Source organism: Chitinophaga sp., assembly GCF_039596455.1.
Taxonomy (GTDB): Bacteria; Bacteroidota; Bacteroidia; order Chitinophagales; family Chitinophagaceae; genus Chitinophaga.
In genome coordinates this window covers 1-57,671 of the sequence record NZ_JBCNJR010000007.1, presented here as the reverse complement: position 1 = coordinate 57,671, position 57,671 = coordinate 1, and the positions used below count along the sequence as shown (strand labels likewise).

45 protein-coding genes and 1 tRNA gene (1 of these 46 running past the window's edge) are annotated in these 57,671 nt (G+C 52.2%); 21 read left to right on the top strand and 25 right to left on the bottom strand.

The window, feature by feature from the left end; genetic code table 11:
* Together ABDW36_RS19610 and rpe are read left to right on the top strand one after the other, a co-directional pair.
* Positions 1 to 531, top strand: partial view of a tetratricopeptide repeat protein gene (locus ABDW36_RS19610; RefSeq protein ID WP_343703616.1) — the 3' portion only. 282 nt of this gene lie to the left of the window's left edge; only the last 531 of its 813 coding nucleotides appear in the window; its start codon lies beyond the left edge, outside the window; its stop codon occupies positions 529 to 531.
* Positions 532 to 559: 28 nt separating this feature from the next.
* The gene (rpe, locus tag ABDW36_RS19605) at positions 560 to 1,240 is read left to right on the top strand and encodes a ribulose-phosphate 3-epimerase (RefSeq protein ID WP_343703615.1); all 681 of its coding nucleotides are present in this window, start codon (positions 560 to 562) and stop codon (positions 1,238 to 1,240) included.
* Here rpe and ABDW36_RS19600 read toward each other — a convergent pair.
* Both ABDW36_RS19600 and ABDW36_RS19595 read right to left on the bottom strand, forming a co-directional pair.
* Positions 1,218 to 1,610: a response regulator gene (locus ABDW36_RS19600; protein ID WP_343703614.1), complete on the bottom strand. Its 393-nt coding sequence runs from the start codon at positions 1,608 to 1,610 to the stop codon at positions 1,218 to 1,220. The two genes, rpe and ABDW36_RS19600, sit on opposite strands and share 23 nt — an antisense overlap.
* Before the next feature lie 6 nt (positions 1,611 to 1,616).
* Positions 1,617 to 4,268 carry a PAS domain-containing protein gene (locus ABDW36_RS19595; RefSeq protein ID WP_343703613.1) on the bottom strand — a complete coding sequence of 884 codons (2,652 nt, stop codon included), beginning with the start codon at positions 4,266 to 4,268 and terminating at the stop codon, positions 1,617 to 1,619.
* Between the two features lie 172 nt (positions 4,269 to 4,440).
* Between ABDW36_RS19595 and purE the strand changes: the two genes are divergently transcribed.
* From purE to ABDW36_RS19575, 4 genes are all read left to right on the top strand, one after another.
* Entirely contained in the window at positions 4,441 to 4,896 is a 456-nt protein-coding gene (gene purE / locus ABDW36_RS19590; protein ID WP_119079726.1) for a 5-(carboxyamino)imidazole ribonucleotide mutase, read from the top strand.
* A gap of 81 nt (positions 4,897 to 4,977) precedes the next feature.
* Entirely contained in the window at positions 4,978 to 5,940 is a 963-nt protein-coding gene (locus ABDW36_RS19585) for a PhoH family protein (RefSeq protein WP_343703612.1), read from the top strand.
* Between the two features lie 91 nt (positions 5,941 to 6,031).
* A complete protein-coding gene (locus tag ABDW36_RS19580; protein ID WP_343703611.1) occupies positions 6,032 to 6,490 on the top strand; it encodes a DUF4878 domain-containing protein in 459 nt (152 codons plus the stop codon).
* A gap of 181 nt (positions 6,491 to 6,671) precedes the next feature.
* Positions 6,672 to 7,217 carry an inorganic diphosphatase gene (locus ABDW36_RS19575; protein ID WP_343703610.1) on the top strand — a complete coding sequence of 182 codons (546 nt, stop codon included), beginning with the start codon at positions 6,672 to 6,674 and terminating at the stop codon, positions 7,215 to 7,217.
* A 167-nt stretch (positions 7,218 to 7,384) separates the two neighbouring features.
* Here ABDW36_RS19575 and ABDW36_RS19570 read toward each other — a convergent pair whose 3' ends face one another.
* Positions 7,385 to 8,149 (bottom strand): C40 family peptidase, encoded by a 765-nt coding sequence (locus ABDW36_RS19570; RefSeq protein WP_343703609.1) that lies wholly within the window; start codon positions 8,147 to 8,149, stop codon positions 7,385 to 7,387.
* A gap of 74 nt (positions 8,150 to 8,223) precedes the next feature.
* Between ABDW36_RS19570 and ABDW36_RS19565 the strand changes: the two genes are divergently transcribed.
* The 4 genes from ABDW36_RS19565 to ABDW36_RS19550 all read left to right on the top strand — a co-directional run bounded on the left by ABDW36_RS19565 (position 8,224) and on the right by ABDW36_RS19550 (position 10,864).
* Positions 8,224 to 8,784, top strand: coding sequence for a sigma factor-like helix-turn-helix DNA-binding protein (locus tag ABDW36_RS19565; protein ID WP_343703608.1), 561 nt, complete (start codon positions 8,224 to 8,226; stop codon positions 8,782 to 8,784).
* The gene (locus ABDW36_RS19560; protein ID WP_343703607.1) at positions 8,781 to 9,845 is read left to right on the top strand and encodes a hypothetical protein; all 1,065 of its coding nucleotides are present in this window, start codon (positions 8,781 to 8,783) and stop codon (positions 9,843 to 9,845) included. Before ABDW36_RS19565 ends, ABDW36_RS19560 begins: the two co-directional genes overlap by 4 nt.
* An 81-nt stretch (positions 9,846 to 9,926) precedes the next feature.
* Positions 9,927 to 10,493, top strand: a complete 567-nt coding sequence (locus tag ABDW36_RS19555) for a sigma-70 family RNA polymerase sigma factor (protein WP_343703606.1) — start codon at positions 9,927 to 9,929, stop codon at positions 10,491 to 10,493.
* A 23-nt stretch (positions 10,494 to 10,516) separates the two neighbouring features.
* Positions 10,517 to 10,864: a zf-HC2 domain-containing protein gene (locus ABDW36_RS19550; protein ID WP_343703605.1), complete on the top strand. Its 348-nt coding sequence runs from the start codon at positions 10,517 to 10,519 to the stop codon at positions 10,862 to 10,864.
* A 39-nt stretch (positions 10,865 to 10,903) separates the two neighbouring features.
* On the opposite strand, the gene ABDW36_RS19545 is transcribed toward ABDW36_RS19550, so the two are convergent.
* From ABDW36_RS19545 to clpB, 3 genes are all read right to left on the bottom strand, one after another.
* The gene (locus ABDW36_RS19545) at positions 10,904 to 11,167 is read right to left on the bottom strand and encodes a hypothetical protein (protein WP_343703604.1); all 264 of its coding nucleotides are present in this window, start codon (positions 11,165 to 11,167) and stop codon (positions 10,904 to 10,906) included.
* A 93-nt stretch (positions 11,168 to 11,260) separates the two neighbouring features.
* The gene (locus tag ABDW36_RS19540; protein ID WP_343703603.1) at positions 11,261 to 11,743 is read right to left on the bottom strand and encodes a deaminase; all 483 of its coding nucleotides are present in this window, start codon (positions 11,741 to 11,743) and stop codon (positions 11,261 to 11,263) included.
* Between the two features lie 572 nt (positions 11,744 to 12,315).
* Entirely contained in the window at positions 12,316 to 14,916 is a 2,601-nt protein-coding gene (gene clpB, locus ABDW36_RS19535; protein ID WP_343703602.1) for an ATP-dependent chaperone ClpB, read from the bottom strand.
* 285 nt (positions 14,917 to 15,201) lie between these two features.
* Here clpB and ABDW36_RS19530 point away from each other — a divergent pair, with 285 nt between their 5' ends.
* Entirely contained in the window at positions 15,202 to 16,473 is a 1,272-nt protein-coding gene (locus ABDW36_RS19530) for an OmpA family protein (RefSeq protein ID WP_343703601.1), read from the top strand.
* Positions 16,474 to 16,606: 133 nt separating this feature from the next.
* Here the strand turns inward: ABDW36_RS19530 and ABDW36_RS19525 are convergent, their stop codons facing one another.
* Positions 16,607 to 18,511, bottom strand: coding sequence for a DUF3857 and transglutaminase domain-containing protein (locus ABDW36_RS19525; RefSeq protein ID WP_343703600.1), 1,905 nt, complete (start codon positions 18,509 to 18,511; stop codon positions 16,607 to 16,609).
* A complete protein-coding gene (locus ABDW36_RS19520) occupies positions 18,511 to 20,541 on the bottom strand; it encodes a transglutaminase domain-containing protein (protein WP_343703599.1) in 2,031 nt (676 codons plus the stop codon). Before ABDW36_RS19520 ends, ABDW36_RS19525 begins: the two co-directional genes overlap by 1 nt.
* Before the next feature lie 76 nt (positions 20,542 to 20,617).
* Here ABDW36_RS19520 and queG point away from each other — a divergent pair, with 76 nt between their 5' ends.
* The 7 genes from queG to ABDW36_RS19485 all read left to right on the top strand — a co-directional run bounded on the left by queG (position 20,618) and on the right by ABDW36_RS19485 (position 25,146).
* Positions 20,618 to 21,538, top strand: coding sequence for a tRNA epoxyqueuosine(34) reductase QueG (gene queG / locus ABDW36_RS19515; protein ID WP_343703598.1), 921 nt, complete (start codon positions 20,618 to 20,620; stop codon positions 21,536 to 21,538).
* Positions 21,539 to 21,783: 245 nt separating this feature from the next.
* On the top strand, positions 21,784 to 22,482 hold the full coding sequence (locus ABDW36_RS19510; protein WP_343703597.1) for a collagen-like protein: 699 nt from the start codon (positions 21,784 to 21,786) through the stop codon (positions 22,480 to 22,482).
* 75 nt (positions 22,483 to 22,557) lie between these two features.
* Positions 22,558 to 22,631, top strand: a tRNA-Pro gene (locus tag ABDW36_RS19505).
* 75 nt (positions 22,632 to 22,706) lie between these two features.
* A complete protein-coding gene (locus tag ABDW36_RS19500; RefSeq protein ID WP_343703596.1) occupies positions 22,707 to 22,979 on the top strand; it encodes a DUF3596 domain-containing protein in 273 nt (90 codons plus the stop codon).
* A gap of 512 nt (positions 22,980 to 23,491) precedes the next feature.
* Positions 23,492 to 23,794 (top strand): hypothetical protein, encoded by a 303-nt coding sequence (locus tag ABDW36_RS19495; RefSeq protein WP_343703595.1) that lies wholly within the window; start codon positions 23,492 to 23,494, stop codon positions 23,792 to 23,794.
* 215 nt (positions 23,795 to 24,009) lie between these two features.
* On the top strand, positions 24,010 to 24,504 hold the full coding sequence (locus ABDW36_RS19490) for a hypothetical protein (RefSeq protein ID WP_343703594.1): 495 nt from the start codon (positions 24,010 to 24,012) through the stop codon (positions 24,502 to 24,504).
* Between the two features lie 192 nt (positions 24,505 to 24,696).
* Positions 24,697 to 25,146, top strand: coding sequence for a hypothetical protein (locus tag ABDW36_RS19485; protein WP_343703593.1), 450 nt, complete (start codon positions 24,697 to 24,699; stop codon positions 25,144 to 25,146).
* A 131-nt stretch (positions 25,147 to 25,277) separates the two neighbouring features.
* Here ABDW36_RS19485 and ABDW36_RS19480 read toward each other — a convergent pair whose 3' ends face one another.
* The 14 genes from ABDW36_RS19480 to ABDW36_RS19415 form a co-directional block, all read right to left on the bottom strand.
* On the bottom strand, positions 25,278 to 26,033 hold the full coding sequence (locus ABDW36_RS19480; RefSeq protein WP_343703592.1) for a hypothetical protein: 756 nt from the start codon (positions 26,031 to 26,033) through the stop codon (positions 25,278 to 25,280).
* Positions 26,033 to 26,953 (bottom strand): hypothetical protein, encoded by a 921-nt coding sequence (locus ABDW36_RS19475; RefSeq protein ID WP_343703591.1) that lies wholly within the window; start codon positions 26,951 to 26,953, stop codon positions 26,033 to 26,035. Before ABDW36_RS19475 ends, ABDW36_RS19480 begins: the two co-directional genes overlap by 1 nt.
* Positions 26,950 to 27,384, bottom strand: coding sequence for a hypothetical protein (locus tag ABDW36_RS19470; protein WP_343703590.1), 435 nt, complete (start codon positions 27,382 to 27,384; stop codon positions 26,950 to 26,952). The genes ABDW36_RS19475 and ABDW36_RS19470 overlap by 4 nt, the downstream gene beginning before the upstream one ends.
* A gap of 70 nt (positions 27,385 to 27,454) precedes the next feature.
* On the bottom strand, positions 27,455 to 28,198 hold the full coding sequence (locus ABDW36_RS19465; protein ID WP_343703589.1) for a hypothetical protein: 744 nt from the start codon (positions 28,196 to 28,198) through the stop codon (positions 27,455 to 27,457).
* 592 nt (positions 28,199 to 28,790) lie between these two features.
* A complete protein-coding gene (locus ABDW36_RS19460) occupies positions 28,791 to 30,512 on the bottom strand; it encodes a hypothetical protein (protein WP_343703588.1) in 1,722 nt (573 codons plus the stop codon).
* 191 nt (positions 30,513 to 30,703) lie between these two features.
* Entirely contained in the window at positions 30,704 to 31,963 is a 1,260-nt protein-coding gene (locus tag ABDW36_RS19455) for a DUF819 family protein (protein ID WP_343703587.1), read from the bottom strand.
* A gap of 17 nt (positions 31,964 to 31,980) precedes the next feature.
* A complete protein-coding gene (locus ABDW36_RS19450) occupies positions 31,981 to 33,000 on the bottom strand; it encodes a dipeptide epimerase (RefSeq protein ID WP_343703586.1) in 1,020 nt (339 codons plus the stop codon).
* A 35-nt stretch (positions 33,001 to 33,035) separates the two neighbouring features.
* Entirely contained in the window at positions 33,036 to 34,736 is a 1,701-nt protein-coding gene (locus tag ABDW36_RS19445; RefSeq protein ID WP_343703585.1) for a serine hydrolase domain-containing protein, read from the bottom strand.
* Between the two features lie 2 nt (positions 34,737 to 34,738).
* Positions 34,739 to 36,358 (bottom strand): serine hydrolase, encoded by a 1,620-nt coding sequence (locus tag ABDW36_RS19440; protein ID WP_343703584.1) that lies wholly within the window; start codon positions 36,356 to 36,358, stop codon positions 34,739 to 34,741.
* A 12-nt stretch (positions 36,359 to 36,370) separates the two neighbouring features.
* Complete coding sequence (locus ABDW36_RS19435) at positions 36,371 to 37,579, bottom strand: serine hydrolase domain-containing protein (protein WP_343703583.1); 1,209 nt, start codon at positions 37,577 to 37,579, stop codon at positions 36,371 to 36,373.
* 35 nt (positions 37,580 to 37,614) lie between these two features.
* Positions 37,615 to 39,072, bottom strand: a complete 1,458-nt coding sequence (locus tag ABDW36_RS19430; RefSeq protein ID WP_343703582.1) for a RagB/SusD family nutrient uptake outer membrane protein — start codon at positions 39,070 to 39,072, stop codon at positions 37,615 to 37,617.
* A gap of 18 nt (positions 39,073 to 39,090) precedes the next feature.
* On the bottom strand, positions 39,091 to 42,429 hold the full coding sequence (locus ABDW36_RS19425) for a TonB-dependent receptor (protein ID WP_343703581.1): 3,339 nt from the start codon (positions 42,427 to 42,429) through the stop codon (positions 39,091 to 39,093).
* A 348-nt stretch (positions 42,430 to 42,777) separates the two neighbouring features.
* Positions 42,778 to 43,959 (bottom strand): FecR domain-containing protein, encoded by a 1,182-nt coding sequence (locus ABDW36_RS19420; RefSeq protein WP_343703580.1) that lies wholly within the window; start codon positions 43,957 to 43,959, stop codon positions 42,778 to 42,780.
* 65 nt (positions 43,960 to 44,024) lie between these two features.
* Positions 44,025 to 44,588 (bottom strand): sigma-70 family RNA polymerase sigma factor, encoded by a 564-nt coding sequence (locus tag ABDW36_RS19415; RefSeq protein WP_343703579.1) that lies wholly within the window; start codon positions 44,586 to 44,588, stop codon positions 44,025 to 44,027.
* 92 nt (positions 44,589 to 44,680) lie between these two features.
* Here ABDW36_RS19415 and ABDW36_RS19410 point away from each other — a divergent pair, with 92 nt between their 5' ends.
* From ABDW36_RS19410 to ABDW36_RS19400, 3 genes are all read left to right on the top strand, one after another.
* Positions 44,681 to 45,253 carry a DUF4256 domain-containing protein gene (locus tag ABDW36_RS19410; RefSeq protein ID WP_343703578.1) on the top strand — a complete coding sequence of 191 codons (573 nt, stop codon included), beginning with the start codon at positions 44,681 to 44,683 and terminating at the stop codon, positions 45,251 to 45,253.
* Between the two features lie 190 nt (positions 45,254 to 45,443).
* The gene (locus ABDW36_RS19405; RefSeq protein WP_343703577.1) at positions 45,444 to 46,793 is read left to right on the top strand and encodes a serine hydrolase domain-containing protein; all 1,350 of its coding nucleotides are present in this window, start codon (positions 45,444 to 45,446) and stop codon (positions 46,791 to 46,793) included.
* A gap of 184 nt (positions 46,794 to 46,977) precedes the next feature.
* Positions 46,978 to 49,542 carry a TonB-dependent receptor gene (locus ABDW36_RS19400; RefSeq protein WP_343703576.1) on the top strand — a complete coding sequence of 855 codons (2,565 nt, stop codon included), beginning with the start codon at positions 46,978 to 46,980 and terminating at the stop codon, positions 49,540 to 49,542.
* Between the two features lie 70 nt (positions 49,543 to 49,612).
* Here ABDW36_RS19400 and ABDW36_RS19395 read toward each other — a convergent pair whose 3' ends face one another.
* From ABDW36_RS19395 to ABDW36_RS19385, 3 genes are all read right to left on the bottom strand, one after another.
* On the bottom strand, positions 49,613 to 51,406 hold the full coding sequence (locus tag ABDW36_RS19395; protein ID WP_343703575.1) for a RagB/SusD family nutrient uptake outer membrane protein: 1,794 nt from the start codon (positions 51,404 to 51,406) through the stop codon (positions 49,613 to 49,615).
* Between the two features lie 26 nt (positions 51,407 to 51,432).
* Entirely contained in the window at positions 51,433 to 54,669 is a 3,237-nt protein-coding gene (locus ABDW36_RS19390) for a SusC/RagA family TonB-linked outer membrane protein (protein WP_343703574.1), read from the bottom strand.
* Positions 54,670 to 54,964: 295 nt separating this feature from the next.
* The gene (locus ABDW36_RS19385) at positions 54,965 to 57,052 is read right to left on the bottom strand and encodes a polysaccharide lyase family 8 super-sandwich domain-containing protein (RefSeq protein ID WP_343703573.1); all 2,088 of its coding nucleotides are present in this window, start codon (positions 57,050 to 57,052) and stop codon (positions 54,965 to 54,967) included.
* Positions 57,053 to 57,671 lie beyond the last annotated feature (619 nt).

Below are 57,671 nucleotides of genomic sequence, written 5' to 3'. Positions count from 1 at the left end.
CTCCGGAAAGACACCACCTCCACCATTCAGCACCTTTCCGCCGCCATTGCGCAACAAGGCACGGCCAGTGAGTACGAAGCGGTGATGATGGCGGCAGACCTGCTGCTGGAGCGGGGAGCCGCCAAAGATGCGCTGCCTTACTATCAGCTGGCGTACACCATAGACTCCACTTCCGCAGAAGCCCTGTACGGCGCAGGCCGCAGCCAGCAGCTGCTGGGGCAGCGGCAAAAAGCCCTGGCGCAGTACCAGCAGGCCATACAGGTAAACCCGGCTTTTAGTCCCGCCTATATTGCTTTGGGACAGTTTGAAGAAAACAGCGGTGATACAAAGGCCGCGCTCAACTTCTTCAACCTGGCCGCCAAGGCAGACCCTACTGACGCAGACGCCTTTTACCACCGTGGCAAAACCCTGCTGAAACTGGGCAACCGCGCCGCCGGCATGGACGATCTGACCAAAGCCCTTTCGTTCCGTAAACAATTCCCTGCTGCAAAAGCCCTGCTCGACTCCGCAGTGGCCAACAATTTTCAGTAGGTTTGCATACAGCATAAATCATCAGCCCTTGGAAAAGAGAACACCAATCATTGCCCCCTCATTGCTGGCCGCCAATTTTCTGCAGCTGGAGCAGGAGGTGAACATGATCAACCAGAGCGAGGCCGCCTGGCTCCACCTGGATGTGATGGACGGCCGTTTTGTGCCCAATATCAGCTTTGGCCTGCCCGTGATAGCGCAGGTAGCTAAAGTATGCAAAAAGGTGTGTGACGTGCATTTGATGATAGAAGAGCCGGAGAAGTACACGGAAGCTTTTGCAAAGGCCGGTGCGCAGGTGCTGTCCGTTCATATTGAAGCCTGCCGCCACCTCCACCGCAACATCCAGCAGATCAGGGCGCTGGGCATGAAGGCAGGCGTGGCCGTTAACCCGCACACGCCGGTACAGTTGCTGGAAGATATCATCAGGGATATAGACGTGGTGCTGCTCATGAGCGTAAACCCCGGCTTTGGCGGGCAACACTATATTGAGCATACCTATACCAAGATCAGGCAGGTGAAAGAATTGATCACGGCCGCCGGCTCCGGTGCGCTGATTGAAATAGACGGGGGCGTAACCCTGCAGAATGCCGCCGCCATTGTAGAGGCCGGTGCGGACGTACTGGTGGCGGGCAGCACGGTGTTTGGCTCCAAAGATCCGATGGCTACCATCAGCGCGCTCAAAAATGCGCTTACTGCGCCAGCTGCAAAATAATTTCCTTGCTCAGGGGTTTGGTAAGATAACCCTCTACAAATGTGAACCGGGCTACCCGCTCGCGGTCTTTTTCGTCAATGGAGGAAGTGAGCACGTACACTTTTATTTTACTGGGGAGGGTGCTGCGCACGGCGTCAAACGCTTCCAGGAACTCCCAGCCGTCCATCACCGGCATGTTGAGGTCAAGCAGAATGACGTCTGGCATGGCCTCCGCGTTATGCATATTGGCGCGGATGTGGTCAAGCGCGTCCTGCGCGTCTGAAAAACGGCTGACAGCTTCAGAGATGCTCAATCTGTGCAGCATGATCTCCGTGATCTGCTGGTGAATGGGGTCATCATCTACTATAAAGATCGACTTTAACGGCTTCATAGATTACTATTCGGGTCTGAAGGTAATGATAAATTTGGTTCCTTTACCCAGGCTGCTCTCTGCCACAATACTGCCTCCCATTGCTTCTATCTGGCTTTTGGTGATAAACAGCCCTATTCCTTTTGCGTCTTTGTTCTTGTGAAACGTTTTCCGGAACCCGAACAGCTTGCCTCCGTAACGCTCCAGGTCTATGCCCAGGCCATTGTCTTCCGCGGTAAGCTCCACCACGCCGTCTCCCACCCGGCTCCGGAAATGCACGGTGGGCTTGCGCTCCGGCGAGCGGTACTTGATGGCGTTGGTGAGCAGGTTCTGTAAAATACTGTCCAGGTAAATACGCGGGTATTCGATGTGCGGCGCTTCGGTAAAGTCTGTGGTGATGCGGATGCCGCTGGTCTCGATGTCTACCAGCAGGATGTCTTTCACCTTCTGCAGCCGGTCTGCAAAGGCCAGCCGTTCCTTTTCCACGTTCAGGTCTTTCCGGATCTGCACCACCTCTATCAGGTCGTTCAGGGTTTCATCTATGTTGCGGATCACTTCCTGGAACATGTTGTAGTACAGCTCTTTTTCCTCCTCCCCGTCTGTTTCGCTCATGATCTGCATCAGCGCTTTCATGTTGGCAATGGGCGCGCGCAGGTTGTGGGAGGTGATGTGCGCAAAGTCTTCCAGCTGCTTGTTCTGGTTCACCAGGTATTTGTTGAGGGAAGATAGTTGCTCGTTGGCCTTGCGCAGCTCCCGCTGCATCTTTTTACTGTCTGTAATATTGCGGGTGAAGATGGAGATATTGCCATCCTGCATGGGCGCCAGCAGAAACTCGTACCACTTGTCTGGCACGGGCAGGTAGTTGGAGAAAGACACCGGCGCCTGCAGCTCCATGCACTGCTGCACCCGCGCGTGGAAGGTGGAGCCCACCAGCATGGGGAATACTTCAAAGATGTTTTTGCCGATCACCGTGCCGTGGTCTACAATTTCCTGCGCCTTGCGGTTGATGAAATTCACCTTGCCCTCCTTGTCCATCACGGCGTAGCCCATGTCTATGGTGTCAAAGAAAAGCCGCATCAGCTCCGTGTTGCGGGTGAGCTGGTGTTTTATTTTGTATTGTTCGGTAATGTCCTGGATCACCCCGTAAATACGGATAATACGCCCGTTGCGGTACTCCGGCTTGCCAATAATGCGGGCCTGCAGCAGGTTGGCGCGGGCGGTGTGAACGGTTACCTGCAGGTCAAAGGCCTTGCCTCTTTCCATGCAGGCCGTGAACGCCTGCTCTATTTTTACGCGAGACTCTGCCGAGAAGAAAGACAGGGCCTTTTCCGTGGTCATGGCGGCGTAAGGCGGCAGCTCGTGTATCTTGTAGGTTTGTGCGCTCCAGCGCATGGTGCGGGTCTGCATGTCCAGCTCCCAGCCCCCTATTTTACCTATTTCCCCCGTCTGGGTCAGAAACTCGTGCGTCTTGTTGTTTTCCAGCTCCTGCCGTTTCTTTTCGGTGATGTCATTCACCAGGGCTACAACAATACGGTCTTTGTCTACCGGGTCTTCCACGGGGAACATGGTCAGGTCAAGGAACACCTCCCCTTCCGCACCGCCGGGCTGGCCGGGCAGATAGTCCAGCTTTTTCTCCAGCCGTACCATTTTGCCGTTCTGCAATACCTGGGCAAAGAGGCGGTCCAGCTCAAACAGCTTCGAAAACGGGTCTTGATGCAGCGCTGTGCTGGCCGGGCCTTCCGGCTCCTGCCAGGTGAAAAAGCGGCGCTGCGTCTGGTTCACGCGGCGTATGAAGCCGAAGTTATCGAACTGGATGTAGCCCACCGGCAGGTGCTCTACAATGGTCTGCAGCAGGCGTTCGCTTTTCTCAAGGCTCAGCTGGGCCAGCTTTTTCTCCGTGATCTCGTTGAGGATGAGGAAGAGGCAGGAAATGTTGCCCTGGGCGTCCAGCACCGGGAACCCGGTGGTTTCGTAGTACATGGGGCGGATGCGGGTCACATTATCATGTACCTCTTCCACATAGTGCAGGTACATCTCCTTTTTTACGGGCGCTTTCAGCCTTTGCACTTCCGCCAGCAGGCCGTTCAGGCCGTTCCGGGCGTTGATGGGGTCTTCAAATATATTGTAGGGTTCGTTTTTCACGGCCGGGTGGTCTTCTCCCAGCATGCGGCGCAGGGCGCCGTTCATATTGCGGTGCCTGCCGTCCGGCGTAAGCTCGTGCAGGCCCACGGGCAGGTTCTCCAGCACGCTGCGGAAGAACAGCGCGTTTTCCCTGGCTTCCACCTCGGGCTGTACATTGCGCACCACCATCATCACCATTTCCACATGGCCGTTTTCGCAGCAGAGGGGGCTGTAGCTGGTTTTATAGTGCCGGGAGGGGCTGCCAAAGGTCAATACGGTATTGAAACGCTCTCCCTGCAGGGCGCGCTGCCAGTAATTCAGCAATAGTTCGGCCAGGTGGGGACAGGCATCGCAAATTTTATGGAGGCTGTCTCCCCCTGTCAGTTCAAAGCCCAGGAGTTGACGGTTCTCTTCTGTAAAGGCCCGGTTGACGGCTACCAGCTGTAACTGCCGGTCAAAAACGGCCGCTGGGTCAGGCAAGGCCTCCACTACCTGGTGCAGCAGGGCATTGTTCATGGAGCTCTTCAATTTGGCATAGGCACTTGGAATGAGTGCCAAATGTAACAATTATATTATACAAATTCATGCTATCAGGGAGGGAATGCACTGATTTCAAAAAATTCATATGGCTATTCTTGGGGAGCGTGCCTACTTTAAATATCTTTGAAGCGCAAAACAAACAGACAACTTTTTACGTTAAATTATAGCAGATTAAAAATCAAGTAACAGGATGAAAGTATTAATAATCATGGGCTCAGAGAGCGACAAGCCGGTAATGCAGGAATCTCAGAATTTTTTACAGTTTTTTGGTATTGAAAGTGAACTGGTGGTAGCGTCCGCTCACCGTAACCCTGACAAAGTGCGGGAACTGGTGATCAACGCGCAGCCCCAGGGGTATGGTGTGATTATTGCGGCAGCAGGTATGGCGGCAGCCTTGCCGGGTGTTGTGTCCGCATACACTTCCCTTCCCGTACTGGGCGTTCCCCTGGATGGAGGATTGCCCGGCGGCATAGACGCCCTTTATTCAATTGTACAAATGCCCGCCGGCCTGCCTGTTGGCACCCTGGCAGTAGGAAAGGCCGGCGCCAGGAATGCAGCAGTACTGGCCGCACGTATATTAGCCCTTGGCGACAAGAAGATCGCTGAACGCGTGGAAGCGTTCAAACAGAACGGATACCGGATCTAGCAGCATCTTTTTCACCGGGCCTCCGGGCCCGGTTTTAACAATGTTCAGGTCCGAAATGAAGAAACTTAAATTGAACCGCACTTGACAGAATCTATCATTAACCTTGATAATGTGAACCCCATAGAGTTTTTTGGGGTCAATAACGGAAAACTGGACTTGTTGAAAAAGAAGTTCCCATTGTTAAAGATCCTCAGCCGGGGTACGCAGATAAAGCTCTCTGGCGCCCCGGAAGAAGTGGCCACGGCCAGGGAAAAAATAGGGCAGATTGTCAGTTACCTGGAACGGAACGGGCACCTCAGCGAAAACTATTTTGAGCAAATACTGGGAGACGAAGAAGGGACTGGCGTTGATCATTTCAAAGACCGGAACCCCAACGAAGTATTGGTATTCGGCCCCAACGGCCGCACGGTGCGCGCCAAAACGGCCAACCAGAAAAAAATGGTGGCCCTGGCAGACAAGAACGACATTGTGTTTGCCATAGGCCCTGCCGGTACCGGTAAAACCTATACCGCCGTTGCGCTGGCCGTAAGGGCGCTCAAGAACAAGGCCGTGAGGAAGATCATCCTGACCCGCCCCGCCGTAGAAGCAGGTGAAAGCCTGGGTTTTCTGCCGGGTGACCTGAAAGAGAAGATCGACCCTTACCTGCGCCCCCTGTATGACGCGCTGGACGATATGATCCCCGCAGACAAGCTCAGCTATTTCATGACCAACAGGATCATCGAGATAGCCCCCCTAGCTTACATGCGCGGCCGTACGCTTGACAATGCCTTTATTCTGCTGGACGAAGCGCAGAACTCCACAGACCTGCAGATGAAGATGTTCCTCACACGTATAGGCGCCAATGCAAAGGCCATTATTACCGGAGACCTTACGCAGATAGACTTGCCCAAAAACCAGAAAAGCGGGCTGGGAAGAGCTACCCGTATCCTGAAGAATATTGAAGGCATCGGCTACCTGGAACTGGATGAGGAAGATGTGGTGCGCCACCGGCTGGTAAAGGCCATCATCAAGGCTTACGACGCAAACAAGGAAGATCACAATTAACAGTATATTAACAGCCGTTGTTGTAAGTTGTGCAATTGAGCGATTCCTGCTAATTTTGACAATGACATTATAACTTTAACCTATCAACCACATGAGCTATTACAGGCGAATTGTATATATGGTGTGCGTGTCAGGGGCTATTATTTTCAGCAGCTGCAAAAAGCGGCCTGAACCGCAGGAGGTAGCCCTTGAATTCATGCACGCCATCCAGGAATCGAATTTTGAACGTGCAAAAGAATACGCTACCAAGGAATCACAACAGGTAATACTGCTCTACTCTATTTTTGATGGTAAACGTAACGAGAACGAAAGAGAGAAGATCAAAAATGCCCAGCTTGAAGTAGTAGACCACAAGGAAGAAGGAGACAAAGCTACGGTAACCATCCTCAATTCTTCCGCCAGCCAGCAGGAAACGCTGCAGCTGGTAAAAGAAAGCGGTCAATGGAAAATATCCCTGACACTTGAAAGCATCCTTCCTACCTATGTAGCGCCCGGTACCATGGACATGAACAACATGACCCCGGCAACGGATTCTTCTGCCACCAAATGATATTCCTTTCCCGCGTAAAACAGTAAACCACAAGGCCTTTTACATTTTTTCAAGCAATTCCGGGGTTTGTTCCTTAATTTTGCCGCCGTCAGCAAACCGGCTGCCGCATTCCTGATCAAAATTACCGCGGCCCACGGTTATACGCTGCACGAGATTGTATACTTTTTAAATGAAGCATTGAATGATGACAACGAATCCCTGGCACAATGTGAGCCCTGGCGATAACGCACCCCATGTAGTGACCGGTATTATTGAAATACCCAAAGGCTCCCGCGCCAAATATGAGCTGGACAAGGAAAGTGGATTACTGAAGCTTGACCGAGTATTGTATTCCTCCGTATATTACCCGGCCAACTACGGGTTCATTCCGAAAACTTACTGTGATGACAATGACCCGCTTGACATTCTCATCCTTTCCCAGATAGACTGCGTGCCCCTTTGCATCATGGATGCCAAAGTGATCGGCGTTATGCAGATGATAGACGGCGGGGAAGCGGACGACAAGATCATTGCCGTAGCCGCGCATGACATGAGCATCAATCACATCAACGACATCTCCGAACTGCCGCCGCATTTTATTGAAGAAATGCGCCACTTCTTTGAAGAATACAAAAAGCTGGAAAACAAAACCGTAAAGGTGGAAGAGTTTCAGAACAAGGAGAAGGCTGAACAGATCATCCTGGATGCGTTCAAACTGTATAATACCACTTTTGGTGACAAGAAATAACAAATTTTTGAAATAAGAGAAGGGGCCTGCCATCAAGCGGGCCCCTTTTCTTTCAGGTACTATTTTAACATCGTTTTACCCCCTCTTTCCTTCGCTTCTCCTTCGCTTCACCTTCGCTTCTCGTTCGCTTGAGGGTCGATCAAAGCCCTATGGTAAAATAGTATCAGTTATGCAAACAATCTTTTGATCAGCCGCAGCCGGTGGGTTCTCAACCCGGTATCCGAATTCACGATGCCCTGGTGGTCAATCGGGTCTATCCGCACCTTCCCTGCCGCATGAATGATCTCGTGATCATTGAGCAGCAGGCCTACATGGGTGATCTTCCCCGCCTCGTTGTCAAAAAATGCCAGGTCTCCCGGCTGCGCTTCCTGCAGCAGCCCCACGTCTGCCCCCTGGGTGGCCTGCTGGTAAGCATCCCGCAGCAAGGGAATATTGAGCATTTTATACACGGATTGGGTAAACCCGGAACAATCTACCCCGAAAACGCTTTTTCCGCCCCATAAATAGGCCGTATTCAGGAAGTTGTGGGCAATACCGCTCCAAACCTCCCGAGGCGAAGCAGGGGCCTGCCAGGGTGCAATACCGGCTATGGGCTCCACCCGGTAGTTGCCCCATTGGGGATTGCCCAGCTTCAGCAGGCATCCGTAAGGGATGTGCATGGGCGGGCCGTTGAGATGGATGATGCCTGTCCACTCCGTGGCAATATGGGTGGGCGGGGCCTCAAATTCCTCTAACGTAATGGTTTCCAGGTGGGAATGGGTTACCCATCCTTCGTACCCGTCTGCCTGCAGGCGCACCTTTACCCATCCGTCCGCATTAACTGTTTCTGTTTCAACACATTCCCCGAAAAGCGCCTGGGAAATGATCTCGCTTTTATGGGAGGCTTCCGCCCGCATGGGCATCACGGGCACTATGGTAATTGCAAATGGCATGTTAATTGTTTAAGTAATATGAAGTGCTGGTGAACTTTTGACAAGAAAATGCGTAAATATAAGGTAATAAGCTTATGCACCTTCTGCTAAATAACCTGAATGATAAAGAGCTGTTGTTGCGGATCAGGAAGTTGCAAGACCGCGAAGCGGCCGGCGTACTGCTGGACCGTTACAGCCACCTGCTGGTAGCTACCAGCTTGCCCCGGCTTGGCCCGGAAAACGCGGCGGAGGAAGCTTTCCCGGCGTTGGTCCGCCAGTTGTTTACCCGCCTTCAGTCTTCCTACGGAAAAGTAAGCGATACTATTTATGAAATGGTGCAGTATTACTTCCACAAAGGCAACAAAAATCCGCTGCCATACCCGCCCTCTTCCCCCACAGCCATTCAGCGGCTGGAAAACCGGGTAGACCTTGCAGGCAATAACCCGATAGAAAAAGATACCATTGCCAGCCGCCTGGAAGAAGGGCTGAATACCCTGCAGCCGGAAGAACGCCAGCTGGTAACCCGCTTTTATCTTGAACACCAGTCCCTCCAGGAACTGGCCAGAGCCCAACATACAACAACAGACAAAATCAGGAATCATCTCAGGCAGATACGGAAAAAACTAGCTACTCATTTGATGGATCAGCGCTTATGAACAATCAAACACCCAGGCAGGAACGCATCCTGAAGATATTCACCCCTGTGCGCTGCATGAACAGGGACCAGCTGCTGCGGTACCAGCGCGGACAGATGACCGCTGTGGAAAAGCACCTGATAGAGCAGCATATGGTAGACTGTGACCTCTGCCATCATGCCCTGCTGGCGCTTGAAAACCCGAAGAACCATGAACCTTATGACCGGCTCAGCCAGCAGCTCAGCCTGTTCATACAACGGGAATATGCACCGGCGCCGAAGCAGCAGAAGCAGCAGGTGCGGCCGGCGCGCCAGGTGATGAGCCGGGAAAGCCTGCTTTCCTATTTCTGGGTGATCATGTTCATTGTTATTGGCGGCGGCAGCGTGTTCCTGCTGCAGCAGCACCTGAAAAACCGCCCCGCCTTTCCATTGCTACCCGCCAGGGCGGCAGAAGCGCTGGTAATACCGCCCGCCCCCCAACCTGCCGCAGCCGTTTCAGCCGCGCCGCCGGAAGAAAAAAAGACCACGCCCGTTATACAGACCCACTATGGCAACCGGGACACCGTTCAGCGCCGGGTGGCCGCGCTCAGCGCCAAAGATTCCGCGCAGCTGAAGAAAAAACCCGCCAAAGATACCGTACGCAAGTCAACACCAGACTCCAATGCCCGCGTGGCCCTGAAGGCGCCACAGCCTCCCGTGGCCAAAGACACGCCCAAGCCCAAAACAGAGAAGCTGGCCGTGAACACAACGCCTATCCAGCAGGAGCAGCCACCGGCTAAAGAAACGGAGGAAGAAAAAAAGGCAGAAGAAGCACCCCGCCCCGCCCCGCCTGTTAGCGGAGAAGAGGCCATGTACCGCGCCGCCATGCAGCTGAAGCAGCAGGGAGACGTAAACGGCGCTATTAACCAGCTCAAAAAACTTTCTGGCAACAACCGTTACGAAGAGCGCGTAAAATACCAGCTGGCCATCCTGTACCGCAACAAAGGCCAGAACGGCAAGGCCCGCCGGCTGCTGAAAGACGTGGTAAAAATGGACGGCAACCTCAAAGCGCAGGCCCAGGCCGAGCTGAGCAATATGAACTAACGGTGCCGGCCATACGGCCCTAAAAACTTTTATGGAATTTGCCCCGGCGCGCATCTTTACAGAGAACGCTATCTTTACACTGTGAACTATCCCAGCGAACAACAACTGACAGACCAGGAACTGCTGCAGCGGTACAAAACTGACGGCAACAGCAACTGGATAGGCATATTATTCGACCGTTACGCCATTCTGCTACTGGGTTTGTGCATGAAATACCTGAAAAACGAAGAAGACGCAAGAGACAGTGTGCAGCAGATCTTCCTGAAGGTACTGTCTGACATTCACAAGCACGATGTGGTGTATTTCAAGGCCTGGATCTACCAGGTGGCGCGCAACCATTGCCTGATGCAATTGCGCCACCATAAGGATGTGGAGCTGAAAGAAAGCCATATGCCCGGCGCGGCGGAAATAGAAGACCACTCCGGGCATGTGCAGAAAGACCTGCTGCTGGAAAACATGCAGGCCGCCATGGCGCTGCTGAACGATGAGCAACGCACCTGCGTTCGCCTCTTCTACCTGGAAAAGAAAAGCTACCAGGAAATTGCCGACGAAACGGGGTATAGCCTGCTGCAGGTAAAAAGCTACATCCAGAACGGCAAACGCAACCTGAAATTATTATTGGAAAAGTATAGTAAAAATAAGCGCTAACTTGCATTAGCGAAAGCATAATTATGAACGATCATTTCGCCGATATCTTCACCGAAACCGCATGTCCTACGCAGGAGCAGCTACTGGCCTACGTAGAAGGCAAGCTCAGTGCCGCTGAGCGCCACCGTGTGGAAATGCACCTGCAGGATTGCGATCTTTGCAGCGAAGCGGTGGAAGGTTTACAGGCCATTACGCAGAAAGACCAGATACCCGGCTGGCTGCGGGAAGCCAAATGGAACGTGCTGAAGAAGCTGCGCAGGAAAAACCACACCCGCCGCAAGCAGGATTTTTACCTGTTTATCGGAATTGTGGCGCTGGTGGTGATATTGCTGGCTATTGCGCTGTATTGGGGGTATCATTTTTCGAGGTAGGGCAAAAAAAAATCCTTCTTAAAGAAGGATTTCAGATTATTATCTGGTAAGCAATTCTTTGGGCAAGCCCCATTTGTTCAGGACCTCTGCGGCGGCTTCTGCCTTTTTTACAAAGTATTCTTCTTTGCTATAGTCTTTCATGGACTCGCAAACCGTTACTCCGCTCTTTTTAAGCTCTTTTTCTTTTTTCTTTTTGAAGAAGCTGAAAAGCATAAAAATTCTGTTTAGATGTTTTAAAATTAGCACTATTTTTTGATAACCAGAAAAGCCTGGTAATTTACGCCGCGCTGGAAGCGGTGCCATCCGTCATCCAGGAGGCCGAACAGGTAAAAAATCAAGAGGTAATCAATACGGAGAAATTACCCGATATGCGGATATTGTCAACACATCACTTCATTAATACAAATGTTTATCCCCTTTCTTCGCCCACATGGCAAACACTTCCCTGGCCGCTTCCGTGGGCATGGGAATGAAAGGTATCTTCTTCTGCCCGTGGGGCACTTCTATTTCATGATAAATGAAGGAATCATCAAAAGCAATGGCCGCCGCCTCTTCTTTGGTGTTGGCAAAATATACGCGTAGCGGGCGGGCCCAGTAGATGGCGCCCAGGCACATGGGGCAGGGCTCGCAGGAGGTGAATATTTCGCAGTCTGTGAGCTGGAAGGTATCCAGGCGGGCGCAGGCATCACGGATGGCCACCACTTCCGCGTGCGCGGTGGGATCATTATGGGCCAGCACCTGGTTCCACCCTTCACCGACAATTTCTTCGCCCTTCACCACAATAGCACCGAAGGGGCCGCCGTCTCCTCCCTCCATCCCTTTTTTGGACAGCTCCACGGCCATGGCCATGAACTTTCTTTCCCTTTCTCCTATCTGCATATGCTTTTCATTTTTATGGTATAACGCTGTACACAAAAGTATTGTTTTATGCGCATACCGGCGGCTTCTCCGGGCAGCAGGCCTCACCGTACAGGTAAAGGCGCAGAGCGGGTTGCCCCACGCCCTTCCTGCAGGCCTTTTAACCCCCATTTCCTACAACACAGCGTTTAACATGGCAGGCAAAACACCTCCGGATAATTGTATGCAGACAAAGGAGCGAAAAGTATGGTGATAAGGAAAATGCAGGTGATGGTCAGCCGGTACTACGGGAACGCTTGTACGATCAGTAAAAGTACGGCTGCTGCGAGGGCACGCGCACAGGCGGCTACGGAGCGCCCCGGTGTTGATCGTTTTCATAGGTTTCAGGTTCTGGTTATGCGGGCAGCTGATCCACACGGTTAACGGCCGGCCCGGCTGCAATATAAGGGGATAAATCAGATTAAACAATATTTTAATTTATATATCCCTGCAAGGGCTTGAGACTGATCGTCTTGGGGAAAAAAAAATCCCGGGTGAAGAATCACCCGGGCATTACCTGTAACTGTATATCGTCGTATTTAAGAATAGAAATGTTAATTGTTCCTGATCACCACCACCCCGTCAAACACGTCTATGAGCACGGGTTTGGTTTTGTCTATATCCCCCGCAAGGATCTTTTTGCTGAGGAGGTTCACTATCTCTTTCTGGATCAGGCGCTTCAACGGTCTTGCACCGAATTGCGGGTCGTAACCCTGTTCTGCCAGGTAGTCCAGCGCATAATCGGAAAAATCCAATATCATGCCATTCTTTGCTACCAGGTCTTTCAATTGTTGTAATTGTATGTTAATTATTCCCCTCACTTCCGAGCGCAGCAGCGGCTGGAACATGATCACTTCATCTACCCTGTTCAGGAACTCGGGGCGGATGGTCTGTTTCAGCAGGTTCATCACCTGTTCTTTGGTAGCGTCTACCACTTCCTCCCGGTTGCCTTCGTTGATCTTCTCGAAGTTTTCCTGTATGATATGGCTGCCCATGTTGCTGGTCATGATAATGATGGTGTTCTTGAAGTTCACCACGCGGCCTTTGTTGTCTGTAAGACGGCCATCGTCCAGCACCTGCAGCAGTATGTTGAATACGTCAGGATGGGCTTTTTCGATCTCGTCCAGCAGCACCACGCTGTAAGGTTTACGGCGAACGGCCTCAGTGAGTTGCCCGCCCTCATCGTAGCCTACATATCCCGGAGGCGCGCCTACGAGGCGGCTTACGGCGTGTTTCTCCTGGTACTCGCTCATGTCTATGCGCGTCATCATGCTTTCATCATCAAAGAGAAAGTCTGCCAGGGCTTTTGCCAGCTCCGTTTTACCTACCCCGGTGGTACCCAGGAAGATGAAGGAACCGATGGGGCGTTTGGGGTCATGCAGGCCGGCGCGGCTTCTGCGGATGGCGTCTGCCACGGCCACAATGGCCTCATCCTGCCCTACCACCCGCTTGTGTAGCTCGTCTTCCAGGTGCAGGAGCTTGTCCCGCTCGCTTTGCAGCATTTTAGTAACCGGTATGCCGGTAGCTTTTGCCACATTTTCAGCAATGTCTTCCGCATCCACCTCTTCCTTTAACAATCTTTTATGACTGGCGGAATGCGTGATCAGTTCCGTGGAAAGATCTGCCACAATTTTTTCCTGCTCCTTTATTTTGCCATAGCGTATTTCCGCCACGCGCCCGAAGTCGCCGTTACGTTCAGCCTGCTCGGCTTCCAGCTTCAGTTCTTCTATGGCGGCTTTGGCGTTCTGCACTTTATCTACCAGCTCTTTCTCCTGCTGCCATTTGGATTTGAAGGTGTTGCGCTCTTCGCTCAGGCGCGCTATTTCCGCACCCAGCTCACGCAGCTTGTCTTCATCATTCTCACGTTTAATCGCTTCGCGCTCAATTTCCAGCTGGCGGATGCGGCGTTCCAGCTCGTCCAGCTCCTCCGGCATGGAATTCATTTCCAGCCGCAGCTTGGCCGCGCTTTCGTCTATCAGGTCAATAGCCTTGTCCGGCAGGAAACGGTCTGTGATATACCGGTGAGACAGTTCCACGGCGGCAATGATAGCCTCGTCGCGGATCAGCACGTGGTGGTGGTTCTCATATCTTTCCTTGAGCCCACGGAGAATGCTGATGGCATCTTCCGTGCTGGGCTCATCTATCAGTACTTTCTGGAAACGGCGTTCCAGGGCTTTATCTTTCTCGAAATATTTCTGGTATTCGTTGAGGGTGGTGGCGCCTATGGCCCGCAGCTCCCCTCTTGCCAGCGCGGGCTTGAGTATGTTGGCCGCGTCCATAGCCCCTTCCATGGCGCCTGCGCCAATGAGGGTATGTATCTCGTCTATAAAAAGGATAATATCTCCGTTGCTGTCTCCCACTTCCTTCACCACGGCTTTCAGTCTTTCTTCAAACTCGCCGCGGTATTTGGCGCCGGCCATCAGCGCGCCCATATCCAGGGCGTAGATGGTTTTATTATGCAGGTTGTCCGGCACGTCACCATTGATAATACGGTGCGCCAGGCCTTCTGCAATGGCGGTTTTACCCACGCCCGGCTCACCCACCAGTATGGGGTTGTTCTTGGAGCGGCGGGAAAGGATGTGCAGCGTTCTGCGTATTTCCTCATCACGGCCTATCACGGGGTCCAGCTTGCCCGCCCGCGCCAGTTCATTGAGGTTCTTAGCGTATTTCTCCAGGCTGTTGTATTGGGCGTCAGCAGTTTGGGAGTTGACGGTGCCGCCTTTGCGCAGCTCCGTGATGGCGGCTTTCAGTCCTTTTTCCGTAAGACCGGCGGCCTTCAGCTGTTTGGCCGTATCATCACTGCCGCCCAGGAGGCCCAGCAAAATATGCTCTACGCTCACAAACTCATCTTTAAACTCCTTGATGCTGGCGCCGGCGCGCAGCAGGGCATTGTTGGCCTCACGGCTCAGCACCTGGCCGCCCTCCCCGCTGCCAATGGCGGGGTATTGCTGCAGCTGCTCGTTGAGCTTGCCCTCCAGGAAGCCGGTGTTCACATCGTTCTTCTTCAGCAGGTATTCTATGCTGTTATCATTGTCTTGCAGCAGGGCTTTCAATATATGGCCGGTCTCAATAGCCTGGTTGCGGTGATTGAAGGCCAGCTGCTGCGCCTGCTGCAGCGTTTCCTGTGATTTTATGGTAAAGTTGTTCAGGTTCATGTCTGTTTTCTTTTGTCTCCTTTTAGGTTAACGATTGGATTTTTGATTTGTTTACCCCTGATCAAATGTTACACCACGGTATGTTAACAGCTATAATGGCAGAAACCGGCCGTTGCAACTGCATTATTTTCAGCCTATATATTAAAAAACTGCTATTTTGTCTATTTGAGCCTCCGATAGTTGAACCAACCCCGGTATTCCCTGTTATATAATCTGTTCGGGACCTGTCATTTTATTCTATCCATGCATAACTATTCTATTCCATAACCACCAAAACCTACATTTATGGCATTTGATCTGCTCGACACCCTGAAAAACGTCTTCAACAACGAGTTTTCACGGAATGCGGCCACATCTTTGGGAGAAAGCGAGGGCAATGTGCAGAAGGCGCTGGGCGGCATTATCCCCACCGTGTTAACAGGCCTGCTGAACAAGGCCTCTTCTCCGGGAGAAGCGGGGAACCTGCTGGGCCTGGTAAAAGATGCCGCCTCCGGCGATTTTTCCCGGCTGGGCAACCTGGCCGGCGCGCTGCCGGCCGGCATGCTGGCCAAGGGTGCAGACCTGCTGCGCTCCCTGTTCGGCAACAAAGCGGGAGATATTGCGGGGGCCATTGCCTCCTATGCCGGTATCAAACCGGCAAGCGCCGAAACCCTGCTGCAAACGGCCGCCCCTGCCTCTTTGGGTGTTGTTGGGCAGCAGGTAGACAGCGGGCCCGGATTGCTGGCTTTCCTCAACAGCCAGAAAGATAAAATACTGGCGGCAGTACCATCCGGCCTGGGCCTGGCCGGCCTGCTGGGTGTGGGCAACCTGGGAGACATCGGCAACAAGCTGACCGGCCTTATTTCCGGTGTTGGCAGCGGGATGAAACATACCGCCAACACTGTGGGCCATGCCGTGGAAAGGACCGGCGGCAACCGCTGGCTGTGGATGCTGATAGCCATACTGGCCATCATTTTACTGCTCTGGTACCTGCTGCGCGGCTGCGGCCAACAGCATACCACCGTTACTACAGACTCCGCCAGCGTTTCCCATATGCATGACTCCGCGGTGGCGCATGTAACGGAAGCCGCCACTACAACGGCCGCACCCGCCCGCGAGTCTATCAAGGTAACCCTGCCGGACGGCACCGTGCTGGACGCCTTCAAAGGCGGCATAGAAGACCGGCTGGTGGCATTTTTGCAAGACCCGAACACCAAGGGCGGCAAAGATCAGTGGTTCGATTTCGACAACCTCAACTTCAAGACCGGCAGCGCCGAACTGACCCCGGAAAGCCAGGCGCAGGTGAACAACATCGTAGCCATCCTGAACGCCTTCCCGAAGGCCAAGATCAAGATAGGCGGCTATACCGATGCAGTGGGAGATCCTAAAAAGAACAAGCAGCTGTCTCAGGAAAGAGCTGAATCTGTAGTGAACGCCCTGCAGGCCGCGCATGTAAAACCCGTGCAGATCATGGGCGCGGAAGGGTACGGCTCAGAGTTTGCGAAAGCCCCGGCAGACGCGCCGGACGAGGAAAGGAAAGCAGACAGGAGAATATCCGTGAGCGTACGCGAGAAATAGATTTAAATGCAATAATAGCGAAGGTGTACCGGGAAGCCTGGTACACCTTCGTTCTGTTTTATGGCCTTGGGGTTAGGGCCCCATGTCCGGCGCTTCATGCCATGTGCTCCGGTTGCACAACGGACAAACGATCTTATTCAGCCTTCACAAACACCAGCATGGCACGGTCTGCCTTGTCTATGGCGTTGTAGTATTCCGCAATCTTTTCGTATTCCGAAGCCGGGAACACCCCATCGTTCTGATCCCTTTCCCTGATGTAGGTGATCACGTTCCCCTCCACCGTAGCCTTCACGGAAAACCGGCCGTATTTATTCTCCATGGTTTTGGCCGGAAAAGCGTTTTCCAGCCGGTAGCCTGCCGGTATGGTGAGCTTCACCGTGTCTATGTCTTTCCAGGGATAGGTGATGCGGATGGGCGATGTACGTTGCTTGTCCGCATCCAGCCGCACGCTGCTGCGGTTGAGAATGTTGGGCGTTACGAAGAGGCGCTTGCCGCTCACGGAGGCGTAATTGTTCACCGTAATGTCAAGCAGCTCTCCCATTTCAGGCACCGGCTGCGCAACAGGGTTGGCGGTGTAGCTGTATCTGGCAATATCGTAACTGGGGAGATTGAACCTTCTCTTCAGGCTTTCCAGCTGCTTTTCCGGCTTGAGGTAGTTCACCAGGCCGTGGCACCAGTCTTGCTGCAGGCCGGTGTACAAGGTTTTCACCTGCCCGCTCAGATCGCCCGTTGGGCTGATGCTGGCGGTTATGCTGCGCAGCTGTTTGTTTTGCCCCATGGGATATTTGGGCGTGCGCACCAGCTTTCCACCGTTATCCTCCACCAGCAGCACGGCCCGGTTGCAGGTAAAATCACTCAGGTAACCCGGCGGCAGGGTTTGGCTGGTACACTCCAGCCAGGTAGTATCTTTCCCCAGCGGCACGCAGAGAATTACGTGGTTGAACTGGTTCATGCTGAAATCTTCCAGAATATCAGGCGGGTAAGTGCCTCCAAATACAATGGTATAATGCGAAGGAATGCCCGCTTCTTTCAGCAGCGAGCGCATGTAGTTGCTGAGGGCCTTGCAGTCCCCATACCCTTTGCTGGCCACGTAGGCCGCATCAAAGGTTTGCCAGCCTCCAATGCCCAGCTGTATGCTGATGTAGCGCGTGTTTTTCTGCATGTAGCGGTAAAGCGTGCTGATCTTTTCCTGCGGGGTTTTCAGCCCGTCCGTGAGCGCGTGCACTTCGGCTTTTATTTTTTCCGGCAACTGGTCTCGCCCGGCGTTGAGCGTGGAAAAGAACTTCCCGAAATCGTTCCAGGTGTTCATGTTACCGGTGTAGCTGCCGAAAGAGAAGTCACTGGGGGCCAGGTACACCCAGGTAGTGCGGTTCTGGTAAGAGCCGGCCATCCATTCATCTTCCAGGGCCGTTATGCCCTTTGTTTCCCAGGTGAAGGTTTTAGTTCCCTTGGCCGTGGTTTGCACCGGCTCCCCCTTGTACATATGCTGGCGGTAACGCAGGTTGTAATTCTCCGGCACGGTAACGGACATACGGCTTTGCTCCACGGCAAAGTTCAGCCCGCTCTGTGGCACCCAGGGCGGCAAAACGGCGGTAAAAGACGAGCGGGTTTCCACTTCGTATTCCACGGTATAGGGGTACACCCTGTGATGGAAGCTGTGTGTTTTGATGCGGCTGTCTGTCATCAGGCTTTCGCCTACCGCGCTGAGGTCTGCCACTTCACTTTTTTTGAGCTTGCGCACTGCGTTGCCCTGCGCATCGTACAACACGCCGCTGATGCTGCGGATGTCTGTATCCTTATCGTAATAAGCCTCAAAATCCGCATGGTCTGCACCATTTTCATTGAGAATGGTGTATACATACTTTTCCACTACCCGCATGTCTTTCAGGTCACTCATCTTCACATCTACCTCCTGCAGCCGGCATACCACATGGGCATTTTTCAGCAGCGCTTCCGGGATGGCGCTGACCGGGTACTTCGGGTCACCGGCGTAAGCGGCGCCGCTCAAGAGCAATAAGCATAATATTTTCCTGGTCATCAGCTTTTTTTCTTTAAAACGATCTGTTCAGCATGTTTTTTCACGATCACGTCGAAGAACTGGCGGAGACTGTCGTATTCGTCCGGATCGTAATTGGCGCGGCCCAGCTTGACGCGGGAGCGCAGTTGTATCATGTTGCCGGTTTGCTGTACCAGGAACTGGAAGAGCCCTTCCCCATCGTTATACTTCACAATGGTGGATTTGGGAATTTCTTCTACGGTATAGCTCTCCGGCAGTTGAATGCTCAGGGTGTAGTTATCGTCCATCACCGACGGCATTTCTACGGGGTAGCGGCGTATGGCCGATTTGAACGGGTTCTTGCGCATGGATTCGGAGAACATGGGGTGCAGGTATACCATGCCCGTACTATTGTCCATATTCAGCGTAAAATCACATTCCACGATGGCGGATTCCTTGTAATCTTTCAGGTTGTCTATTTTCCCGTTCTTCACGCTTACGTCTGTATTGAAATTCTTGGCCAGGTCTTTAAAGTAGCTCTCCTCCCCTTTTTCTTTTACTTTCGCCCGCAGGTCATAAGACTCAAAATAAGAGGGCTGCTGCTGGTAGTGGCCTGCCAGTTCCCCCTTTTCATTCGGCGCAATAAAAATGCCCGTTACGCGGTGCTCTTTCAGGGAATCTGGCTCAAAAGAAAGCGCCGTGGCTTCAGGCGTTACCATCCGCGCATGGCCGTTGTAGCAGGAAGCATGCAGCTTGCCGAAGCCCAGGTACGGGCGGGTAGCGTCAAGATTATAAGTAGCGCCGTCTGCCTGCACGGAGGCAATGGAATAGTTGAAGCGGCTGGCAATGGGGTACAGCGGGTACACCTTGCCATGGCTGCGGGTGCTGAGCAGCACCGGCGCCGCCTGCAGCCCCGCCTGGCGCAGCATGGCCACCAGCAAAAGGTTAATGTCTGTTACGGAGCCGTTCTTTTTGCTGAACGTGGTTTTGAGGGATTGTTCCGTATAACGGTTGGAATAGTCTGTACAGGTGAAATTGTCCCGCACATAATTATAGATGTTCTCCGCCTTGGCTACTTCCGTAGTAGCGCTGGCAGTGAGCGCTTTCACCTCATCCGCCATAAAATTATTGTTCTTGTCAAGCGAGCCGCCGTAATAATCCGCTTTCAGGATGTCTTCCATGTACTTGGGCCAGGTGCTCATGATGTTCTGCACCGGGGCGTTAGGATAACGCACCGCGGCCAGCTGGAACTCGATGTAACTGATGTGGTTGCCCAGGGTGGTCACAAAATTCTCCTCCTTCAAGGGCTCAATATCCTTCATTACCCAGCGGTGGCGGGTAATGCCCGGCGTAACAGACACTGATTCAGAACGCCCGGAAGCCGTACCATACCCCCCGGTTACCGGTACCCGGAAAGAGAAGTTCTTGCGGCTGTTCTCACTGTCTTTGATATGGAAAGGGTGATAGCCCTGGCTGAGGAAGATGTACTCGAAATACTCCGGCAGGGTGATCTCATATTCGCTCCAGAGCACCGGGTGCTCGGCATCCTGGAAGGCCCAGGGCCGCAGCCTGTAAGGGAACTCGGAATTGATGGAATAAGAGAACTCTATGATGGAGCCTTCTTTTACGGCCGGCAGCGTGAACTTTTTGAGGATGGTATTTTTATCCCGCTTTTCGGTGAACACGCTTTTGCTCTCCATTTTGGTTTCCACCACCTTGCCGTTTTCCAGGTTATAGGTAACGGCTTTGAGGTTGTTGACACGCTCTTCGTCCTGCCCGTCCACGTACAGGTAGATGGTCAGGTTGGCTTCGTCATAGCCGTTCTTGTTGAGGATGTGCACCCGTTTGTACTGTTTGAACACCTGGATGAACCCCTCGTTGCCGGATTCAAAGGCGGAAGACCCGATGTCTGCCACAATAACGGCACTGGTACCGGTGTCTATTTTGTACTGATCGGTTTTAAAATCTTCCGGGGAGATTTTCCCGAAACGGGCGGAACTTTTATCCTGGGCGATAGCATACAGGGATAAAAACAAGGCTCCAAACAGCAGGGTAAAGGCTTTGTTATGCATTAATAGGTATTGTGGGATTCAAAACTAGGCTTAAATGTATAAATTTTTATGACACATAGGTGTAACTTGCACACAAATGCAGCTTTTGGAGAAAAATACCCGGTTGGTGAAGGAAAAAGCCCGTGCTTTGGGTTTTGACCATTGCGGCATTGCCCGTGCGGAGGAATTGACGGAAGACGCCTACCGCCTGGAGCAATGGCTGAACAAAGGCATGCACGGCAATATGGGCTACATGGCCAATTACTTCGACAAGCGTATAGACCCCCGCAAGCTGGTAGAAGGCGCCCAAAGCGTGATCACCCTGCTGCTGAACTACTACCCTCCCGCCCTGCAGCAGCCTGATGCCCCTAAAATAGCCAAATATGCCTATGGTGCTGACTATCATGAGGTGATACGCGCCAGGCTGAACGAATTCCTGCAGGAAATGCGGGGCTTCCTGGGCAACATCCAGGGCCGCGGCTTTGTAGACTCCGCGCCGGTGCTGGAAAGGAGCTGGGCGCAGCGGAGCGGCCTGGGCTGGGTAGGCAAAAACGGCAACCTGATCCACAAACAGGCCGGTTCCTTCTTTTTTATTGCCACCCTCATTGTAGACGTAGAACTGCTCTACGATGCCCCCACCGGCGACTACTGCGGCTCCTGCACCCGCTGCCTGGACGCCTGCCCCACCGGCGCGCTGGTATCTCCCACGGTGGTAGACGGCAGCCGCTGCATTTCCTATTACACCATAGAGCTGAAAGACGCCCTCATCCCCTCTTCCATGGACGGCCGGTTTGACAACTGGATGTTTGGCTGCGATATTTGCCAGGACGTATGCCCCTGGAACCGGTTCTCTACGGCCAACAGCACCTTTACTCCCCTGCCGGAAGTGCTGAACTTCACCACTGCGGAATGGGAGGAGCTGACGGAGGAAGAGTTTAAGCGGATATTCCGGCATTCTCCGCTGAAGCGCAGCAAGTATGCGGGGATACGGCGGAATTTGAAGTTTTTGAAAGGATAACCGCCATTCTTTTACCGAATGTCATCTCCCGGCCGCCTTTTGCACAAAAAACACCTCCGTTTTCCTGCCATTGCCCGCCAGTTGCTTATTTAGGGTTGCCAGTCAACATGTTTCCGTTTTCCGCCCCCTTGATCGTCCCTAATTTTGCCAACGCAAAGAGCGCCCTGACAATAACCCCCGTAAAGCGTTAACCGGCAGTGCCCGCGCCTCTTTCCTTTTAAACATCAATAAATCATCACAAAACCATGACGCGTTTTAGACTTCTGTTTCAATTGCTTGCCCTTGCAGGCGCCGTAACCCTCTATTCCTGCACCAAAGAAGGGCCCACAGGGCCGCAAGGCCCGAAAGGCGACACCGGTACCAATGGCCAACCCGGGTCACAAGGCCAGGATGGGCCTGCAGGGCCCGCCGGACCAACCGGCCCTCAAGGCCCCACCGGCCCCCAGGGACCACAAGGCCCTCAAGGCCCCGCCGGCAACGCCAATGTAACGGTAGACATCTTTACCTTATCTAATCAGGATTACCCCCGCACCCTTTACAATTTCAACTACGCTGCTTCACCGGAAAGCACCGTGGGCATCCCTTCCAGGATATGCGAGCGCTTCAATGACCACATCACGCAGGATGTGCTGGACAATGGCATGGTGCTGGTATACTTCACGCATAACGCCAACTCAAACCCCAACGGCTGGATGCCGCTGCCCGTTACCTTCCCCGGCGACGGCTATTCAACCAACTATTTCTTTGAGACCTTTCCGGGGAAAGTGCGGCTATATTACTTCCTCCACAAAATAACGGTTGACCCGCCATCAGCGTCTACCACCATCATCCCCACCCTGAAGTTCAAGGTAGTGACCGTAACCGGCCAGGCGGCCGCACAGTTGCGCCAGGCCCGGATGAGACTGGACGACTATGAGACTGTGGCCCGCCTTCTTGGACTGTAGCAGCCATGCCGCATTCCGGAATGTTCAAATATTTTTTTTGATTTTTCGCTGCAAAGGTTAACTTTGCAGCCCATTCGGGATGTAGCGCAGCCCGGTAGCGCGCTTCGTTCGGGACGAAGAGGCCGCTGGTTCGAATCCAGTCATCCCGACAACCGATTGATTGTAAATAGTTACGGATTATTAATTTTCCAGAATCCGACCCGAAATAAATATTGGGACGGGAAATGGGACGCAAAATTAGTCAAACCGTAACTATTTCTTTTTTAGATGACCGGGGAAAAATTAGACTTCGCTTTCGCTATAACGGTCAACGCTACACGCTTTTTACTTCAATTGATTACGACAAGCCAAACCTAAAGACAGCAAAGAGAATCGGCAAAGCAATTAAAGCTGATATTGATAACGAAACCTTTGATACCAGTTTAGAAAGGTATCGTGATTCAATTCTTTGCCCCCTATTCAGCCAGAAAAGAAAAAGACAACTGTTCCCCCTGTAAAGATACCTAAGCCCTTAAACCAGGCTCTAATTACGGATTCTGAGTATTGGACGAAATACTACAAAAATAAGGATTGTGATAAGAGCAGCCACTATAATAGAGTTAGAGCATTACTAAAACGTTGGGAAATGTTTAAGCCTGAAATAGCCCTAATCCTATTCAATAAGGAACAGGTAAGCGAAAAGACCTATAACAACACCCTTCCCATGTTACAGGCTTTTTATACATGGGGATTAAGCACAAAACCTATCCCCTGAACCCATTTGAAGATGTTGCCACCAGAAAGCCTAAAGGCGGTAAGAAAGCCAATCCTAAAAGGGAACTATTGTCTGAAGAAGAAGCTAACAAGATACTAGAGGCTATTAAGAATGATACCCACGTTCCTAAGAGTTCCCGGCATGAACATTCTCACTACTACCCCTTTGTCTATTTTATCTTCAAAACTGGCTGTAGGAATGCCGAAGCTGTAGGTATAAGGCTTAAGCATAAACCGTGAAAAGAACCTAATAACCATGGAAGAAGCAATGGCAAGGAACCTGAATAGAACCAATGGAAATGCCAGAATACGTAAGGAAACAAAGAACGATAAAGTAAGGCAAATGCCTTTAAACCCTGAATTAAGGGAAGTAACTAAACCTTTGACTGACAAAAAGCCTGATGATTTATTGTTTGTTTTCTCCACTGACTTACCCATTGATGACAGGGCTTTTCAAAGAAGGGTTTTAAAGCCAGTAATGAAGGCGTTAAAGATTGAGGAAAGGGATTTGTATTGCTTTAAACATGGTTTAATTCAAAGTGTATCGCTGCTGGTATAGCCCGGTTATGACGGCGCAATTATTGGGAAAACAACCCTAAACAGCGCCCATCGTTTCTATACACATCAGTTAGAATTACTTGCTTTCATCCCTTAAATCCGATGCAGTGAAAGATTTGAGGGTATGCTTTACCAAAAATGAAAATTGTAGTGAAAATTTGATATTAAAAATTCAAATTTGTAGTTGTACCATTGTATAAACCAAACATAAACATAATGATACCTGCACTAATTAAATTTCGTAAACAAATTGAAATCACCCCAAAAAACAACTCTGAAACACTGAAAGAGTATTACAAAGCTTTCCATCATACTTATACACAAATGAGGATAGGCTATTGGGGAATGAAACATGGAGAAACAAAAGTCAACTTTACCAAAGAACTAAATAAACTATCTCAAACACACTTTCAAGAAATCCTAAATTATACGGAAGGCATAATGGACATTTCGGGAAGATTTGAAATAAAATATCAAGATGCAGAAGTACAGATTATAGATTTTGATTCAGTAAATGAAGAAACAAATCTCCTAGTACTTTCAATGACGACCGATTTCTATCTAGTAGTTGATAGCCTAAATGATAAAATGCTAATTACCAATAAGAAAAACGAAGATAGTTTTAAGAAGGGAGACTATTTTACTGAAAGCTATTTCTTTGAAGTACCCAAGGATATAAATATAGGCTCTTATAGGGTAGTTAAACTATAGTTGCATACATTATGCTAGACAACTTGAATGGCCATACTGGAATGCCCCCAAAAAAATGTCCAACTCTTTTGGCGCACTTCAAATAGACACCTTTTTATTTTGTCAATACCATTTCTTTTACTTAAATTGTAACATCAATACCTGTTCTCCGAATATCTCCTTCAGCAATATTCACCCCTAAATCCCAAATTCATGGAAGACAAGACAAGAAAAGAAGACCTTATGGGTATCTTCAACAAGGATGAGGTATTTCAACCTTACACAACACCGGATGGATGGACGGTAATATTACCCGGAGAAGAAGATGGCAGGAGAGAAAAGTATGGAAGAAAAATTGTCGCGGTAACAGAAGTGGAAATCAAACTTACAGATGAAAACAGCCTAAACATCTGCATTAGAGAACTCGAAGAATCTGATAGGCGAATTAGAGAACGTAGTGGTGGAGGCGGATGGGATTGGAGAAAGGTTTTAGTAAAAGACTTTGATGTAAGATTTGGAGTTGCGTGGTATGACAGAGGTTTCTTTGAAAGCAGAAAAGAGGCTTGGGCCAATCCGGAACACGCCAAAATCTATGAAAAATTCGGCGCTGGCATTGAAAATTTCAAGGTTAATCATCAATTAGTTGAAGAAAGTTACAAATGACGTTGGTTAGCATAAATTTGAACCACGGGCATATCACTCTCGGTATGCCCTTTCTTAAAGTTATCGATTCTAGGACAAGTTTTTTGTAGATGCCTATTTACCACATTCGCCCTTAATAAAATTCTAAAAAATCATTGGTCTGCGTTAATGGTGTCACTTGGTATTTGCTTCGATGAATTTTCAAGATATTTTACACCTTCGATGATCGCGCTTTTAATTTCCTGCATATTAGAATCCAGATTATCTATTTTAACTGGCGCTGCGATTCGAATGATACCCTTTTCCTCTTTCCCCTTAAATAGCATTAATATACAAATAATAAAACCCATAATTGCGATGCAAAAAATCGCAGCTCTAAATGCGCGAAAAGCGTGAAGTAAGTTACTGCCTTTATCATTATTATTCGCAGCATTATGTCTAATTGCTAAAATCAGATCATTTATTTCCTCATTATGAAAATCATCTTCTGTATTATCTTTACACACTGTGGAAGGACTACCAGATATGTATTTGAAGTTCTTTATATTATAATTCTTAATAGCATTGTTTATTGTTAAAATAAAAAAGAAAAACGCCGAAAAGAACGGAAATAAGATCATTAATTTTATTACAATTGAGTACTCAACAAACTTATCAAAGAAGACGGGAACAAATAAACCCAAAAGGGAAAAAATCAATCCACACTGACCGATAAGCTGAGAGGTTTTTCCCTCAATAGCATTTTGTCTTTCGTTTTCCGAGAATACTAATTCCTTTAAGTATCTCTTATGTTCAGCTTTAAAAGTACAATTTTTAGGATACAGCAATCGTTCGCTTGAATTTATATTCTTTTTCTTAATTACCCCATAATAGTAAAGGTAATTAACACCAAAAAATCTTATTTTCATCAAGCAGAATATAAGTAGTTAATAATTGCATCAGAAATTTTCAAGCCAGTATCATTTTCAATCCATGCCCATTGACCATTGGGATTAATTTCTAGAAAATAGTATTTGCCGTCTGTTGACTTAACCAAATCAATAGCTCCGAATGAAAGTCCTAAAGTGTTGACAAGTTCTATACATTTCCTCTTAATATCATCTGGCAATTTATATGAATTAAATCTAAGTCTTTTTTTCCGCCAGTCAATTATCGTATCTCTATCCGACTGAGAATTCACAGATGCAGGGAAAACATTATTTCCAACTACAGTTACACGCAATTCATATTCCTTTTTTATTTCACTTTGCACAATACTAGGAGAAATAAGATATTGATCAATTTCGTCAATATACTGTTGCTTAATCCTGCTGGTATAAATGAGCCCCAATCTTCCCTCAACCATAAGCTTATTATTGTACAAGGGCTTTATAATCACCTCTTTACCGTGACGATAGTAAAACTCCTTTATTAACTCTCTGCTATTAGTAACAATAGTGTCAGGAATTGTAAATCCAATTTTAGTGGCTTCTTGCAGTTGCAATATTTTATTCTCTGCTCTGTAAACATTCATAGGAGGACTGAGCCATCTGGCAGGTATGATACTAAAAAGATTATCAAAGAAACAGCGTACTTCCCCTTGTAAAAAAGCTCTTGTTTCCAAGGGTTGGCCTTTAAACTCTGGCAACTTAGTCCTTCTAAACCAGACAGCGCTAAAAGTATTATTCCCATTAAGAGAATACTTAATCCTGTCAACGATTTCTATCGAATAATATCTATCAAGAACATCTTCACAATTGAAACGGTAATAAGGAATGTTCAGTAGATTCAACTTATTAATTACGTAGTCAGCAGTAAAATCAGCCTTATGTGTAATAATCAGAATCATTGATATTCGTTATCAGTATCGGTTATCTCCAAATCGGGGTTTTGCGTGTTTGTTGCGGTTGCAGTATCTAGCAATTGAAATAGACTACAATGGCTTCTATCCTCATCAGGAACTTCATTATTTTCCCTTGTGCCTGTTGCTGTATCCAGGGCATCTAACAGCCTTGTATTGTCGGTATCTGACACCTCATTCATTACCTTGGTCCCCGTACTTGTATCGAGTTGAATATTTAATGGCCGAGTGGGATCAGCGTCGCTACTTTCTGTCTGATCAAATGTTCCGGTTAACGTATCCATAGACACAAGTATGATTGCAGGAGATTGAGTCTTCTTCAACACATTTAAGTTAAGTGTATCTGAATACTCAATCATTGTGAAATCAGGAGCTGGCTCAGAAGAAGTTTCAGCGAATTCCAAAATTAACGGCTTCATTGATGTATATTTGATCAGTAATTTAGTAATCATTTACGCAAAAAACAATGTCATTGACTTACTGACTTGCTTATTCCAAATGTGACCTCAAAAATTCCAATGTATTATTAGTAAGCGTTTGAACTCTTTCATTGTCGGTGGGCTTGTTATCTCTTGAAAAAGAATCTACTACATTATTTGACATATTTTTTATTGAAGCCTCACTTTGATTGTCTTCTAAAAGCCTAAGTGCATACTCATTACGAATATAAGGTTCAACTTTGTATGGTATAGGGTAAATTTTAGCATAAGGCCTTAAGGATTCGTCAACATCTCCAAATTCGCCTATTTTATTAATTACGCTATCATCTACAACGGTACCTGCCCAGTTTAAACTTTCCGCTTTTACATGAGCATATACCAATCCCTTACCATAAATCATGTTGGCACTATACACAGAACCTTGTGGATTTTTTGTTTGACTACTTATCATCTCATATTGATCATATACAATAACACCTCGAACCGGCATATTAAAAAATATACTTTGAAAATTGAATTTTTTTGCCACTTTCAGAATCTCTCTTAAACTTTCAATGCTATCATCTTGTGTAGAAAATATTACCGTATCAGAAATTGCCAAACAATTTATTCTCGATGTGGATATATCAGCGATTAAATGCCCCCTTGGGGATAGACTATACTGTCCATCTCCCATAGCCACTTCTATATCCCTTAATAAGTGACCAATTCTTTCTCTCAATCTCGCTGGCTCACAATTTTCGATAAACTTCTGATATCCTAAATAATCGAAATATGCAATATATTTTCCCATAACATCTATTTTATATTTTGCTCTAAAGTAGAAAAGTAGAAAGATGACTAGAAGTGGGTAGGCATGTATATATCAGTTACAAAAATATTATCGTTGTCAATTTCACCGATGAAATTTTCGGCTTTCTAAAATCTGCAACATGAGCCAAAGTGGGTATTAAACTATTATGGGAGGATATCGCTTTTCTGGATCATCCTACCATTCGCTGAAATCCCCATCTTATGCCCATAACTGTACCTCTGTCAGGAAATGTTGATCTTGCTATTGAGAACTCATTCTTATTTTGAGTCCTATCAGATATAAATGTGTTGACTTAGTTGTGCTTTTAGGGTAAATAATGGTAGAGGGTGAGTGCATTTTTTATTGTTTTATTTAACAATGGAACACTAACGCATCGTAATATACAAATCTCCAAGCATATTTATGCAAACCTAACACAAATGTGTTATCCACAACTTAACATCTAGCCCTTAGAATCTTAATATTTGGAAGATTTAATTTTAATAGTGATATAACAAACAGAGACGATGCTCATTAACAACAAATTGCAGAAATATCTTTTACTATACCTGATAAATCTCCATTTATCGTATCAATGAGTAGCAACATACCTATACCGAAACCTCCCATTCGGCGCCGCATCCCCCTTATCCAGCCAATGCATCGCATCCCCGTCTCCCGGCACATTATCACACCACTTAAAATCAAGCGTAAAACTATCCCCTGAAATATCCAACATCTTTTTCGGAATCCTCAACTCCAGCTTATTCCCTTTCACCCGGTAAGGAACACCCCCCATCTCCTCCCAGTTCCAACCGCCCTTACACCGCGCAACAGAGAATTGCCCGGTCACCGAACTAACGCCCAATAAGAACTGAAACCCCTCCCACTCCGGCCCGTTACCAACACCAATAAACAACCGCATCCAGCTGGAATCAGGCGCAGTAAGCGGCGCCGCAGTCCGCACGTAGAATGAAACAAACTCCGCATCACTCGCCACCTTCGCGCCCACAATATCATTCCGCCCGGTGTTGTTTATGTACTCTTTGATACGCCCCCACCCAGGATGCTTACGGTGGAAGGTATCACCTACATCGTCCTTAAACTCCGGCGTCACCGCCTGCCAGTCTGCAAAACTGCCATCAACAGCAATCTTGAAATGCTTCCTTGATACCGGCAAACGCCGCGCGCCCTTATACCGCCGGATGTAATCCACCAGCTGATAATAGTAATTATCCCGCAATGCCCCCTTCACCGGCTCCCCATCACGACTATATTCTTCATCATATTGATCAACAAAAAAGGTATCGCCCTTCTTCCGCGGTTTCCCTACAAACTCCTTCGGCCCTTCACCATTGAACCGCATAGCCACCCATTCATTCCACCCGGTCACGAACACAAATTCAGGGTCTACCTCCAGGGCGCGTTTCCACTGCTCCGTAAAATAAAGCCCATCCGCAGACCGCACCTCTTCCGGCTGCCGGCCATTGTGGAAGCTGCGGCCAATATTGGAAACAGGATGTTCCGCCATGGCCACACTGATCTGCTCCGGCTGCTCTTTAGACGTATGCCAGCCATAGTTCTGCGGCGTATGGTCCAGCCAGGGCCATTTGTCTTTGCCGTCCCCGAACCACTCCTGCCCGGTGCTCCAGGCCCAGGAACGGCGGATGGTAAAGAAGGCGCGGGTTTCTGCCGTAGTGGCCTCCTGTGGACAAAGCAGCAGCGGTTTTCCCTTCCAGTAAAACCATAGATCGCGGAATTTGCCGGGTTTATAGATGCTGTCATACAAGCGCTGCACTGTTTTCTCCGGCGCAGTGTTAACAATGAAACTCAAGGCCGGGGTGCTCTTGCCTTCCTTCCGCATGGCGCGGTAAGTCTCAGCCAGTTTGGTCACCTGCGGCAGATAAATAAACGAATTGGTCACATCCAGTATCAGCACGTCAACACCGGCGTCTGAAAGCATCTGGGCATGCTTGCGGATGATCCATTCATCAGTAGGAAGATAATAGCCAAAGTAAGGTTCACTCCAGTAATGCCAGGCCAAATGAGGGCCCCATTGAGGATTATCGGGGTTGGCAGAGAGGATCTTTGTATTGTCATAGGGGCTAAGGGTATCAGAAGGCAATTTTTCCATCACGCCCTCAGAAGGAGCGGTAGCGTTTGTATGGCGGTCATAACCATGCGCGCCGTGCCAGATAAAATAAAAAATGCCCACATACCGGTTCTTACGGATGGAGCCTTTGTGCGTTTCAGTAACCAGGTCCCTGTTCAGCCCGTCCACGGCCACCCAGGTATCGGCACTGGAAGATGACACCAGCTGCGGCGTGGTGACAGGGCCTGGGATTTGTTGTGCCCAGGCCCCTCCCACTGTAAATATCAGGACAAATAGGGTAACATATTGTAGAATATTTCTTTTCATAGCTGGATGCATTGGCGGTAATCATAACAATTTACCACCAAGCCAGGAAAAATGCATCCTGCACCTCCCTGCCGGAAATCAGAACATCATGAAGCTGCCCATTGCATCAGTAACCCGCACAGATATCCACCATAGTTGCCGAACACATAGCCCAGCACCGCCAGCAGCACGCCCACGGGCGCCAGCGCCGGGTGAAAGGCGGAGGCAATCAGGGAAGCCTGTACCGCACCGCCCAGGTTGGCCTCACCGGCCACCGCAAAGAAAAAGTACGGCGCGCGGATCAGGCGGCCTATGATCACCATGGCCAAAATGTGAAATAGCAGCCAGATGAGGCCCACCAGCAGCAACCCGTAATTCTCCACCACGCTCACAATATTCATCTGCATGCCTACCGCGGTGATGAACAGGTACAGGAACACATTGCCGGAACGGGACGCGCCGGCGCCTTCCAGCCTGCGCAGCGGGGTGAAAGACAAGATGACGCCCAGCGTGGTACAAATGATCACCACCCAGAAGAAGGAGGATGTGAGGCTGAACCTTTCCAGCAACGGAAAGTTCTGCTGTATGTAGGAAACCAGCGGGTCTGCCAGCAAATAGGCCACGCCGCAGCCGCCAAAGGCTACTGCCAGTATCAGCAGCACGTCCGTTAGCACCGGTATTTTGGCGGTAGACAGTTGATAGGCTTCTATTTTCTCGCGCACCTCATCCACATCCCGGTCGTCAGCCCGGAAAAAGCGGTTCAGCTGCCGGTTCTTGCCCACGCCGTACAGCAGTATGGCCAGCCAGAGATTGGCAATAATGGTATCAAGTATCACCATGGAAGAGAACAGCTGCGGGCTGGGTTTAAACACCTCACTCAATGCCGCCAGGTTGGCGCTGCCGCCTATCCAGCTGCCGGAAACACAGGCCAGGCCGCGCCATACGGCATCGGGGCCTTCACCGCCCACCAGGGACGGCGCAAACTGTTTCACGATGAGGATGGTGAGCGGCCCTCCTATGATCACGCCTACCGCACCGGCCAGGAACATGGTACCGGCTTTTTTGCGCAGCTTCCACAGCTCCTTTACGTCTACGCTCAGCGTAAACAATACCAGGCCTGCAGGCAGCAGGTATTTGGAAATGATCTCGTATACCCGTGAGTTGTCTCCATTGATCACATTGGTGGTGTTCAATATGCCGGGCAGAAAATACATGACCAGTAACGGCGGACAGAAAAAATAGAATTTCCTCAGGAACCTGTTAGGCGACGTGGAGGTCAGCTGCACCACGGCGGCAATTAAAACAAGCAACCCGAATACTACTATGTCTTGTTCGATCAACGGGGTGCGGGCGGTTAATAAATCCATAATGACCTTGCTCCTCTTTATTTTTTACGCAGGCCCAGGCCCGGTTCGTCTGATAAAATAATTCTCCCGTCTTTCAGCATCGGGTCTTCATAAGGGTTGTTGGCCATCAGCCAGCTGCTGTCAAGGTCTACCCAGTCGCAGAGCGGGGCAATGGCGGCGGCGCCCAATATGGCCACGGAAGATTCTCCCATGCAGCCGATCATAACCTTCAGCCCCAGGGAGCGCGCTTTTTGAAGGATCTTGTGGCCTTCCAGCATACCGGTGCATTTAGACATTTTGATGTTGATGCCATGGTAGGCGCCCTTTGCTTTTTCTACGTCCGCCAGGCGCTGCACGGCTTCGTCTGCTACTACGGGCAGCGGGCTGTGCTCGGTTACCCAGGCATTGTCATCCCGACGGTCTGCCGGCATGGGCTGCTCAATGAAGATGGTGCCTTGTTCCTTCAACCAGTGGATCATGTCCAGCGCTTCCTGGCGGTCTGTCCAGCCCTGGTTGGCGTCTACGGTCAGCGGCTGGTTGGATTCTGCGCGGATGGCTTCAATGATCTCCCTGTCACGCTCGCCGCCCAGCTTTATTTTCAGCAGCTTGAAGTTGGTGGCTTCGCGCACTTTTTTCCGGATCATGGCCGGCTCGTCCATACCGATGGTGAAAGATGTAATGGGCATGGTGGCGGGGTTGGCGCCAAACAATTTGTAACAGGGTACGCCAGACATCTTGCCGTACAGGTCGTTCAGCGCAATGTCTATACCTCCCTTGGCGGCGGTAAGGCCGGGCCGCTTCTGGTCCACAAAATCCATGATGGCCTGGCGGTTGTCGAGGCTCTCGAACTTTTCAAAATCAGGTACCAGGGATGTATAGAAGTTTATTACATCATCTACCGTTTCGTTAAAATAGTACCCCGGGCTGGCTTCGCCGGTGCCGGTGTAGCCGCCGTGCTCCAGGGTAACATAAATAACTGTTTGGGAAAGCATGGTATGACCCGAAATAGTGAACGGGTACTTTTTCTTCAATTCGAATTTTTCAAAGCTGAGTTTCATTCGTATTTATTTTTTCGATTGTCCTGGAATATGATTTAGCGGGCGCCTAGCTCCGCCAGGAAGCGCGGTGTGCCTTTTTCTGTTGTTGTTCTGTAGAAATAAATGCGGTTGGCACGCGGCAGGCTGATAGACAGGCGGCTTACCTTGCCTGCTGTTACCGTAAAATCATAGATGGCCCGGAGGCCGTGATCAAAGCCTTTATAACCAACTTGTGTTCCGTTGTTATACACCAGCTCCAGCGCTACTGAATCCGAGGGGGCGCGGTACATCATGAGCCCTTTGCCGTGCGGCCGCAGGTAGAGGGTTACGTCACAATCCTCGCTGTGGTACGCGCCTGCCAGCTGCTGCTGCAAAGCGGGAGAAACGGGGCGGGAAGCCAGCTTCACATAGTCTGTGGTTGTACTGCCGCGGGTGATGCTGACCGTTTCCCCTTTGGGAGAAAAGCGGTACAACGCCTTGTCATACAGGAACCGGCCGCCGGGCAGGGCATGCAGCGGCGCGCGGTATTGCAGCAGCCGGTTGCCGCGGGCAAAGAACTGCAGCACGTCTGAACTGTCTGTAGTGTTCATGTAGCTGCCTGTTTTCCCGGCCAGGTCTGTGGGTTTCAGCACAATGGTGTCTTTTTCGGAATACGGCAGCGGGTCTGACACTTCACGGTTGAACAGTATTTTGAAGATGTCGTTATTCAGCTCCGTAGTGGAGATCTCCTGGTTATTACCCATGTAGCTCACGGCAATATCTCCCTGCGGGTAGTATGTGGTAAGCGCACGGAAGGCGGCCAGGAAGCCGGAGTGGCTGATCTGTGTAATGCCTTTGATGTTCTTTACGTACACACCGCCGTTGGCGTAGTCAGAAGTATCGCCGTTGTTCAGCACATACCGGTCCAGCCTCATTTTGGTGAAAGGGTCATTGGGGCCGAAGTGGTGATTCACGTACAGCAACCATTTCTGAAGGTCTTCTGCCGTGGTGATCAACCCGGCCGCACCGTAGCTTTCGTCCATCACGGTACCGGCTTTGAAGGTTTTCCCGTCCAGGTAATAACCCGTGGCCCTGCCAGGCGTTACGGAGCGGAAGCCCTTGCGGATGAATGAACGCGTCATGCCGGCGGGCGCCAGCAGGCTGTCTTGCACAAACTGCGAAAAAGAAACGCCGGTCAGCTTTTCAATGAGCCGGGCAGAGAGGTCATAACCGGCATTGGTATACGAAAAGCGTTCACCGGGCTCGTAGTTCAGGTTAGATTGGCGGAAGATGGTTTGCAGCGAAAAGGCCATGTCCATCAGTCGGTAGCCGGTGGGCCAGCTGGTCAGGTAGGTAACGTTGCGCCAGTCTTTCAGGCCGCTGGTGTGCACCAGCAGTTGCCGGATGGTAATGGTGCGGCCATAGTCCGGCAGTTCCGGGAAATACTTGCGTGTATCGTCTTCCAGCTTCAGCTTTCCCTGCCTTACCAGCAGCAGCAGCGCCGTGGCGGTAAACTGCTTGGTAACCGAGGCGGCTTCAAACAAAGTAGTGTCGGTGATGGGCAGCGGCTGCTCCAGGCTGGCAACACCGAAGGCCTTGCGGAAGATCTCCTTCCCCTGCCGGCTTACGATGAGCACACCGCCGGGCTCGTTGGCCTTGTAAGACCCTACCAGGCGGTTGAGCTGCTGCACAACACGGTCCTGCTGCTGCGCCTGCGCCTGTGAGCACAGCAGCGTGCCGGCCAGGCAGCATCCTATCCGGAGATATTTAAAATTCATAATCAGTTCTTGTTAACAGGTTTTAAATCCAGGTCATGAAAATCGAGGCTGACGTCTGTTAGTGGCGATACGGCTTTCATCTTCACCGCGTCTATCTTTCCTTCAGGCGTCAGCGAGAAGGTAACAAAAGCGTCTCCGCGCACTTCTCGGTGGTCCCAGCGCACTATGAAGGTCTCATATTGCCAGTGCTCCAGTTTGCCATAGAACACCGGCGTGTGGCTGAATTTCATAAGCAGGTTTCCGTCTTTCATATTGATGGTGACGTCTCCATACCACGGGTCGCGGTAGGTGCCACAGTATTTTTCCAGGGGCAATGCGGGCCGGGAGTTGCTGTCACGCACGCCCAGCGCCTGTTGCTCCAGTTGTGAGAAGCGGGCAAATTTGGCGTCTTCCTGTTTGCGGTAACCCGCTATCCAGTCAAACGGCGCCGTTTTCAGGTAATAGTCTGCAAGATGCTGTATGATGGCGTTGTAGGCGTTGCCTGACTCCTGGTTGGTGAGCACGGTGATGCCCAGGTTGATTTCCGGGAACATCATCACGCAGGAAACAAAACCGTCCAGCTTGCCGCCATGGGTCACCACCTTGGTACCGCGGTTCATGTACACGCGGAAGCCGAGGGCGTAGCTGTTCAGTGATGTACGCGCCGGCGCTATCCAGGCGGGCACGTTCAGCTCCGGCATCGGGTTAACGCCTTGCCACAGCAGCGAGGCGGTAGCGGGCGTGAACAGCGGTTTGCCGCTGGCCGTTTTGCCGGAGTCCAGCTGTACCTGCATCCACCGGGCCATGTCTGCGGCGTTAGATACAATGCCGCCCGCCGGGTTGGATTTATCACTCATCCCCTCTTCAAAAAAGGTTTCCAGTACGCTGATATTCCCCTTGCTGTCCGGGATGTGGGAAGCTGCGGCGTTGGCCTGTTGCTGGAACAGGGAGAAGCGGTGCAGCGTTTCGCGCATGCCCACGGGGGTCAATATTTCCTGGCGGATGAAATCTTCCCAATCCAGCCCGCTTACGGCTTTGATCACTTCTCCCGCAACGAGGTACAACACATTGTCATATGCGTAGGCGGAACGGAAACTGTTCACCAGCGGGAGGTGGCGGATCTTCTCCGCAATTTCCCGGCGGGTAAAGGTGGTTACCGGGAATTGCAGCAGGTCACCGGCGTAAGGCGCCAGGCCGCTGTTATGCACCAGCAGGTCTTTGATGGTCAGCTCCCGCGTTACGTAGGGGTCAGACAGGCGGAACCACGGCAGGTGGTCAATCACCGGGTCATCCCACCGCAGCTTGCCGCGCTCCGCCAGTATGCCCAGCGCCGTGGCGGTGAATGCCTTGGAGTTGGAGGCGATGGGGAACAGCGTATGTTCGTCTACCGGCAAACCGCTGCCGGTTTTCCTGACGCCGTAACCTTTGGCCAGCACCACCTGTCCGTCTTTCACCACGGCAATGCTCAGGCCGGGCACATGAAATACCTTCAATACTTTCTCCACATAGGCGTCCAGCCCCGGGGGCAACGGCGCCTGTTTGCGCTGGGCGTAACCGCTCATTGCACAGGCAGCCATCAGGCACCACAAAACCAGTGCCTTCCGGCAGATGCTGCCGGTCAGATTGATGCTATCTTTCATCATGTTGATTGAATATTAAAACAGGTCCTGGTTAGGCCATACCGTGCTACTGCTGTTCACCGCGGGCCATATCAGCCGGTCAAGCGCGGTGCTGAAAGCGGCAGTGGTATTGCGCGTGTTCAGCAATATTGTCCAGCAATACCCGTGGTACGTACGCACCATCCAGGTGCGGGTGCCAGACAGGGAGCCGCCGTGGTACCAGTTATGGTTGACGGCGCTGATGCGGATGCCGAACGCGTAGTTCGATATGGTAGATGGCGTGCTCATGGTGGTAATGGTAGCCGGCGCCAGCATGTCTGGCACGGTGGTGAACCCGTCTGCATGCACCATGATGCGCAGGAGGTCAATAGCGCTGGCAATCCACGAGCCCGCGGCACGCAACCTTGAAAAGGTGTTGCTGGCGTAGCCGTACGGGTTCTGGCCGCTCTGCCCGTAATACCTCACTTCGTTGGGCTTTCTGCCCGCCAGCGTGGAAGCGCCTATCTGCATATTGGTAACACCTGCGGGTGTGAGCACATTTTGCTGAATGAAATCAACATATGCTTGCCCGCTCACCTTTTCAATGATGCGCCCCAATATCATAAAGCCCAGGTTGGAGTAATCCGTATTAGTGCCGGGCGCGGTGGCCAGTGGCCGGTTGTCTATGGCCCAGCCTATCAGCTGGTCAATGTTGAGCGTTGATTGCGCAAAGGCGGGATCGTTGGAGGAGTTGCCCCAGCCGCCGCCTTCGTGGCGCAGCAGGTGCTCTACGGTAATGTCTCCTACATAAGCGGGATACGGCAGCGTGCCCAGCGTATCTCCCAGCAGGCCCGTGGCGCCGAATACCTTGTCTGTCAGCTCCAGTTCGTCATCTTCCACCAGCTTCATGATGCCGATGGCCGTAACAAATTTGGAGAGGCTGGCAATGCGGAACAGGCTGGCGGTGTCTACTGCTTCCAGTGTTGACGTGTCAGCAAAACCATAGCCCTTGGCATAGACAAGTTTGCCGTTTTTGGTGACGGCTATCGAAGCACCGGGCACGTTGTACTCCGCCATGAAGTTGGTGATCTGTGTGTCTATCACCGGCATGTCTACGGTCAGCGTCAGGTCTTCATTGGTATCTGCCCGGGCATCGGGCAAAGTGGGCGGCAGGTCTTTTTTGGAACACGCCGCCAGCAGCAGCATGGCAGCCACCAGCACAAATGAGCATAACTTTATTGAACGGTTAGAATAGTACCAACGCATAGTTTTGAGTTTTCAGTTAACAAATAATTTCCAGATCAACGCCAGCCGGGATTTTGCTCCATATTGGGATTGGCGTTTATTTCATCGTACGGAATGGGCATGATGAAACGGTTGTGCGGATAGGTGTAAGTGGTTTGTGCGTCTGACTGAATATTCACCACATCCTTGCGCTTCCTGTTCAGGTCAAACAGGCGGTTGCCTTCAAAGGCCAGCTCTTTCCGCCGTTCCAGCAGCACACGGTCTACGAGGTCCTGTCCGCTCAGGGCTACATCAGCAGCCTGCGGGTCTGCCCGTTTAACGATGGTATTCAGGTCTGCCAGCGCGCCCGCCTGGTGAGAGGCGTCTGTGAGCGCCAGCTCTGCTCTTGCTTCCGCGCGTATCAGGTATACTTCCGCCTTTCTCAGCACTTTGGGATTGTCATCTTTGGTACCCACGCCATTGGGGTACTTTTTGATGAAATACGCCTGCGCCTCCCCGCCTGTGCGCACGCCGGGCACTATCAGCTTGCGGCGAACGTCTGTGGCGGTGTAGGTATCATACAGGTCTTTGGTGGCCAGCAGGTCTCCGTAACCGGTCTGCTCAGTGAAGTAGCCGATGCCGTCCGAGCCGGAATTGCTGGTGGAAGTGTTCCCGATTTCCAGGATAGACTCCGCGGTGAACTTGGCCGCCCAGCCGGCTACGTAGTTCTGGTTCGTCAGCAAAGTATAAGTGGCATTGTCTATCACTTTGGTGGCATACAGTTCCGCATTCACCCAGTCTTCCTGGTACAGGTATACCTTGGCCAGCAGCGCCTGTGCCGCGGCCAGCGTGAAGCGGCCGTTCTTTTTGCTGTTGTCCAGCAGCGTTTCCGCCTGCTTCAGGTCTGCAATGATCTGCTGGTAGCTTTTGGCTACCGTTTCACGGGCGGGGTAGATGATCTGGTTGGCCGGTTCCGTGTAGATGGGTATACCGGGGTGAGATGCATCTGCCGTAAAGCGGTAGGGCTGCGCAAAGAAGCGTACCATGTCAAAGAATGCCAGCGCGCGGCAGGCATACAGCTCGCCAATGATCTGGTTGGCCTGTGGCTGATCTGCGGCGGAGAAGTTGATGGTACGGCTGGCTGCCAGCGCCAGGTTGGCATTGGCCACCACCTGGTTCATCAGTTGCCAGGCGCCGGTGACGTAAGAGTCTCCGTTGGTCACGGTAAACCGGTCTTCGTTGAGGTACCGGCCGGAATTCTTGATGCTGATAAAACTGTTGTCAGACATCAGCTCCGGTATCAGCGTGAACGTACGGTTATAATAATTGGCCTGCTTGAAGAGGCTATATACGCCCGTGGAAGCCGTAGTGAGGGATTCCAGGTCGGAGATGTGATCAAAGTCTATTGCCTGGGGATTTTTCAATTCCAGGAAGCTCTTGCCGCAACCGGCGGCCAGCAATGCTGCCCCGGCTATGATTACCGGCAATGCACATTTATGCAGCGTTCGCATTACCCTGGCTGTAATTCTTTCCATAAACTATGTATTGACGGTTTATAGTGATAAGTTGACGCCCACCGCATACTGTCTTGAAATGGGCAGATTCTGGTCGAGGATGCCGCTGATGTCCACTTCAGGATCGTAGGGCAGGTACGGATCGCGGATATAGGTATAGAGGTTATTGCCCCTTACGTATACCTGCGCTCCTTTCACTACCTGTGTTAACGGGCCTTTCAGCGGTACCTGGTAAGACAGCGTTACTTCCCGCAGGCGGATGTAGCTGCCATCGTACAGGAAGCGGGTGGAAGACTGGCCGGTGAGCCCTGACTGTGTACCGCGGTACATCATCTTGGGATATTTGGCATTGTCTCCGGGCTGTTTCCAGTGGTGGTTGTAGGTCATACGGCTCATCTGCGCCGTTTCCGCCAGGCCGGCGGAACCGTCTGACTGGGTGTATTGGCCCCAGTTATCATAGATATAATTGCCCCAGTTGAAATAGATGAGGGCAGACAGCGAAAGTCCTTTGTAAGAGAAGGTATTGGTGAACCCGCCGAAGAACCGCGGCAGTGCGCTCATGCCTTCCTGTTTGAAGGGGGCCGCCTGGTTGAAGGTATTGGTGGTAGCGGATTTGGAGGCATTAGTATACCAGAGCGCCTCCCCTGTTTGGGGGTCTACGCCGGCATAGCCGCGCAGGTAGAACTGGTAGAAGTCCCCGCCTATCTGCCGCAGGTACACGCCCTGCACCTTGCTGGAATCCTGGTACTTGAGGATCTTGTTCTTCTGGGTGGAAATGTTGAAGCTGCTGTTCCACGCAAAGCCGCCGGCCGTTTTCGGCTTAACGGGCTGCCCGTTAAGGGTAAATTCCCAGCCGTAGTTCTTCATGGAGCCTACGTTGTAATTCAGGGAGCTCACGCCGTTTTCCATGGGCACCGGCATGTCCTGGAACAATTTATCCGTACGGCGGGTGTACCAGTCAATGGCGCCGGAGAGGCGGCCGCGCAGCAGTTCAAACTCCAGCCCTACGTCAAGCGGGCGGTTCTCTTCCCAGGTGAGCATGCCGCTTTCTATCTGCGCAATGATGAAGCCCGGCAGGTTCATATAGTTGGCGCCGCCGAGCAGGTAGCCTTGCGCACCATAATACTCTCCCAGCTGGCTGCCGCTCAAGCCGTAGCTCACGCGCAGTTTCAGCCGGTCTACCCAACTCACGTTCGTCATAAAGTTTTCCTTCTCAATATTCCAGGCCGCGCCGGCAGACCAGAAGTTGGCCCAGCGCACCAGGCTGCCGAAACGGGAAGAACCGTCTCTCCTGCCGGTGAGGTTCAGGTAATATTTCTGATCGTAATTGAAGCTGGTGTTCACAAAGTAGGAAGCCAGGGTGGCCGCTGCCTTGTAGCTCCAGGCAATGAACGGCTCGGAAGCGTTGCCCAGGGTGTACAGGTCTTCGGCGGCAAAATTGTTGGCTTGTGTGCTGACCCTTTTCAGGTTGCGGCGCGCGGCTTCCTGCCCTACTGTGGCATTAATGCCCAGGCCGCCCAGCTGTTTGTTGAACTTGAGGAGGTTAGACACCGTCCAGTTATGCCACAGGGTGCTGTACTCAGACCCTCTGCCGTTGGTGCCCCTGCCGTCCGGCCAAAGCGGGCTCCAGTAACGGTAATCATCAGAATAATGAAGGTCGATGCCCAGCTTGGACTCTGCGGAAAGGTAGTCTGTCAGCTGCAGCTGCGCGCCTACGTTACCGATGGCCTGGTAAATGCTGGTTTCGTATTTATTCTCGTTCCTTACCACTTCCGGGTTGTGCGTGATCAGGGGGTTGTACTCCCCTGTTTCCGTATAGGGCGAAAGCCAGGGCACCAGCCTGTACAGGCCGCGTACCGGGTTTTGACCCAGGCCTGCCGCGGGCACGGTGCTCAGCCGCTGAGACGCCAGGTTAATGGAGCCGTTGAAGCTGAGCCGGTTGCTGGCCTTGTGGTTCACGGACAGGCGGCCGGTTTTCCGGTCAAACCATTGCCCGCGGGTAACAGCGTCTTGCTTGTAATAACCTCCTGAGAGGAAGAACTTCGTTTTATCATTACCGCCGGAGGCAGAGATGTTGTATTGCTGGTATTGGCCGGTTTGTGTGATCACGTCCATCCAGTCCGTATTGACATCGGGTTTCAGGCCCTGGCTCACCAGGTACTGGAGGGCCGCATCTGGCGTAGTGATGTTATTCACCTTGCGGTTGATCACGCCTTCTATCAGCATGGATGTCATTTCCGCTGTGCTCAGCGGCTTGTTACGGGAGGAAGTGGCCATCTGGTTAATGCCGTAGTTGGCCGAAGCGGATATTTTTGTTTTGCCCGCCGCACCTTTTTTGGTAGTGATGAGAATAACGCCGTTAGCGCCTTGCGAGCCGTAGATGGCCGCGGCGGAAGCGTCTTTCAGCACGGTGATGGACTCAATATCGTTCGGGTTGATGCCCGCGCCGGAGTTGGATGAAGTAGCCAGCGTAGTGATTTCCTGCGTAAGCATGGGCACCCCGTCTACCACGTACAAAGGCGTGTTGATACCACTGAAAGAGCTGATGCCCCTGAGCCGCACGGTAGGCGCGGCGCCGGGCTGGCCGGTAGACTCCATTACCTGCAAACCGGCTACGTTGCCCTGCAGGGATTGCTGGTAAGAAGGGCGTGACCTGTCTTCCAGCTGCTCGCTCTTTACCGTGGTGGCAGAGCCGGTATAGGAAGCGCGGCTTTGCGTACCGTAAGGCACTACCAGCACTTCATCTATCTGCCTGGCCGCCGGTTTCATGATCACGGTCAATTCACCGTCTCCCGTGCGGGATACAGACGCGTCTTTCCCGCCGGTTAAACGAACGGCGCCGTTCTGCTGGAAATGGGCCGTCAGCTCCTGGGTGGCATATCCCACAAACGTGATCACGATCACTGCGCCTTCTTTCACGCCGTTCAGCTGAAAGCGGCCCTGTTCATTAGACTGCGCGCCTTTGGAGCTGCCTTTGATAAAAATGCTGGCGCCCCATACCGGCTCTCCTGCCGGTGTGATGAGGCGGCCTGAAATATCCCCTTTTACAGAATCGGCCGTGGCGGCCTGGCGGAAGGAAGAGGTGGCACTGCGTGACAGGATGATCGTTTTGTTCACGATCTTGTAAGATACCGGCTGGTCTTTCAGGCACAGCTTCAGCACATCTTCCAGGGGACTGTTGTTCACCTGTACGGTAATGCGCTGCGTGGGCCGTATATCACTGTCAAAGTAGACGAAGTTATACCCCGTCTGCTTCTTTATTTCCCGGAACACGCGGGAAATGGGCGCGTCTTTCTCGTTAATGGTGAGTACCTGTGTGTATCCTCTGGCACTAGCGGAAAGACACCCGATCAGTAAAAAGATCGTGGACAGTTTCATGGCGCGGATCACATTGTGTTTAAAAATTTCATGAAGAAGAGTGACGCGGGGAAGCGCATTGCGCCATCTTCTGACAGGCAACTTCTTGGTTAAAGTCATATCTTTGCCGGGTCCCGGTTACCCCCGGGACTGGTTTGGGTGAATAAAAGAGAACAGTCGTACGAGATTGTATTTCCCGGTGCAAATCGGAAGCTTACCCAAATTCCGGCCGTTCCGTCTGATCCACGGAACGGCTTTTTCTGGATGTCCGTTATTTGCCCCGGTGCTGCGTTAATCCCCCGCTGTCTTGCACCGCCGGCATTGCGCCGTAATAAACTTGATTTTGGTCATGTTGCATATACTCTGAATTTATTTAGGAATGACGATCACTTTTCTTCCCTGTATCTCAAACCCTACGCGGCCGGTCAGCTCCAGCATATGGAACAGCTCCGAGGCATTGACGCTCCGGGAAACATCTCCGGAAAGCGTGCCGGTCACTTTGCCGCGGTATTCCACCTCCAGGTCATACCACCGGGCCGCCTGGCGCATTACCGTCTCAATGTCTGCGCCGCTGAAATAGAAGTCTCCCTGTTTCCAGGCGGTTACCTGCTCCAGTTCAGGGCGCGTAGTGGTCAGCTTTCCTGCCGCCGTTACAGATGCCTGTTCTCCCGGTCTCAAAATATGCGGGCCTTTCTGCGCCGCGCCGGGCAATTGTACCTGTACCGCGCCCTCCAGCAGGGTGATTTTGGTATCTGCTTCTTCTTCGTAAGCATTAATATTAAAATGCGTGCCCAGTACTTCTGTTTGTACGCCGCGTGCCGTTACTACAAACTGCTGGCCCGCGTGCTTAGCCACTTCGAAATACCCTTCTCCCTTCAGCTCCACGCTGCGTTTTTTCCCGTTGAACACTACGGGATAGGTGAGCGAGGAACCTGCGTTCAGCCACACGCGGGAACCGTCTGCCAGCGCAATGGTCACCACCTGGCTGCCGCGGGGGTTGTTCAGCGTATTGTACACCGGTTCTCCCGTTCCGGGGCCCGGCGCTGCGTCTTTATACGCTACCTGGCCGCCTCCCAGCTTCACCAGCTGCGCATGCGCCTGAGACGCCGTTGTACCGTTGGCCATACTGTCAAGCACCAGCTGCGAGCCGTCTGCCAGGGTGATGGTAGCGCGGTTGGAGCGTGGCGCCTGTACATCCTGCACAATGGGCGCGGGCCCTTTTTTTGCCCCGTTGCCACCGCCACGGTACAGCAGGAAGGCCGTTCCTGCAATAACCACCAGCGCTGCGGCGGCCCACCAGCCGCGGTTGCTCCACATAGCTACCCGCCTGCCGGCCGGCAACCCTGCTTTGTTCCTGATCTGTTCCAGCAGCCGCTTCTCCTGCTCCTCTTCTCCTGCCACGAAAGCGGCCGGTATGTGAACAGGGTCTTCCAATCCTTTATTGTACCAGTTTTCCAATTGCTGCCGCTCTGACGATGTAATAGATCCGTCCATCAGCTTCCGGATAAGCTCCTGATAATAGGCGAGATCTTCCCCGTTGTTTCCGGCCATAACGCGTTTGTTTTCCTATAAGTAAGAAAACGACGGGCTTCCCCCTATGCCAATAAAAAAAAAAATTATAAGATCCCTACCAGAGACAGCAGGGAACGGAGCGCTGCATGTAAGTGCTTCAGCGCTTTGGTGATCTGGTTTTCTACCGTTTTTTCGGAAATATCCAGCGTGCGGGCAATTTCTTTATGCGTAAGGCCGGCATTGCGGCTGAGCTCATACACCAGCCTGCAGCGCTCCGGCAGCTGCGCCGTTACCTGGTGCACCTGCTCTTCCAGCGCCTTGTAATCATAAGCCGGCTCTACCTGCGCGGTGTCGGGAACGGCTTCCTGCCGGCAGATACGCTGGCGGTGCTGCTTATCAAAATAAACGTATACCTGGAATTTAACGGCGCCGGCCAGAAAGGCTTTCAGAGAATGGCGGATACTGATCACCGTTCTCCGTTTCCAGAGGTCGGCAAATATCTCCTGCACAATTTCTTCGGCATCTGCCAGCACACCCGTTTTATTGGCGGCTACTGCAAATAGCAGTTTCCAGTAGCGCTGGTAAATTTCGGTGAAAGCGGCCTCGTCGCCATCCTGCAGCAAGGAGAATAACTGCTCGTCAGTATAAGAATGGTACTGCGTATTCAATAACGGCCAGTTTTCTGAATAATCCTCAAATTTAGCGATAAGATAATAATTAATCTGCAAAACAAATATATTTGTAGCCAAATAACTACTCAATGAAAGCCAATAGCAGTAAAAAAACATTGTCTGCCGCAGAACGCGAAGAACTGTTCAAAACTCTGAAGGCGCGTTTTGAGAAAAACAAACACCGTCACAAAGGCATTGAATGGGCAAAGGTGCAGGAGAAGCTGGAAGCCAGTGCAAAAAAACTGCGGTCTCTTTATGAAATGGAAGAAACCGGCGGGGAACCGGATGTAGTTGCTTATGATAAAAAAACAGGCGAATACGTTTTTTACGATTGCGCTCCGGAAACCCCTAAAGGCCGCCGGAACGTTTGCTACGACCATGAGGCCCTGGAAGCCAGGAAAGAGCACAAGCCGGAAAACAGCGCAGTGGAGATGGCCGCAGACATGGGCATTGAGCTTCTGACAGAAGAAGAATACCGGCAGCTGCAGGAACTGGGCAACTTCGATACCAAAACCTCCAGCTGGATAAAAACACCGGCAGACATCCGGAAGCTGGATGGCGCCCTGTTTTGTGACCGCCGCTACGGCCATGTTTTTGTATACCATAACGGCGCGCAGTCATACTACGGCGTGAGGGGCTTCCGCGGCTCGCTGCGGGTCTAAATACCGCACCGGCGGCTCAATAAAATTGGATAGTCCGGGCTCGCAACAGGGGCCCCGGACTATTTTTTCATCCACTTACTTTGAAATACAAAGCACTTTTCATTACCTTTGGAGTAACGGACATATTCCACCAGGCCGGTCAGGGAAACTGCAGCAACAACAAACCATCACCTCATCCAAATCTCAAGTTATGGGAACGCACCACATTCGCGCCCCGTATGGCGGCGCCATCACTAAAACCTTCCTCCTCACCCTGCTGGCGCTGGCGGCATGCTCCGCCGGTTTTGCACAATGGCCCGGCAAAGGCAAGCTGGATGCGTTCTTTGACCGGCTGGCGGAAAAGAACAAGGCCATGGGGAGCCTCTGCATCTCCAGGGACGGTCATACCCTGTACCACCGCAGCATCGGCTACAGCTACGTGAACGGCGCTTACAGGAAACCGCTGACCGACGCCACACGGCTCCGCATTGGTTCCGTCTCGAAAATGTTCACAGCCACCATGGTGCTCCAGCTGGTAGAAGAAGGGAAACTACAGCTGACAGATACGCTCGGCCGCTTCTTCCCGCAGCTTCCGAATGCGGGCAAGGTCACCATGCTGCATTTGCTTGCGCACCGCAGCGGCATGCCCGGCATCCAGGACGGGTCTGGCAGAACAAAGCCCAAAACGCACGATGAAATACTGGCGCAGATGGCCAGGGGCACACCTGCTTTTGAGCCGGGCACACAGTATGCCTACAGTAACAGCGGCTACATTGTGCTGGGTTATATCATAGAGAAGCTGACAGGCAAAAGCTACGAGGAAGCTTTGCAGGAAAGGGTGGCTGCAAAAGCAGGGCTCAAGGATACCCATGCCGGCACCGGTTATACGGATACCAGCAAAAATGAAGGTTTTTCATATCAGTACCTGGGAGACTGGCAGCAGGAAAAAGAAACCCATCTCAGCATTCCCGGCGGCGCGGGCGCCCTGCTTTCCACGGCGGCAGACCTGGCCCGGTTCATCAACGCGCTGTTCAGCCTGCAGCTGGTTTCAAATGAGAGCCTCCGCCAGATGAAGGAAAACGAATTGGGCATGGCTACCTTTACCTATAACAACAAAACCTTCTACGGGCATACGGGCGGTATAGACAATTTCGGCGCATGGCTGATGTACCAGCCGGAAGAAAAGCTGGCAGTGGCCTACGCCACCAATGCCAAGGTATACCCCGTCGGCAATATCATAGACGGCATTACCAGTATTTATTATGACCAGCCTTTCACCGTCCCTGCTTTCGAAACAGTAGTGGTCAGTTCAGACCTGCTGGATAAATATACTGGTGTATACGCCAACCCGGAAGCGCCTGCAACATTCACCGTAACAAGAGACGGCGGCAAGCTGCTTATTCAGCTGCCGGATAAGTCTGTTGTTCCGCTGGACCCGGTTAGCCAGAACAGGTTCAAAGCCGGGTCTTTCCCGCTGGAGTTCAGGTTTGACGCCGGGAAAAACGAGATGACCATTATCAGGGACGGCCGGGAACGGGTGTTTACCAAAGAAAAGATGTAACGCCATTCAACCACACCCCAAACCACTGATTGCAAGATCATTAAGCCCCCGTTTTACGGGGGTTTAATGCTTTTCACCCGCCCGTTTCTGAAAAAAATAATAAAAAGTTCAAATCCCGCATTATATTTGTCTACAAATTTGGTAGACTATATAGACTAATTACTTAGCATCCACAATAATCAACATGAAAAAAGCACTTTCTCTCCTGTTCCTCACCACCCTCCTGGTCAACGCCGCACTTGCACAAAAAGTCATCAAAGGCGTTGTAAGGGGCGAAAAAGGATCTCCCGTTCCCGGCGCCACCATTAGCCTCAAGGGCTCCACCAACCATGCCATTGCAGACAACAAGGGCCAGTTCAGCCTGCAAACCTACGCCCCTTTCCCAATTGGCCTGGCCATCAGCTCTATTGGTTTCACCACCCGCGAAGTGGAGGTAACCGAACAGAACCTGCAAACGCTGGAAATCATTCTGACGGTAGACAACCGCCAGCTCAACGAAGTATCTGTTACGGCCCGCCGCCGCAATGAAAAGATTCAGAGCGTGCCCATTGCCATTTCCGTGGTACGCGGCGGCGTTATTGAAGATGCGGGCGCTTTTAACGTGAACCGCGTAAAGGAGCTGATACCTTCCGTGCAGCTCTATTCCTCCAACCCGCGCAACACCACGCTCAACATCCGCGGCCTCGGCTCTACCTTCGGCCTTACGAATGACGGCATTGACCCCGGCGTGGGCTTTTACCTGGACGGCGTGTATTATGCCCGCCCCGCAGCCACTACGTTCGATTTTGTAGACGTAGAGCAGATAGAAGTGCTGCGCGGCCCGCAGGGTACGCTGTTTGGCAAGAACACTACGGCCGGCGCCCTCAACATCACCACCCGCAAACCTTCCTTCACGCCCGGCGCCACCGCGGAAGTAAGCTATGGCAACTATGGCTACATCCAGGCCAAAGGCTCCATTACCGGTGGTATTGGCAGCAAGCTGGCGGGCAGGGTGTCTTTCTCCGGCACGCAGCGGGACGGTACTATCTATAACGTAACTTCCATGAAGTATGTGAATGATATCAACAACATCGGCGGGCGGGCGCAATTGCTCTATACGCTTACTGACCGCGTAAGCCTCACGCTCACGGGAGACGCATCCCGCCAGCGCCCCGAAGGGTACGCGCAGGTAGTAGCCGGTGTGGTAAAAACGCAGCGGCCTGATTACCGGCAATTCGATGCCATCATTGCAGACCTGAAATACCAGCTGCCCAGCCGCAACCCGTTTGACAGGCTGATAGATCACAACACCACCTGGCGCTCCGGTAACGACCAGGGCGGCGTATCGCTCAACCTGGATGCCAAGATAGGCAACGGTACCCTCACCGCCACTTCGGCCTGGCGCTACTGGAACTGGGACCCGTCTAACGACCGCGACTTTACCGCCCTGCCTGTGCTGACGCTCTCCCAGGCCACTTCCAAACACAAACAATGGTCTCAGGAAGTACGCTACGCAGGTAACTTCTCTTCCAAACTGAGCGGCGTAATAGGTGTGTTCGTGATAGGGCAAGACCTTAAAACAGACCCTGTACACATTGAAGAATCAGGCGCCGCGCAATGGCGGTTCTCACAAAACTCCACCAGCGAACTGTGGAAAACACCCGGACTGCTGGAAGGCTACGGCATCCGCACCACCTCCCGCCTGCAAACGCTCAGCGCCGCCGTGTTCGGCCAGCTGGACTGGGCCATCACAGACAAGCTGCACGTATTGCCGGGCCTGCGGTATAATTATGACGACAAGAAAGTGGACTTCAACCGCAAAACGTACGGCGGCCTTGAAACCACAGACCCCGCCCTGCTGGCGCTGAAAGCGGTAGTATATACAGACCAGGCGTTCATTGCCAATACAGACAACACCAACCTTTCCGGGCAGCTCACCGTTTCTTACAAAGCCAATAACAACATCAATACCTACGCCACCTTCTCCACCAACTACAAGCCCGTAGGCCTCAACCTGGGCGGCCTGCCTACCGCCGGCGGCAAACCCATGCTGGAGCTGGCGGAGATCAAGCCTGAATATGTGCAGCATTACGAAGCAGGCATCAAAACCACGCCAACCGCTTCCAGCACGCTGAACCTCGCTGTTTACAATACAGACATCAGGGATTTCCAGACGCAGGTGCAAACGGCCGAGCTGGGCGTAAACCGCGGCTACCTGGCCAATGCGGAAAAGGTACAGGTGCGCGGCGTGGAGCTGGACGGTAACGTGCGGTTCAACAATCACTTCTCGCTCTTTGGTGCGGTAGCGTATACAGACGGCAAGTACAAATCTTTCAAGAACGCGCCCGTGCCGCTGGAAGAAACCGGCGGCCCCAGCGCCTTCAAAGACATCTCCGGCAGCAAGCTGCCCGGTATTTCAGACTGGACGGTAACGCTGGGCGGCGAAGCTTCTACCGGCGGCAAGTTCCTCGGCCAGGGCGGCCGCTACTTCCTGGCACTGGACGGTTACTACCGCTCCCAATTTTCTTCCAGCCCCTCTCCTTCGCCCTATCTTAACGTAGACGGCTATGCGCTGTTCAACGGCAGGCTCGGCTTCCGCGCCACCAAAGGCGTGTCTGTGTTTGTATGGGGGCGCAACCTCTTCGGCAAGGATTACTTCGAGCAATTGCTGGTGGCGGCCGGCAATGCGGGGCACTATGCCGGCGTGCTGGGAGACCCCAGGACATACGGCGTAACGCTGCGTTACAACTTCAGCCTGGGCAACAACTAAACGCCTGTTTTGCCAATAAAAAGAGCCGGAAGGAGATTATCCTTCCGGCTCTTGCATTACAAGGCAGGGCTTATTGCCAGCCGGGGTTCTGATCTAGCCGGGTATTCATCTGCATGTCAGACAAGGGTATGGGATAGAGGTATTTCTTGTCTTCCCATTTCCGCTCAATATTGGTCAGCCAGGTGATCTCTCCTTTTGTGCCTTCAGACAGCCTTTGCGGGTTTACGTTTCCATTAGGTAGCGTGGGAGATACGTTCACGAACGTAACGCCTTTGATGGGCGCCGGCGCGGCGCCGCTGTAGAACAGCACGTCGTTTTGCCCGTCTCCGTTGAGGTCCATCGGTTTGTTCAGCTCCGCCACATAAAACCCGTTCCAGGTCTGGGTGAGCAGGTTGCCCAGCTTCCAGCGGATAAGGTCGGGGAAACGGAGGCCTTCCCAGGCCAGCTCTATGCCGCGTTCACGCCTGATCTCCAGCAGCGCGGGGTCTGTAATGTCTTTAAAATAATTGGCCTGCAGGTATGGATCTGCTACCACGGGTTTGGTGGTGAGGCCGCCGGTGATGCCCGCCCTTGCGCGCAGTGCCCCAATGGTGGCCGCCCAGTCCGCATCAGTGAGCGTGCCCAGCTCCGCCTTTGCTTCGGCCAGGTTGAGCAGTATTTCTGCGTAGCGGATGATGGAAATGGAGTTGTCGTTCAGCGTGCCGCCGTCCAGCTTCACATCATCCAGGCACCATTTGATGGGCTGGTAACCCGTGTAGGTGTAAGAGAACACGGGAGGCGCGGCTTCCGGCGCGCCGCCGTTGATGCGCATGTAGTTGCCCATGCGGATGGTTTGCTGCAGGCGCTTGTCGCGGTTCTTCACTTCTTCTGCAAACGGCATGGTTTGATAACCGGGCGTGGCGGTGAAGGGCGTACCATCTATTTTGAGATAGGTGTTCACGAAGGTGCGGGTGAAGCTCAGGCGGGAACCGTAGGTGGCGGATGTCCAGTACCAGTTGGCATCATTCAGCACTTTCTGTGTGGCGTCACATACGTTGGAGAGAATGATTTCCGTGGTTACAGGCAGCTGGCTGGTGAACAGCTGGCGGTAAGAGAGGTCTGTACTGCCGGCAGTATTGAGCTTGAAACCACCGTCTTTGATCAGCGCGGCAGATGCGTTCACCGCTTCCGTGAGCCACTCGTTGGCGGTATTGCCCAGGCCTTCGGCCAACCCGCCCGCAGCGGAATGGTATTTCCGGAAGGTGCCTTCAAACAGGCAGATGCGGGATTTGAAGGCCAGCGCTACGTATTTGGTCACCATGCTGCGCGTGGCGTCTGTGCTGGTGACGTTGGCAATGGCAAAATCAAGGTCTGCCAGCACGGAGTCCATCACCAGCTTGCGGGGGTCTTGTTTCTTGTACAGTTGCGCCGAATCGGAAATGCCGATGGTTTTGCCGTACCAGGGCACATTGCCGAAACGCTTCACTTTCTCAAAGTAGAACACCGCCCTGAAGAAACGGGCAATGCCGATGTAGTTCTGCTTCACTGCATCCGGCACGGCGGGGTGCGTGCAGTTCTCAATGAAGTAGTTGATGTTTCTCAACGCGCCCCAATCCCAGCCGGAGCTTTGCTGTGAGGAAAAACCGTTGGCCGTGAGAAAGGTGGGCACGTCTGTTCTGGCGGCGTAGTCTGCCATGTTATCCGCCCTTACTACGTCATTGGCAGCAGGCAGGCTGTTGTAGAATGATGCGGCATAGAGCTGCAGGCCCTTTTCGCTGCTGAACACGGCCTCCTTGGAAGCAGTGGCCTTCGGGTCCTGGTCTATTTTTTTGCAGCCGTAAATGAATGTTGCGCTGATGGCTATGGACAGGATGATCTTTTTCATGTTGTTCTCGTATTTGGTGTGATGAACTAGAAACCTACATTGAGGCCGAACGTGATGCCTTTCAGCATGGGATAGTTATTGCCGTTACCGTTGCTGCCGTTGGTCAGCACGCGGTCTGAGCCCAGGATGTTCTCCACGTCCAGGTTGTGCGTTACCCTGTACATGGGAGACCATGTCCAGATATTGTCCGCAGACACATATACGCGTACCATGCGGAGCTTCACCTTGTCAAGCAAAGCGGCGGGAATGCTGTACCCCAGCTGTACGTTCTTCAGCCGGATGTACGCTACGTTCTGCAGGTACTTTGTTTGCGCCACGTTCAGCGAGCGGCCGGTGCCCTGGGCAATGTAACCCCTCAGGCGGGGGAAGTAGGTGTTGGGATTTTCTTCAGACCATATTTCGCTCACCATTTCCGCGGGCACGCGGTTGTACGGCCTGTTGTATGGGCCCCAGAAAGCGTCTGCCTCCGCGCCGGGCCACCAGTCTTGCTTGCCTACGCCCTGGAAAAACACACCGGCAAAGAAGTTGTTCCAGTCAAAATCGAACAGCGCACCGTAGGAATAGCGGGGCTGGGAGTTGCCGATGATGCGCCTGTCTCCCGGATCGCTCAGGGTATTGCCGCCCGTGTTGATCACCCCGTCTTTGTTCAGGTCAAGGAACTTGATGTCTCCCACCAGCGTGGTGCCGGAATTGGAGCTTTTGATGAGCGTCTGTTTGGAGGCTTCGTTGATATTATCTTTCGTGAAGAAGCCATCTGTTACATACCCCCAGATGTCTCCCAGCTTCTGGCCTACATAGTAATCATCCAGCCGCTTGTTGGGGTTGTTGAAGCGGGTAATCTCCGCCTGGTAATCTGCCAGCGAGAGCCGGATGCCGTAGCCGAAGCGTTTGCCGGCCACCATGCCTGCATCCCGCCATGCCGCCACTACTTCCCAGCCTTTGGTGCGCATGTCTGCATAGTTGCCCTTGGGCACGTCCGTACCGAACACTTTCGGCAGCTGCGGCCCTGCGGTGAACATGTCTGTTGTATTGCGCAGGTACCAGTCTGCATTTACCTGCAGCCGGTTTTTGAGGAAGGCGATGTCCAGCCCGATGTCTGTGGTGGTAGCTTTCTCCCAGGTAAGGTTATCCGGCAATACGGTGGGCTGCCCGGTGGTTTGCGGCCGGGTGCCGGCCAGCATGCGGCCGCTCTGGGAAATCCTGAACTGCTCAATAAAAGAATAGGGCGCAATGGCGCCGTTGCCCAGCGAACCATAGGAGCCTCTTACCTTCAGGTCTGAAATAATATTATCGCTCACTTGCCAGAATGGCTCTCTTGACACTCTCCACCCTGCAGATACGGAGGGAAAGAAAGCATACCGCTTGCTGGCGGGGAATTTGGAAGACCCGTCGTACCGGCCGTTCACTTCCAGCAGGTAACGCTCGTCAAACACATAGTTGACGCGAAAAAAGCCCCCGCGTACATTCCAGTGCTCATACGGCCCGCCGGTGGTAATGGAGGTGCCCAGCGCCAGGTTAATGCTTTCCGCATCGTCAAAAATAAGGCCGTTGCGCTGCGCGTTCAGCCCTTTATAGGTAGACTGCTCATAGTTGAAGCCGGCCAGCAGCTTGAGGCTGTGTTTTTTGGCCAGCAGCTTTTCGTATTCCGCGTACAGGTTAGACGCCAGGTACTGCGTTTCGTTGTAGGTTTCTCCAATGTCATTGGTGGCCACGCCTACATATTCCACCACACCGGGTTTGCGGCTGTAAGGCACGGGCACGCGCGTCATGGTGCTGTTATCGTCAAAATCCTGCACGGTGAAATCTCCCTTGATGCGCAGGCTCTTGTCCAGGAACTCCGCTACAAAGGAAGTACGGTTGCGGAGAATGCGGGTATCGAAATCGATGCCGTTCTTGCCGTAATAAAAATCGCCTACCGTATAAGCCGCGGAGTAAGACAGGTTGCCGTCAGGGTTCAGCAGCGGTGACATTTCATGCCCTTCGTCCGCAATGTTCCGCCAGATGGCGCCTCCCTCCCCTACGTTCAGCGGGTTGTGGTAGAGCATGTTGGAATAGTCTATGTTATTTTCCACGCGCAGCCAGGGCAATACCTGCACGGCGCCTTTGGCGCGGAAGTTATACATCTTGTAATCATCACTATTGAAGCGGAAGAGCCCCTTCTGCCCGTAGTAGCGGCCGGTGATCATGAAACTCGCCTTGTCTGTGGCGCCGCTCACCGCCACGTTGTGGTCCATGGCGGTGGTATGGTCTTTATACAGCAGGCCGTACCAGTCTGTGTTATCATAATACACATATTCGCCGTTGGCGTTAACGTCTACTTTCGGCAGCGAAGGGTCTTCGTTGCGGCGTTTCAGCTCTGCCAGGTATTCCTGCGAAAAACGCACGGTTTTGTTCACGTTCTGCGGGAACTGCGAATAATCGTTCCAGGCGCTCCAGGCATCATTGAAGATGCGGGCAAACTCATAGCCGTTGGTAACGTACCGCGGCCGCACTACGGGAGATTTGAAGGCGTAGTTGCCGGTGTAGGTAATGGTAGTTCTCCCTTCTACCGGTACCTTGGTGGTGATCAGCACTACGCCGAAAGCGCCGCGCGCCCCGTAGATAGCTGCCGAGGCCGCATCTTTCAGTACGGTTACAGTGGCCACGTCTGCCGGGTTGATGAGGCTGGGGTTACCCTCCACCCCGTCTATCAGCACCAGTGCGTTGCCGCCCTGGCCAATAGACGTATTGCCCCTGATGTTGAAGGCGGGAGATTGTGTGGGTTTGCCGTCTCCCATTACCAGGTTGAGGTTGGGCACCATACCCTGCAGCCCCTGTGAAAGGTTAGGCAGGGAGCGGTTCTCCAGCACCTTGCCAGACACCTGGTCTACCGCGCCGGTAAGGTTGGCTTTCTTTTGGGTGGAGTAGCCCACCACTACCAGCTCGTCTTTCAGCAGCTTTGCCGGTTCCAGGTTTACCGCCAGCTCCGGCTGGCCGCTGCCTACGGTTACGGGGTCTATGATGCGGGTCTCAAAGCCCACGTAAGATATCCGGAGGGAATAAGTGTTGCCGGCGGGGAGGTCTGTAAAGGAAAAGCGGCCGTCCACGTTGGTTTGCAAGCCTTTCCTGAGCTTGGTTGCCTTGTTCTCGAGAATCACGGTAACGCCCACAAGCGGCCTCGCCTGGTCATCTCTCACCAGACCTTTTAAAACGTGTTGTGCAAACAAAAAAGATGGCGTGAGCAGCATTAGCAGTACTGCAATGAATAGAGATCTCGATTTCATGTGGCAGGAGTTTAAAAGTGTAAAATTGAGGAACGGGCTTTACGGGAATCTTAAGAATACTTTATATATTCATTAACAATCCATAACGCGGTCTGGAAATTCAGGAACGTGGAAAAAACCGTAAAACCGGTCCGGCAGGGTTACATTGGGGCATTGTCTTCAGGGCCAACTGCCGGATAGGGTATATCTCAAATCTACGCCTAAAAGGGTATTCAAACAAGCGTCTTTTCTTAAACGCTGATGCCCGGAGCAGCCAAGCGCCCCGGGCATCAGCAGCCATCCGTCACCCGCCTGCCTATTGCACTGTTACAGTGCTGCCGGCCTGCGCTCCCGTGGGCAATGTAACAGCTATAGTACGGTCATTTACTTTCAGTTGCAGGGACGCCAGTTTCTGCGTAGGCTCTGCTACCGTCAGCGCGGTTACCGCGGCGCCGTCTGCCTTGATCATCACTATGCAGGGCTGCGTGGCCGCCAGCGTTAACCGGTCGTTGACCTTCACAGATCCTGCTTCGTAAAACACCACGCCTGTTCTTTGCAGGCCGGTATGCTGCACGGCCTGCAACGCGGGCGTATTGGCCAGTATTTTCACCGGCATGTTTTTGCTGTACGCCGCGGCAGACGCCGTGCTGGTGTTTGGCACGGCCACCCATGCATAACTGGCATTTTGCGGCTGTACGCCATGGTCCAGCCAGAGGGAAAACACATGTTCACGCACGGTGGCGGTGGTAGCCCAGGCCTGGTGGGTAATTTGCCGCCAGTTGCCCGTAGCCTCCCCGTTTGTGATATTCACACCGGCCGGCTGCGGGAATACATAGGCCACACTGTCATGCCACACCCAGGAAACGTTCTGCAGCGCGTGTTTACCCGTTTTCAGCGTGGTGGTCTTGTTGTTTGCACCCACCGCCACCTGTTTGTTCAGCAAACACTGGTTGAGGGTGGTGAGCACCGGCAGAGCGGTGTCTGCATGAATGCCTGCGCCCAGGCAAACAATTTCGTTGTCAAAAAAGAACCAGGCCTTGTGCGCTTTGAGCGGGTCATGCACGCTGGCAAAATCAAATGCGGCCGCGCCGTACACACCATCGCTCACGCCGCCGGCAAAATGTGTACGGCCTTTTTTGGCCAGCTGCTTCCAGTGCGGTACGTCTGCCTTTTGCAGGATGGTAGCCCCCGGTATCTTTTGCCAGTCCCATACAGGATAGATATTGAAATACTCCTGGCCGGTGCGCGATATAAAAAACGAACCGTCTCCATAATGATGGTTTTTGATGCCTTCTTCATTATGCGGCTCTTCCATGTTATTGGCGCGGGCGGAATGCATGCGCACAGATGCGTAGTAATTGGGACGTTGATGGGTGTAGTAGTGCGAGTACCAGAAGTACCGGTCTCTTGTCAGATCAGCCTTCACCTCTCCCCTGCGGATGCGGACCACGTTTTCCAGTTCGGCGGCCCTGTACTTTGTAGCGGCCAGCAGGTTTTCCGGCACTTCGGTACCTTCTTTCCGCAGGGCGTTTCTCCGGCTTACGTCCCGGTTCATGGCGCCCGGGTCCGGATAGGTGGCGTACACGAGCGATTGGCAGATGCCATCCAGGTAATAATCCACCAGCAGCTTCATGGCCTCTTCCGGGAAGGAGAACTGCGTGCCTTGTATCTTGGCCGCCCAGTAGGCAAAAGAGGCCGCAAAGTTGGAGCCATAGGTAAGGGTGGATATCACATTGTCTGTACGGTGATGAAAGCTCATATCCGGCTTGAGGCCGCGGCCGGTGCTGGTCTTGATCTCCGCCGCCATCACCCTGATAACGCGCTGCAGCGTATCCGGGTTGTTGGTGAACAGGGCCTGCTTGCCCAGCATGCCGGCAATAGGCATCAGGTCTCCGCCGGGGCGGGCGCCGAAGGTTTCCAGGTTGGCCCTGCGGGCAATGCGCAGGCCTTCTACGCGCTGTTTTTCCGTCAGGCTGCTGTCCATCACCAGCAGAATGTTGATCATCTGGCTGGGCGTGCCCATTTCGTTCCACCACCAGTTCTGGCAGCGGAAGTCTTTCTCCAGCCAGAGATCAAGCGCGGCTGAAAAGGTCTTTTTCACCGCCGCGTTATTGAGGAAGGGAGAGCCGGGTTTCTTGTAGGCACGGGCCAGCGCCAGCATGTTGCCCAGGTGTTCCGCATGCTGGAAGCCGGTACGGGAAACATCTTCATAGTTGATGTTGGGCCAGGTGCCGTCTGCCTTGATGGTGCGCATCAGCTGCGTGATGGCTGCGGCGTTTACAGGGGGCTCCAGCAGGTCTCCCACCATGCGTGTTTTAATAACCTGTATATCTTGCGCGTGGCTGTTGAAGCAGGATGCCAGTACGAATAAAGCAATGGCCAGTGCAGTAGCGAGTCTTTGCATAATACGTGGAATTTTTTTTCAAGCAGTCACAAAATAATTTTTTTCACCGGCTTTTTACAGCGCAAATTATCATTGTTCCCGGAGGCACCCCGCTGTCCTGGAAACAGGACTGTTCCGGTCCCGGAAACGGGACTGCCGAAATTTGCAAACAGTCCCGGAAACGGGACGGTGATTTGTACCGGCTTGTTTTTTATACCCTTAAAACCACGCACTCCCTATGACCTAAATACAAAAAACGGGACTGAAAACGGGGTCCCGGATGGCAAAAATGACGTTTTGGAGGTGGGAAGACGCCGTTAACGCATCATACAACCCCCTTTTTAAGCCGTCCTAAGGCTGGCAACCCATTGGGAGGGCGAACCCCCGCCCGCCTCCCCTCAAGGAAAAAACGGGCTTTAAACGGCGCAAAATACGGTAGCCTCCCCCCGCAGGCCGGCCCCCCAGGTACCTGAAAGGCAGTTTCTGTTACCCCCCTATGTAATCCGGAATCAGGCTCTGTCTTGAGCATTGTCAACCAATATCAGGGTCACATCCTAAAATAGGTTTACACCCAAAAATGTAAACCAATGAATCAATTAAAAAGAAGGGGCCGTCGTAGTATCCATGATTTGGCCTTTAA

Excerpts from the sequence above, each read along its gene's own strand:
- ABDW36_RS19600 (WP_343703614.1), bottom strand. The coding sequence starts at position 1,610 with ATGAAGCCGTTAAAGTCGATCTTTATAGTAGATGATGACCCCATTCAC.
- ABDW36_RS19385 (WP_343703573.1), bottom strand. The coding sequence starts at position 57,052 with ATGCAAAGACTCGCTACTGCACTGGCCATTGCTTTATTCGTACTGGCA.
- ABDW36_RS19480 (WP_343703592.1), bottom strand. The coding sequence starts at position 26,033 with ATGAAAATAAGATTTTTTGGTGTTAATTACCTTTACTATTATGGGGTA.
- ABDW36_RS19540 (WP_343703603.1), bottom strand. The coding sequence starts at position 11,743 with ATGCAGATAGGAGAAAGGGAAAGAAAGTTCATGGCCATGGCCGTGGAG.
- ABDW36_RS19430 (WP_343703582.1), bottom strand. The coding sequence starts at position 39,072 with ATGGAAAGAATTACAGCCAGGGTAATGCGAACGCTGCATAAATGTGCA.
- ABDW36_RS19465 (WP_343703589.1), bottom strand. The coding sequence starts at position 28,198 with ATGGGAAAATATATTGCATATTTCGATTATTTAGGATATCAGAAGTTT.
- purE (WP_119079726.1), top strand. The coding sequence starts at position 4,441 with ATGAAAGTATTAATAATCATGGGCTCAGAGAGCGACAAGCCGGTAATG.
- ABDW36_RS19550 (WP_343703605.1), top strand. The coding sequence starts at position 10,517 with ATGAACGATCATTTCGCCGATATCTTCACCGAAACCGCATGTCCTACG.
- ABDW36_RS19500 (WP_343703596.1), top strand. The coding sequence starts at position 22,707 with ATGGGACGCAAAATTAGTCAAACCGTAACTATTTCTTTTTTAGATGAC.
- ABDW36_RS19580 (WP_343703611.1), top strand. The coding sequence starts at position 6,032 with ATGAGCTATTACAGGCGAATTGTATATATGGTGTGCGTGTCAGGGGCT.
- ABDW36_RS19420 (WP_343703580.1), bottom strand. The coding sequence starts at position 43,959 with ATGGCCGGAAACAACGGGGAAGATCTCGCCTATTATCAGGAGCTTATC.
- ABDW36_RS19565 (WP_343703608.1), top strand. The coding sequence starts at position 8,224 with ATGCACCTTCTGCTAAATAACCTGAATGATAAAGAGCTGTTGTTGCGG.
- ABDW36_RS19400 (WP_343703576.1), top strand. The coding sequence starts at position 46,978 with ATGAAAAAAGCACTTTCTCTCCTGTTCCTCACCACCCTCCTGGTCAAC.
- ABDW36_RS19445 (WP_343703585.1), bottom strand. The coding sequence starts at position 34,736 with ATGAATTTTAAATATCTCCGGATAGGATGCTGCCTGGCCGGCACGCTG.
- ABDW36_RS19440 (WP_343703584.1), bottom strand. The coding sequence starts at position 36,358 with ATGATGAAAGATAGCATCAATCTGACCGGCAGCATCTGCCGGAAGGCA.
- queG (WP_343703598.1), top strand. The coding sequence starts at position 20,618 with ATGCAGCTTTTGGAGAAAAATACCCGGTTGGTGAAGGAAAAAGCCCGT.
- clpB (WP_343703602.1), bottom strand. The coding sequence starts at position 14,916 with ATGAACCTGAACAACTTTACCATAAAATCACAGGAAACGCTGCAGCAG.
- ABDW36_RS19450 (WP_343703586.1), bottom strand. The coding sequence starts at position 33,000 with ATGAAACTCAGCTTTGAAAAATTCGAATTGAAGAAAAAGTACCCGTTC.
- ABDW36_RS19490 (WP_343703594.1), top strand. The coding sequence starts at position 24,010 with ATGATACCTGCACTAATTAAATTTCGTAAACAAATTGAAATCACCCCA.
- ABDW36_RS19425 (WP_343703581.1), bottom strand. The coding sequence starts at position 42,429 with ATGAAACTGTCCACGATCTTTTTACTGATCGGGTGTCTTTCCGCTAGT.
- ABDW36_RS19510 (WP_343703597.1), top strand. The coding sequence starts at position 21,784 with ATGACGCGTTTTAGACTTCTGTTTCAATTGCTTGCCCTTGCAGGCGCC.
- ABDW36_RS19470 (WP_343703590.1), bottom strand. The coding sequence starts at position 27,384 with ATGAAGCCGTTAATTTTGGAATTCGCTGAAACTTCTTCTGAGCCAGCT.
- ABDW36_RS19520 (WP_343703599.1), bottom strand. The coding sequence starts at position 20,541 with ATGCATAACAAAGCCTTTACCCTGCTGTTTGGAGCCTTGTTTTTATCC.
- ABDW36_RS19395 (WP_343703575.1), bottom strand. The coding sequence starts at position 51,406 with ATGAAAAAGATCATCCTGTCCATAGCCATCAGCGCAACATTCATTTAC.
- ABDW36_RS19495 (WP_343703595.1), top strand. The coding sequence starts at position 23,492 with ATGGAAGAAGCAATGGCAAGGAACCTGAATAGAACCAATGGAAATGCC.
- ABDW36_RS19435 (WP_343703583.1), bottom strand. The coding sequence starts at position 37,579 with ATGCGTTGGTACTATTCTAACCGTTCAATAAAGTTATGCTCATTTGTG.
- ABDW36_RS19560 (WP_343703607.1), top strand. The coding sequence starts at position 8,781 with ATGAACAATCAAACACCCAGGCAGGAACGCATCCTGAAGATATTCACC.
- ABDW36_RS19405 (WP_343703577.1), top strand. The coding sequence starts at position 45,444 with ATGGGAACGCACCACATTCGCGCCCCGTATGGCGGCGCCATCACTAAA.
- ABDW36_RS19410 (WP_343703578.1), top strand. The coding sequence starts at position 44,681 with ATGAAAGCCAATAGCAGTAAAAAAACATTGTCTGCCGCAGAACGCGAA.
- ABDW36_RS19485 (WP_343703593.1), top strand. The coding sequence starts at position 24,697 with ATGGAAGACAAGACAAGAAAAGAAGACCTTATGGGTATCTTCAACAAG.
- ABDW36_RS19390 (WP_343703574.1), bottom strand. The coding sequence starts at position 54,669 with ATGAAATCGAGATCTCTATTCATTGCAGTACTGCTAATGCTGCTCACG.
- ABDW36_RS19475 (WP_343703591.1), bottom strand. The coding sequence starts at position 26,953 with ATGATTCTGATTATTACACATAAGGCTGATTTTACTGCTGACTACGTA.
- ABDW36_RS19570 (WP_343703609.1), bottom strand. The coding sequence starts at position 8,149 with ATGCCATTTGCAATTACCATAGTGCCCGTGATGCCCATGCGGGCGGAA.
- ABDW36_RS19575 (WP_343703610.1), top strand. The coding sequence starts at position 6,672 with ATGATGACAACGAATCCCTGGCACAATGTGAGCCCTGGCGATAACGCA.
- ABDW36_RS19455 (WP_343703587.1), bottom strand. The coding sequence starts at position 31,963 with ATGGATTTATTAACCGCCCGCACCCCGTTGATCGAACAAGACATAGTA.
- ABDW36_RS19525 (WP_343703600.1), bottom strand. The coding sequence starts at position 18,511 with ATGACCAGGAAAATATTATGCTTATTGCTCTTGAGCGGCGCCGCTTAC.
- ABDW36_RS19545 (WP_343703604.1), bottom strand. The coding sequence starts at position 11,167 with ATGGCACCGCTTCCAGCGCGGCGTAAATTACCAGGCTTTTCTGGTTAT.
- ABDW36_RS19530 (WP_343703601.1), top strand. The coding sequence starts at position 15,202 with ATGGCATTTGATCTGCTCGACACCCTGAAAAACGTCTTCAACAACGAG.